Annotated in this window: 39 protein-coding genes and 3 pseudogenes; 18 read left to right on the top strand and 24 right to left on the bottom strand. The window is 63.4% G+C overall.

What is annotated here, in order from left to right:
* Together AC5Y4H_RS23870 and AC5Y4H_RS23865 are read right to left on the bottom strand one after the other, a co-directional pair.
* On the bottom strand, positions 1-543 hold a 543-nt coding region (locus AC5Y4H_RS23870), incomplete at its 3' end, for a transposase (protein ID WP_499985924.1).
* A 73-nt stretch (positions 544-616) separates the two neighbouring features.
* Positions 617-994, bottom strand: coding sequence for a DUF6308 family protein (locus AC5Y4H_RS23865; protein ID WP_499985922.1), 378 nt, complete (start codon positions 992-994; stop codon positions 617-619).
* Positions 995-1,335: 341 nt separating this feature from the next.
* Between AC5Y4H_RS23865 and AC5Y4H_RS23860 the strand changes: the two genes are divergently transcribed.
* Positions 1,336-2,514, top strand: a complete 1,179-nt coding sequence (locus tag AC5Y4H_RS23860) for a hypothetical protein (RefSeq protein ID WP_499985919.1) — start codon at positions 1,336-1,338, stop codon at positions 2,512-2,514.
* A gap of 157 nt (positions 2,515-2,671) precedes the next feature.
* Here the strand turns inward: AC5Y4H_RS23860 and AC5Y4H_RS23855 are convergent, their stop codons facing one another.
* Entirely contained in the window at positions 2,672-3,283 is a 612-nt protein-coding gene (locus AC5Y4H_RS23855; protein ID WP_499985917.1) for a hypothetical protein, read from the bottom strand.
* 104 nt (positions 3,284-3,387) lie between these two features.
* On the opposite strand from AC5Y4H_RS23855, the pseudogene AC5Y4H_RS23850 reads away from it, so the two are divergent.
* A pseudogene (locus AC5Y4H_RS23850) lies at positions 3,388-3,477 on the top strand (carboxymuconolactone decarboxylase family protein); the annotation flags it as partial.
* A gap of 111 nt (positions 3,478-3,588) precedes the next feature.
* On the opposite strand, the gene AC5Y4H_RS23845 reads toward AC5Y4H_RS23850, so the two are convergent.
* From AC5Y4H_RS23845 to AC5Y4H_RS23835, 3 genes are all read right to left on the bottom strand, one after another.
* Complete coding sequence (locus AC5Y4H_RS23845) at positions 3,589-4,569, bottom strand: Acg family FMN-binding oxidoreductase (protein WP_499985916.1); 981 nt, start codon at positions 4,567-4,569, stop codon at positions 3,589-3,591.
* Between the two features lie 702 nt (positions 4,570-5,271).
* A complete protein-coding gene (locus tag AC5Y4H_RS23840; RefSeq protein ID WP_499985915.1) occupies positions 5,272-5,730 on the bottom strand; it encodes a VOC family protein in 459 nt (152 codons plus the stop codon).
* A 151-nt stretch (positions 5,731-5,881) separates the two neighbouring features.
* Positions 5,882-7,306, bottom strand: coding sequence for a WS/DGAT/MGAT family O-acyltransferase (locus tag AC5Y4H_RS23835; RefSeq protein ID WP_499985913.1), 1,425 nt, complete (start codon positions 7,304-7,306; stop codon positions 5,882-5,884).
* 242 nt (positions 7,307-7,548) lie between these two features.
* On the opposite strand from AC5Y4H_RS23835, the gene AC5Y4H_RS23830 reads away from it, so the two are divergent.
* Positions 7,549-8,550 carry an Acg family FMN-binding oxidoreductase gene (locus AC5Y4H_RS23830; protein ID WP_499985910.1) on the top strand — a complete coding sequence of 334 codons (1,002 nt, stop codon included), beginning with the start codon at positions 7,549-7,551 and terminating at the stop codon, positions 8,548-8,550.
* A 359-nt stretch (positions 8,551-8,909) separates the two neighbouring features.
* Here AC5Y4H_RS23830 and tal read toward each other — a convergent pair whose 3' ends face one another.
* The 4 genes from tal to AC5Y4H_RS23810 form a co-directional block, all read right to left on the bottom strand.
* Positions 8,910-9,995, bottom strand: coding sequence for a transaldolase (gene tal, locus AC5Y4H_RS23825; protein ID WP_499985908.1), 1,086 nt, complete (start codon positions 9,993-9,995; stop codon positions 8,910-8,912).
* Positions 9,992-11,257: an NAD(P)/FAD-dependent oxidoreductase gene (locus AC5Y4H_RS23820; protein ID WP_499985905.1), complete on the bottom strand. Its 1,266-nt coding sequence runs from the start codon at positions 11,255-11,257 to the stop codon at positions 9,992-9,994. Before AC5Y4H_RS23820 ends, tal begins: the two co-directional genes overlap by 4 nt.
* An 81-nt stretch (positions 11,258-11,338) precedes the next feature.
* On the bottom strand, positions 11,339-11,884 hold the full coding sequence (gene folE, locus AC5Y4H_RS23815; RefSeq protein ID WP_499985901.1) for a GTP cyclohydrolase I FolE: 546 nt from the start codon (positions 11,882-11,884) through the stop codon (positions 11,339-11,341).
* A 74-nt stretch (positions 11,885-11,958) separates the two neighbouring features.
* Positions 11,959-12,435 carry a hypothetical protein gene (locus AC5Y4H_RS23810; protein ID WP_499985898.1) on the bottom strand — a complete coding sequence of 159 codons (477 nt, stop codon included), beginning with the start codon at positions 12,433-12,435 and terminating at the stop codon, positions 11,959-11,961.
* Positions 12,436-12,553: 118 nt separating this feature from the next.
* Here AC5Y4H_RS23810 and AC5Y4H_RS23805 point away from each other — a divergent pair, with 118 nt between their 5' ends.
* A complete protein-coding gene (locus AC5Y4H_RS23805; protein WP_499985895.1) occupies positions 12,554-13,282 on the top strand; it encodes a helix-turn-helix transcriptional regulator in 729 nt (242 codons plus the stop codon).
* Positions 13,283-13,476: 194 nt separating this feature from the next.
* Positions 13,477-15,201 carry a molybdopterin-dependent oxidoreductase gene (locus AC5Y4H_RS23800; RefSeq protein WP_499985930.1) on the top strand — a complete coding sequence of 575 codons (1,725 nt, stop codon included), beginning with the start codon at positions 13,477-13,479 and terminating at the stop codon, positions 15,199-15,201.
* 302 nt (positions 15,202-15,503) lie between these two features.
* On the opposite strand, the pseudogene AC5Y4H_RS23795 reads toward AC5Y4H_RS23800, so the two are convergent.
* Positions 15,504-15,833: pseudogene (locus AC5Y4H_RS23795) on the bottom strand (cupin domain-containing protein).
* A 253-nt stretch (positions 15,834-16,086) separates the two neighbouring features.
* Here AC5Y4H_RS23795 and AC5Y4H_RS23790 point away from each other — a divergent pair.
* Both AC5Y4H_RS23790 and AC5Y4H_RS23785 read left to right on the top strand, forming a co-directional pair.
* Positions 16,087-16,554 (top strand): OsmC family peroxiredoxin, encoded by a 468-nt coding sequence (locus AC5Y4H_RS23790; protein WP_499985892.1) that lies wholly within the window; start codon positions 16,087-16,089, stop codon positions 16,552-16,554.
* Positions 16,555-16,571: 17 nt separating this feature from the next.
* On the top strand, positions 16,572-17,045 hold the full coding sequence (locus tag AC5Y4H_RS23785; protein ID WP_499985887.1) for a hemerythrin domain-containing protein: 474 nt from the start codon (positions 16,572-16,574) through the stop codon (positions 17,043-17,045).
* Between the two features lie 252 nt (positions 17,046-17,297).
* Here AC5Y4H_RS23785 and AC5Y4H_RS23780 read toward each other — a convergent pair whose 3' ends face one another.
* From AC5Y4H_RS23780 to AC5Y4H_RS23735, 10 genes and pseudogenes are all read right to left on the bottom strand, one after another.
* Positions 17,298-18,518, bottom strand: coding sequence for an MSMEG_1130 family ribosome hibernation factor (locus tag AC5Y4H_RS23780; protein ID WP_499985883.1), 1,221 nt, complete (start codon positions 18,516-18,518; stop codon positions 17,298-17,300).
* Positions 18,518-19,285 (bottom strand): STAS domain-containing protein, encoded by a 768-nt coding sequence (locus AC5Y4H_RS23775; RefSeq protein WP_499985878.1) that lies wholly within the window; start codon positions 19,283-19,285, stop codon positions 18,518-18,520. Before AC5Y4H_RS23775 ends, AC5Y4H_RS23780 begins: the two co-directional genes overlap by 1 nt.
* Before the next feature lie 127 nt (positions 19,286-19,412).
* Positions 19,413-19,937, bottom strand: coding sequence for a GreA/GreB family elongation factor (locus AC5Y4H_RS23770; RefSeq protein ID WP_499985875.1), 525 nt, complete (start codon positions 19,935-19,937; stop codon positions 19,413-19,415).
* Between the two features lie 714 nt (positions 19,938-20,651).
* A complete protein-coding gene (locus AC5Y4H_RS23765) occupies positions 20,652-21,302 on the bottom strand; it encodes an Rv1733c family protein (RefSeq protein WP_499985873.1) in 651 nt (216 codons plus the stop codon).
* 121 nt (positions 21,303-21,423) lie between these two features.
* Entirely contained in the window at positions 21,424-22,947 is a 1,524-nt protein-coding gene (locus tag AC5Y4H_RS23760; protein ID WP_499985869.1) for a PucR family transcriptional regulator, read from the bottom strand.
* Between the two features lie 682 nt (positions 22,948-23,629).
* Positions 23,630-24,100, bottom strand: coding sequence for a GreA/GreB family elongation factor (locus AC5Y4H_RS23755; RefSeq protein WP_499985865.1), 471 nt, complete (start codon positions 24,098-24,100; stop codon positions 23,630-23,632).
* A 76-nt stretch (positions 24,101-24,176) separates the two neighbouring features.
* Positions 24,177-24,665 carry a GreA/GreB family elongation factor gene (locus AC5Y4H_RS23750; RefSeq protein ID WP_499985861.1) on the bottom strand — a complete coding sequence of 163 codons (489 nt, stop codon included), beginning with the start codon at positions 24,663-24,665 and terminating at the stop codon, positions 24,177-24,179.
* Positions 24,666-24,798: 133 nt separating this feature from the next.
* On the bottom strand, positions 24,799-26,064 hold the full coding sequence (locus AC5Y4H_RS23745; protein WP_499985858.1) for an NAD(P)/FAD-dependent oxidoreductase: 1,266 nt from the start codon (positions 26,062-26,064) through the stop codon (positions 24,799-24,801).
* A 628-nt stretch (positions 26,065-26,692) separates the two neighbouring features.
* A complete protein-coding gene (ctaD, locus tag AC5Y4H_RS23740; RefSeq protein ID WP_499985855.1) occupies positions 26,693-28,438 on the bottom strand; it encodes an aa3-type cytochrome oxidase subunit I in 1,746 nt (581 codons plus the stop codon).
* A 536-nt stretch (positions 28,439-28,974) separates the two neighbouring features.
* Positions 28,975-29,813 (bottom strand): annotated as a pseudogene (locus AC5Y4H_RS23735) (universal stress protein).
* Positions 29,814-30,155: 342 nt separating this feature from the next.
* Between AC5Y4H_RS23735 and AC5Y4H_RS23730 the strand changes: the two are divergent.
* Positions 30,156-30,596, top strand: a complete 441-nt coding sequence (locus AC5Y4H_RS23730) for a group III truncated hemoglobin (protein WP_499985853.1) — start codon at positions 30,156-30,158, stop codon at positions 30,594-30,596.
* 196 nt (positions 30,597-30,792) lie between these two features.
* On the opposite strand, the gene AC5Y4H_RS23725 is transcribed toward AC5Y4H_RS23730, so the two are convergent.
* Positions 30,793-31,485 (bottom strand): helix-turn-helix transcriptional regulator, encoded by a 693-nt coding sequence (locus tag AC5Y4H_RS23725; protein ID WP_499985929.1) that lies wholly within the window; start codon positions 31,483-31,485, stop codon positions 30,793-30,795.
* Between the two features lie 191 nt (positions 31,486-31,676).
* Here AC5Y4H_RS23725 and AC5Y4H_RS23720 point away from each other — a divergent pair, with 191 nt between their 5' ends.
* The 10 genes from AC5Y4H_RS23720 (at position 31,677) to AC5Y4H_RS23675 (ending at position 42,548) form a co-directional block, all read left to right on the top strand.
* Positions 31,677-32,036 carry a DUF488 domain-containing protein gene (locus tag AC5Y4H_RS23720; protein ID WP_499985851.1) on the top strand — a complete coding sequence of 120 codons (360 nt, stop codon included), beginning with the start codon at positions 31,677-31,679 and terminating at the stop codon, positions 32,034-32,036.
* Positions 32,037-32,460: 424 nt separating this feature from the next.
* Positions 32,461-34,839, top strand: a complete 2,379-nt coding sequence (locus AC5Y4H_RS23715; protein WP_499985849.1) for a glycoside hydrolase family 65 protein — start codon at positions 32,461-32,463, stop codon at positions 34,837-34,839.
* 787 nt (positions 34,840-35,626) lie between these two features.
* Positions 35,627-36,139 (top strand): DUF5994 family protein, encoded by a 513-nt coding sequence (locus AC5Y4H_RS23710; protein WP_499985847.1) that lies wholly within the window; start codon positions 35,627-35,629, stop codon positions 36,137-36,139.
* A complete protein-coding gene (locus AC5Y4H_RS23705) occupies positions 36,129-36,581 on the top strand; it encodes a DUF3040 domain-containing protein (RefSeq protein WP_499985845.1) in 453 nt (150 codons plus the stop codon). The genes AC5Y4H_RS23710 and AC5Y4H_RS23705 overlap by 11 nt, the downstream gene beginning before the upstream one ends.
* Before the next feature lie 73 nt (positions 36,582-36,654).
* Positions 36,655-37,569 carry a slipin family protein gene (locus AC5Y4H_RS23700; protein WP_499985843.1) on the top strand — a complete coding sequence of 305 codons (915 nt, stop codon included), beginning with the start codon at positions 36,655-36,657 and terminating at the stop codon, positions 37,567-37,569.
* Positions 37,570-37,693: 124 nt separating this feature from the next.
* Positions 37,694-38,062, top strand: a complete 369-nt coding sequence (locus tag AC5Y4H_RS23695; protein ID WP_499985841.1) for a hypothetical protein — start codon at positions 37,694-37,696, stop codon at positions 38,060-38,062.
* 8 nt (positions 38,063-38,070) lie between these two features.
* The gene (locus AC5Y4H_RS23690; RefSeq protein WP_499985839.1) at positions 38,071-38,634 is read left to right on the top strand and encodes a DUF488 domain-containing protein; all 564 of its coding nucleotides are present in this window, start codon (positions 38,071-38,073) and stop codon (positions 38,632-38,634) included.
* A gap of 98 nt (positions 38,635-38,732) precedes the next feature.
* Positions 38,733-39,092, top strand: coding sequence for a carboxymuconolactone decarboxylase family protein (locus AC5Y4H_RS23685; protein ID WP_499985836.1), 360 nt, complete (start codon positions 38,733-38,735; stop codon positions 39,090-39,092).
* Positions 39,092-41,899 (top strand): aconitate hydratase, encoded by a 2,808-nt coding sequence (locus tag AC5Y4H_RS23680; RefSeq protein WP_499985927.1) that lies wholly within the window; start codon positions 39,092-39,094, stop codon positions 41,897-41,899. Before AC5Y4H_RS23685 ends, AC5Y4H_RS23680 begins: the two co-directional genes overlap by 1 nt.
* 61 nt (positions 41,900-41,960) lie before the next feature.
* Positions 41,961-42,548 (top strand): peroxiredoxin, encoded by a 588-nt coding sequence (locus tag AC5Y4H_RS23675; RefSeq protein ID WP_499985834.1) that lies wholly within the window; start codon positions 41,961-41,963, stop codon positions 42,546-42,548.
* A gap of 105 nt (positions 42,549-42,653) precedes the next feature.
* Here AC5Y4H_RS23675 and AC5Y4H_RS23670 read toward each other — a convergent pair whose 3' ends face one another.
* Together AC5Y4H_RS23670 and AC5Y4H_RS23665 are read right to left on the bottom strand one after the other, a co-directional pair.
* A complete protein-coding gene (locus AC5Y4H_RS23670; RefSeq protein ID WP_499985925.1) occupies positions 42,654-43,082 on the bottom strand; it encodes a nitroreductase family deazaflavin-dependent oxidoreductase in 429 nt (142 codons plus the stop codon).
* A gap of 45 nt (positions 43,083-43,127) precedes the next feature.
* On the bottom strand, positions 43,128-43,820 hold a 693-nt coding region (locus tag AC5Y4H_RS23665), incomplete at its 5' end, for an IS256 family transposase (RefSeq protein WP_499985832.1).

Genomic DNA, 43,820 nt, shown 5'->3' with positions numbered 1-43,820 from the left:
GTTGACCACCCGCCCGCCCTCGCGGACCTTGAGTACCAGGGCGTCGGCGGCCATAAACGTGTACGGGCCGGCATCGAGCGGGCGGGTCCGGAAGGCTTCGACCGCAGCGTCGAGTTCCTTGGCCATCACCGACACCTGCGACTTCGACAACGACGTGATGCCCAGAGTCTCGACGAGCTTGTCCATCCGCCGTGTCGACACCCCGAGCAAATAGCAGGTGGCCACCACCGTCGTCAGTGCCCGCTCCGCTCGTTTGCGGCGTTCCAGCAGCCAGTCCGGGAAGTATGAGCCGTGCCGCAGCTTAGGGATCGCAAGATCCAATGAACCTGCACGAGTATCGAATTGGCGATGGCGATAGCCATTGCGTTGGTTAGTGCGTTCGGCGCTGCGTTGGCCATATTCCGCGCCGCACTGCGCGTCGGCCTCCGCGCCCATCAGCGTGTGGACAAACGTCGCGAGCAGTTCGCGCAGGACATCGGGGTGGGTGGCAGTGAGTCGTTCAGTCAACAGCTGCGGCCAGTCGATATCGTGGACAGTGGTCATCGCGTTGATTCCTTTGCTCGAGTGACTTTGGACGGTCCCTCGAAGAATCACGCGATGACCTTCATTCATTCGGCTACGACACGCCGAGCATTCTGATCAGGCCCGACTCGTACACCACTCTGCTGGACGCAACCTCGACGATGTCGCAATTGGGCGGAATCTGCTTGAGCAGCTCGGTGATAGTGGCAGCCGTCTCGGCGCCTAGCAACCTTATAGCCGCCTCCCCCGGTACATTAACGCTCAGCGTCGAGACCGCGACAAGGTCGGCTGCACCCAGGGCGTATGGGTCCTCGTTCAGCCCAGCGATTGCTTCAAAACGCGCGCCGGTATAACGCGGTCTTCCGTCGTCCAATGACGCGTAGTACTTCTCTAGCCACGTCACAGCGATGTCGGTCTGGCAGTCGACAACCACCTGGGGCCAGCGTTGGCGCCACTCCTCGTACGTTGACATGTATCCCCCCATCTTCGGATCACCGCACGCTAACAGTCGCGGCCGACGAACTGGATGGGTTTCCAGGCACAAAATCTCCGCGGTCGGCTGGCTAGTGACGGACCAAGCTGCGGCGGTCAAGAGCAACGGGAAGACATCGCGGCGCCATGCTAGCCGCGCGAAACCTCAAGGCACGCCTATTTTTAAGCCGAAAGATTCCCAGTAGGCGCTGGAGATTTCCTCAATTCCACTCATGGCCGTAGTCGCTTGTCCTAAGCTCCCAGACGCAAGAAGGGGGAGAGCTATGACTCGTATTCTCGTGGCCGCAGGGGGCGGAAGCTATGGTGCTAGCGTCGCCTAGCTTGGACGGCTTCCGGTTGCATGGAAATTGCGCATCAATACGGCTGCCGTGGAGCATCATCACATCATCAACGCCAAATTCCGTCCTAGCCGGCGTACTTGCGGGCTTCATGATTACTGCGACGGCGTTCCTGCTCGGATGGAACGACCCAGGGAATCTAACGCCGCGAGCCGATTCCGCATCACCGTTGTCTACGACGGAACGAGAAAATCTTCCGGCTTCTTTAACGGAGAAATGGCGAACAGCAAAGATACAGGCAAAATTAGCCGTACCTACCCATACCATTTCTCTGTTTTGTGCCGGTGTATTAGTACTCGGCCTCGACTCGTACTTATTCGGCACAATTTCGGCTATGGGCCCAGCTGTTAATCAAAACGGCGACGCAATCCGCGGTGCGGAATTTTCTTGTGCCATAGCGTGGTCACAGGGAATGCCAGCCAGCAGCATGCTTGCCGTGGGCGGATCAATTTTGGTAGCAGGTTTGGGCTGGATGCTGGCTCATTATGTGATCACCCGTGAACTCGGGAGCAAAATACTGGTATTGCTTCCTGGTTTGCTTACGTTTATTGTCATTGTGACCACGACATTACTCCTCGTCCGGACAACACTGAACTATCTAGACGTGATGAAACACAATTTCCAAAGGCCCCCGCCGATTTGGTCGGAAAGCCGTCTATGGTTGGGATATTGGGTGTTCTTCGGATCGATCTTTTTGGTGATACTTTTGCGTACTATAGGGATATGGCGCAATATCGATAACAATCCGCGTTGGCGGCCAGTTCTCCTGCCACGAATCGTTCCGCTCTTCTTCGCAACCGCATTTACAGCACTGCTTGCATTCGCCGGTCCCGTCTACGCAGGTGTCATTGCCGAGAATATCGGCGATGCGGCGGCGCAGGCAGAAAGAATCGGGTGTGCGCTGAGCCCGAGCAACGCGACAATCAAATGGGCCGTGGGCTTATGCATTGGCCCGAGCATCGCGATTTTTAGCCTGCTTGCACTATCAGTGCCCGGGCCGAACATCGCAGGCACCTTGGCGTGGTCGTACAAGTCGCTGAATAAGGCGCTCAGGAAGGCTTATAGCTGGCTCGTAACAGATTTGTCGAATGCCGTCAATTTGTACCGGGGGTTGCCTGTGGTGCCGAGTTTGCGGGACGGCCAACTCAATGCTCAACGATAGTCTGCGTGCAAAACGCCGTCGGATGGAAAAGTTCGCGATTTGCACGCATCGCCGGACGCTAGGCCATCCGGCGACGAGTATTGGCTGCCGGGAGGCCCCGCCCCCTATGGCTTTGACCTGCCGTTATGCCGCGCCGTGTGCGGCTTGCCTACATCAGCTACTCCGACCGGCTCATGCAGCGCAGCGCCGAGGCCGCGCGCTCTTTTGGCGACTGGTAGGTGGTCGCGCCGGCACCCGATGACAGGGGCTTAGGTGGCCTTGATCCGCCGATTGTCCCGAACTTCGCGGCCAATTTCCCCGCGTCGGTGGCGATCTCGTCGGCCGTGTCGCCTTTCACCCGATCCCACAGGTCGGGGTCTAGGCCGCGCTGCGCGCATATTTGTTGGCGTAACAGCCGGGTACGCAGCTGCGTGTTCTCTGCCTGCAGACCGTCCTCGGGCGGTGCGGTTCGTGCTGCTAGGTTGGGCACATCGGGTGCATCCGGCAGATCAGGTGCGTCTGGGGTATCCGGTTTGGCGTCGCCTTCACCAGTGCTGCCGTCGCCCGCATCGTTGGCCGTGGCTACCAGTGCGTCGAACTGCTCAGCCTTCGCCTTATAGTCGTCGAGCCCGTGTACTTGGTCGCGGCGTCGCGTCGTTCCTGCGCGACAATCGAGTTCAGCTCTTGCTGCGTAAATGCGCGCCCGCCACGTGTCGTCATCAGCTTTCACTTCCGTTGTGTACCAGGGAGACCCGATTACCCATTGCTCGCAGACGTCGAGTCCACGCATCCGGAGCTGCGAGGTGGCCAACTGCCAGGACCAACGACGCGTTTCAAAGCGTTCAGCCGCGTGGTTTTCGCTGAGGGCGCCCTACCGGAGAAACCAAACAGTTCATCGCGGTCGCGGTTGCCCACACCACTCAATGTCCCTACTGCATTCGCGGCCACACTCGGCTGGCCCGTCGCAAAGACAACAGCGACGAGGAGATCATGGGAGCCGTCTGTGTCGCCGTCGAGATGCGCGCCGGCGCCGGCGTGCGCGCATTCCACGCTGGCCCTGGAGGAACTCGCCAGGTAGGCCGGGCCGCGGCTCGGTCAACTCCGCACGCACAGTACCTCGTTCAGCGGTCGCCGCGGTGTGGGCGGCGGTACCTCTTCCATGGCCGGCGCCACGCCCACCCGCACCAGAACTTGGGGCAGGTAGTCGCGGTCGAGCAGTGCCGCGACCAGATCGCGGGTGACCCGAAGCTCGGTGAGATATGTCAGCGTGCAGGTCGCCCAACCGGCCATGGTGCATTCCAGCAAGACCGCAGACAACGCCTCACCGCACGCCAACGCGTCAGCTGCGCTGTCGCTCTCGGTGGACAACACCAAGACCTTCGCGTAGTCCGCCGGGACGTCGGTGCGCCGTTCGCCATGATGCCCTAGAGGGAACACCCGCCGAACGTCGACGCGGTCGCTCTCAGCGGCCGTCAGCAAAGAGCCGTACGAAATTCCCTCGGACGCTTCGAAAGGTGCTGTCCACCAGTCCAGCTCGGCGTGATACAGGGAATCGTAGAGCCGCAGCGATTCCGTGATCTGGTATGCCTCGACGAGCTGTGGGCGCATATCGTCGGACATCACGTCCAGATGCACAGTGTCGCCGTTCACGACGCCGTGCAGCAGCGGTTCAAATGATTGCCATTTGATCGGCGGTTTGAACGGTAACCGGTCAGTGCGACGCAGCAAGATCGCGTCGGCGCTCCGACGGTGGCCATCGGTCACGTGGTCCATCGGGGTAAAGGTGATGGTCGCCAGATGGTTTGGCTCGTTCGGCTTCGGGAACCGATCCTCATGCGCTTGCCAGCCGGCCGCCGCCATCGCCACCCGAAGATGGTCGAGTACCGCGCCGCAACCAAAGAGCGCTTCGCGGTGCAATCGGTCGACGAGCATGACGCGGCTGGGATCAAGAAACAGCTGCAGCTGCCCACCGTCGGCCACCCACTGCCAGGGCTGGCTGTTGTACAGCGACGGAGCCCGGCACGCCAACCGCACCGCATCTTTGATGACCTGGGTTGCCACCATCGTGTCAAGCATGTTTTGGCCTCCAATCTCGCCTGTTACCAAGTATTCCGCACATTGCATGGTGAATATAGGGCCGTTTGTCCTCTGCGTGACACCGTTGGGCCCGGGCCTGCCGACCGCCGATCGAGCCGCCTGTGCTGCGTGATCGACACCGGTGTCTGATCTCTGGGCGACGGCGCAAGGAGTACTCAGTATTTAATCTCATCTGTTGTGCCTGTACGCGGTGCTCGCGGAGTTTGTGCGGCGTACCAAAAAACCTAGTAAAAGCGACGAAATCGTGAATTGAAGAGCAATCACTCTGGGGAACGCAGCTTCTCGGCATCAAAATATGGTCTCAGCTGGGATGGCATTCGTCGGCGAGTTGGCAGATTAATCACGGGTGCGTGTCCATCTGATGGGCGTGTGTGCGGCCTCCCCCTGTTACCATGCGGCACAGGCTGTTTGGGCATACTGCGCTTGCGCCTCCCGTATTGGATAGGACAGGTCGGTTGCGCGAGCGAGGTCTTGAGCACTGGCAGCGCAAACCAGTTCCGCCGGTTGCCGGATACGTTGGCGACCAGATGGCGATGGATGTCGTCGTCGTCGGCACCGGCCGCCATCGCATTGCCTAAAAAGGCGGATTGAAAGTCAGCCCCCTGACAGCAACTCGTCGACATCGGAGCCGGCGGGCCGGCGCAGAACATGTGCCGATCAAAAGCATCCAGGCCTGAGCAGTCATTGAAACCGCCGCGCGATGACGCGCCGAGGCAAGCGACTCGGACTCGGGTAGGCGACAATTACTCGTCCGCGGTCGGGGTCACAGCCTTCGGCGAAGGTCACACCTCCCTCGCTGTAGGTCAGCGTTGCCGGGTCGTAGGCACGAAGTTGTTCGGTTGTGCGCTGCAAGTCGGCCTCGCTATCGGTCGCCCACATCAGATGCTGGATTCCCACGGCCCGGATATCGGGCCGTCGAGACGGGCCAACCGAGTGCAGATACAGCTGAAAACCGTCTGGTGCCAACAAAAGTGCCGTATCATCCTCATAAATGGCGATGCGGCACGAGAAGACGTCACGGTAGAAGTTCACCGAGCGCTCCAAGTCGGATACGTGGATTACTAGTGAGCCCACCTTCGGCATCGCATCGCCGGACCGTTGCGAATCGTCCATATCCATACCAAACTTCTTTGCCCACATTTCATCTCATCGCACCTGACGAACGCCGCCAACCACTCTGTGATGTTCCCGGTACAGATCAGCTGACGCCAGCCTGCCTATCTGATCGCCATTCCAATGTGTCACAACCGGAATGGCGATTCATCCCAATTTCTCCCCCAGCCAGCGCCGACTACGCACTCACCACCAGCGAGAGTCCCCGCCGGTCGCGTGCGGTCTTGCGCTTCTTGCTGATTGCCACCAAGCGTGCTACCGCGCGTTCAACTCCTCGAGCGATTTCGTCGACCTCGGGTACCGCGTCGAAGTCGGCCAAGATACCGAAGTAGAAATCGTCGGCGTAACTGAGCATCGCGACACCGGTCCTTAGTTGCATTGCGATCGGCGGCACCGGCAAAACCCTTGTCACCGTGCGGCCCATGATCTGAAGCGGCTCGCTCGGGCCCGGCACATTCGTCGCCAAGGTCACCACACCCCGCTGCGGCAACCGACTCAACAGCCGCACAGTCCACGCTGTCAAGGTGAACGGGATGGCGTTGGCCACCGAGACGAACGCGATGCCGGCTTGCCATTGTCCGGTGGTCTTCGTTTTGGCCAGCCGGGAATGGACCAGCTGCAGCCGCCCCACCGGGTGGTCCTCCTCCACCGGCAGGTACGGAAGCATCACCGAGATGCGGTTGTCGTTCTTGCCGAACGCTTCCGGGGACCGTATCGACACGGGCACCAGTGTGCGCAGCGCCTCGGGCAGCGGCTGTTCACCGCGGCGGATCAAAAGGGACCGGTAACTGTCGGTGAGCGCGGCCAGCGCGACATCATTGATCGTGACATCGAACACCCGGCATACCTGCCGGATGTCGTCGAGTGAAATGCGGGCCGCGCTGTATCGGCGCAGATCGGTGATCGGACCGTTAAGTGACGACGACGCTGCCGGGCGCGCCAAACCGGCTGCGAGTTCCGCACCGCCCCGAACCGCGCGCGCGGCGGCCACTGTCACGGCGGTCGACGTGCCCCACAACCCACTCAGCCAACTGGCCGGGTTGAGCACGGACCCGGTCAGCCGCAATCCGGTCGGGATGAGTCCAGCTCGCGGCTCTTTGGCGACGCGAATCCGCTCTGCGAAGCTACCGCCCACGCCACCGTCGGACAGACCAGCCAGCATGTGAGCGGCCGCGATCCCATCGGCGATGCAGTGATGGACCTTCATCAACATCGCCCACCGATTGTCGCTGAGGCCCTCGACGACCCAGATTTCCCACAGTGGACGGTCCCGGTTCAGCCGCCACGACATCGCCTCGGCGACGAGCCGGAACAATTCTCGATCGTCGCCGGGATGTGGCAGCGCACGGCGCCGGACGTGGCGGGCGATATCAAAGTGCGAGTCATCGACCCATGCGGGTGCACCCAGATCGAATGGACGTAACCGCAGCCGCTGCGCGAACCGCGGGCAAGCACTCATCCGTTGGGCCAGCGTCGACAGCAGCGCCTCATAGTCGGGAATCGGCCCCTCCAGGATCGCCAGGCCGCCGATCGCCAGACTGACATGGCGGTCAGAGTCCTCTGCCCCGAGAAAACCCGCATCAAGGGTAGTCAGATACTCCATAACGACGCCTTCCGTAGTTTTCACAAATACATTTGTATAAACTATACTGCGCGGGCTCTCGGTAGCAGAGGCCGAAAGTCCCCAATTCCCCGTGACCTGGCCCACAGAGGAAAGCGGGGCAGGCTCGGCGACGTTGCCCAAAGTCCTTGTCAGCTAAGGACGTCGTGCCCTGGCCCGGCTGACCGCGGTGCGGGACCCTAAGAGCAGCAACAGGTTTGTGATTCACGAAAGCAGCGAAGTCAATGAATGCCCACCTTCCCGACACCGAGACAATCCGCACGGTCCTCACGCTGGCTACCCGGGCACCCTCGGTGTACAACACCCAGCCATGGCGCTGGCGGGTGGGCGATGAGGCGTTGCATCTGTATGGCGATCCGTGCCTGCAGCTGCATAACACTGACCCAGACGGCCGCGACCTGATCTTGAGTTGTGGTGCGACACTTCACCACTGTGTTATCGCTCTGGCCGGGCTGGGCTGGCGGTGCAAAGTCCATCGGTTACCCGATCCGGGCGACAACGACCACCTGGCAACGATCGAAGTTTATCCGGGCAACGTCGATGAGGTCGATGTTGCGTTAGCCGCGGCGATACCGCGGCGGCGAACGGACCGGCGCTACTACAGCTCTTGGCCGGTGCCCGCCGGTGATATCGCATTGATGGGCGCACGAGCCGCCCGGCTCGGTGTCATGCTGCGCGAGGTCGATGCCTTGGACAACCTGAAGGTGATTGTCACCCAAGCAGTTCGGAGCCATGTCACCGATCAGGACTACCTCACCGAGCTCACGGTGTGGAGTGGGCGGTACGACTCGAAAGCGGGTGTTCCGGCGCGCAATACTCCGGCACATGACTGTGCCGCGACGATACCCGGCCGGGTTTTCGCCGGGCCCGGCCTAGCGCAGCCGACCGGCGCTTCAGCCGCCGATGACAAGGCCGCGATCCTGGTGCTGGGCACCCAGACCGACGATCGGCTGGCGCGGCTGCGCGCTGGTGAAGCAACCAGCGTGGTGCTGCTGACCGCCACCGCGCTTGGATTGGCCAGCTGCGCTGTCACCGAGCCGCTGGAGATTGCGGAAACACGCGAAGCGGTGCGCTCAGACGTGTTCGGCACCAGCGGCTTTCCGCAGATGTTGGTGCGGGTGGGCTGGGCACCGGTTAACGCCGATCCGTTGTCGGCCACACCGCGACGCAGACTTGAACGCGTCGTCGAATGGAGGGCAGCAAGTAAGCGAAATGTCCCTGCGTAGCAAACGTCTCGGAATCCTCGTCGGTGTGGACGGATCCCCCGTCGAAATTCGCTGTGGAATGCGCCGCGCGTGACGCCAGGCCGGGCGACCTACCCCTTACCCTCGTGCACGCGGTGCCGCCGCGGGGGATGATCTGGCATGAATGAACGCAGTCGTAGGAGAGACGTCGGGAAGATCCCAGGGTTCGCAGTGCGTCAGACCTGCGGAACCACGATCGAGTGAATCCACGTCGCACGACGGGGCACAAATTACTGTCCGCACTGCCGGCGCACCACCGGCACGGAAGCCACGGGGCCGATGCGCTGGTGACACAGCCGTGTCGAACTGATTGAGCCGCAACCGGTCTTCTCGTAACGCGCTCAGGCCGGGGCGAGCGCGGCGGCCTTGGTGTCGATGTTCTCCAGCAGGGCGGTCCAGTCGGCCTCAAAGGCACGTGCTCCGTGACGCTGCAGCGACTCGCCAAGAGCGTCGACGTCGACACCGGCGGCGGAGACTTCGGCGATGCAGGCCTGGGCTCCGGCGTAGTCGGGCTCCATCAATTCGACCGGCCCGCCGTGGTCGACGAAGGCCAGCAGGGTTTTCTCCGGCACGGTGTCGATGGTGTCCCGAGCCGCCAAACGCCCTAAATAGTAGGTGTCCGGGAAGGCGGGATCCTTGGTCGAGGTCGAAGCCCACAGCACCCGTTGAGGGCGCGCACCGTTGGCGGCCAGTGTCTTCCACCGATGGTCGCCGAGCAGTTTTTGGTGCGAGGCGTAGACCTTGCTGGCCATGGCCAGCCCCAGCCGGCCGTGCAGCCCGGTGGGCAGCATGTCATCGACAGCCTTGTCCCAGCGGGAGATGAACACCGAGGCCACCGACGACACGTCCAGCGGCAGGCCGGCAGCGGATCGTCTTTGCAGGGCACGCAGATACGCATCCGCGGTCCGCAGGTAATGCGCATCGGAGAACAGCAGCGTGACGTTCACCCCGATGCCCTCGGCGACCAACGTTTCCATCGCGGTGAGCCCCGGCGGGGTGCCCGGGATCTTGATTAGCAGGTTGGGGCGATTCGCCTGAGCATGCAGGCGCCGAGCCACCTCGATGCTGGCCTGCGCCTCATACGCCAGCCCCGGCGGAACTTCAAGCGACACATAGCCGTCCATGCCCACCGTCGCCTCCCAGGTCGGGCGGAACAGGTCAGCGGCGGCGGTGAGGTCTTCTAGCGCGGCCGCGTAGACCAGATCCTCCGGCCGCCTGATGCCTCTGGCGACCAGGCGGCGAAGGGTGTCGTCATAGTCGGCGCTAGCCGCCATCGCATGGCCCAAAATGGTGGGATTAGACGTCAAGCCGGAGACAGCGAACTCGTCGATGTAGTGCGCCAGTGTGCCGGTGGTGAGCATGCGCCGGTTGATCGAATCCAGCCACAAACTCTGGCCGGCCTCATGCAGCCGCTGGGCCGGGTTCATCGTGTACTCGTTCCGGACAGCTTCGCGGCCAGCTGGGCCAGGTCGACTTCCGGGTCGGCGAGCTGCCCGACGTCCACGGGTTGACGCGCGGCCACAATGTCGGCAATCGGGCCGGCCACATCCCAGATGTTCACGTTCATGCCGGCCTCCAGCCGACCGTCGGCAAGCCAGAACGCGATGAACTGACGGGTGGCCGGGTCGCCTCGGTAGACGACCTGATCCCAGGTCGTCGCCAGCCCGGAGTACTCCATCCCGACGTCGTACTGATCGGAGAAGAAGTAGGGAATCTTCGTATACGGGTGTTTGTCTGTGCCGCCGCTGATCTCGACGGCCAAGTTCGCCGCGGCCGCCGGTCCCTGGTTCAGCGCCGAGGACCAGTGCTCCAGGCGGATCCGACGCCCCAGCACCGGGTGCCAGGCGGCGGCCACATCACCTGCCGCATAAATGCCCGGCACGCTGGTGGCCAGGTATTCGTCGGTGACGACGCCGTTGTCGAGTTCGAGTCCGGCTGCTTCGCCGAGTTCGGTGCGTGGAGACACGCCAACTCCGACTGCCACGACCGGAGCGGCCAGTGCCGTGCCATCGGCGAGGACGACTTCCTCCACCGTGCCCGATCCGCGGAGGGTTTCAACTCCGACTCCCAGGTGCAGTTCCACACCCGCTTCGGCGTGGACGTCACGGTAGAAGGCACCCAGTTCCGCACCCAGCACCCGCTTTAAAGGCACCTCCGACCTTTCCACCATGGCGACCTCAGCGCCCAGTTGGCGCGCGGAAGCGGCGACTTCGCAGCCGATCCAACCCCCGCCGATGACCACGATCCGCCCGGCGGCTTGGATGGCCTCGCGCAGGTGATCGGAGTCGCCCATGTTGCGTAGATAGTGCACGCCAGTCAAATCCGCGCCCGGAAGACGCAACCGACGCGGTGCGGCCCCGGTGGTCAACAGCAGCCAGTCGTAACCGATCCGTTCGCCGCCGGCGAGCACCGCCTGCCGCTCGGCGGACTCGATCGTCACCACCCTGCACGAGAGGCGTAGCTCGATACCGACGCTGTCGTAGAAGGTTTCGTCATGGACGAAGACCTTGTCGGAGCCCTCCTCACCGCGCAGGTAGCCCTTGGACAGCGGCGGACGTTCGTAGGGGCGTTCGTGCTCCTCCCCGCACAGCACGACCCGCCCGGTGAACCCTTCGGTCCGCAACGCCTCAGCAGCCTTCGCGCCCGCCAGGCTGGCGCCCACAATGACGATGGTCTGTTCGTCGGTCATGTCGGTCCTTTCTGTCCTGACACCTGGTCCGCCACTGCGTGCCTTCTTCACATGCTGCTGATGCTGTGGGAGGAGGGTCGCTCAACCACCGATGCCGGTGAGGGAGAAGAACTCGTTTCGGGAGCGCGGATCGTCACGCAGTGAGCCAAGCAGTGTGGAGGTGACCGTCGTTGAACCGGTGGCGCGCGCACCGCGCAGTGTCATGCACGTGTGTTCGGCGCGGATCACCACACCGACCGCACGTGGCTGCAGATGAACAGTGAGCCAGTCGGCGACCTGCTTGGTCAGCCGCTCCTGAAGTTGGGGACGACAAGCGAAATGCTGCACCACTCGAGCGAGTTTGGATAACCCAACAATGCGCTCGCCGGGAAGATATCCGACACACGCCGTCCCGATGAACGGCAGCAGATGGTGTTCGCACACCGAACGCAACGGAATGTCACGAGCCAGCACCAGTTCGTCGTAACCCTCATCGTTGGGAAAACTGGTCACCTCGAACGGCTCTGGAGTGAACAACTCCCCATAGGCTTGAGCCATCCGGCGAGGCGTATCGCGCAGGTTCTCACTGGTTACCGCTACGCCGAGCGCCCGCAGGAACGCTCCTGCCGCCTGCTCGGCGGCGGCCAAATCCGGAACCCGGTGATCGGCCAGTCGCAGGACAGGCTCCGCAACGGCGCGGTTATTCCTCTCGCCGGGCGAATTCACTTTTCAGCGCTGGCCGCACGGCGTGATTGGAACCACGACCTGTCGTACGCGGCGGCAAGCCGGGCCAGGGTCAACGCCGCAACCAGAAGCCCGAAGTCGCGCAACGCAATATCGTAGAAACCAGAGTAGGTCAGCAGGTTGATGATGATGCCGGCCAGCCACGCCGCAACAACGTAAGCCGCATAGCGCGGTTTGATCGCCACCGCGATGCCCGCGACGATCTCGATCACCCCGACGATGTACATCACGCCCTGCGCGGTCAAACCCAAATCTTGGGCGATATCGACGATCCACGGAGCGAGGTAGTTCGGCCAGCGGGTGAGGACGTTGACGAACTTGTCGACACCCATCCAGATCGGAAGCACCACAAAGCCGATACGCAAGAGCCAAAACGCCCCGTACGCGGGATCGCTCTGAACATGTTGCAAGACCTCGCCCGCGGTTTGACTGCGATGCATCTGAGCTGTCGTCATCAGAATCCTCCTCCTTCTGCAGTTGCGTTTACGTTCCTCCGTCGGTCGTCTGGGGGTAATTCCATTGAACTGCCGTCAATTCCTATTTGTCAATAATTTTTGGTGTTAGATTATTGAGATGAGTATCAGTTCGGGCGGCCCCGTCGATCCGGTGGCCGGGCTGGGTAGTTTGGATGACCCGGTGCGGCGCAGGCTCTACGAGCACGTCGCTTCCTGTGATGAACCGGCGACGCGGGAGGAGGCCGCGGCCGCGGCCGGTATCAGCCGAACGTTGGCGGCCTATCATCTGGACAAACTGGCCGAGGCGGGCATTTTGGCGGCCAGCTATGCACGGTCGGCCGGTCGGTCGGGTCCGGGGGCAGGACGCCCCGCGAAGCGATACTCGCGAACCCAGCAGGACCTGTCGGTGAGCGTACCGCCGCGTGATTACAGGTTGCTGGCCGAGCTTCTCGCCGAAGCGGTGTCCGGCGACGATTCGGGAGTGGTGCGCTCGGCGGTGATGGCCGCGGCGCGCAAGGCCGGGCGGGCCGGCGCTTCGGAAGGCGGCGTGATCGCTGCGCTGTGCGGGCGGGGATATGAGCCGGCCGAGGCGACCGACGGCGGTATTGAACTGCGCAACTGCCCATTTCACCAGCTCGTGCCTCAACACACCGCGTTGGTCTGCGGGCTCAACCTGCAGCTGATTCAAGGCATGCTCGAAACGGCCGGCGAACCACCGCAACGCGCGGCGTTGGCGCCGCGCCAGGGCCGATGCTGCGTCGTTGTCCGACCCCGCGATATCGCGACCACGAACAGGCGCCGCCACCCAGCCACAACGCGCGGCCGGCGAAGGGACCACGACCGGTAATGCACTGGCACAGCAGCATTGGAGTCCCCGTACACACGCGGGGTAGCTTCGGCACATCGGTTGAGCGTCGAAGGGAGACGCGTGTGAACAGCAAAGCCGACGACGGCAAAGACGCCGTCCAGGAAGTCAACTGGCCCGCCACCATTCCCACCTCAGCGGAGCCCACCGAACTCAAGGAGGTCGAGCTCGTCGAGCTGGATCTCGAGTCCTATAGCGCCGAAATCCATCCGGCCCATGACCACGTCGATGTGACGACCTACGGCGGTGGATTCGATCTGACCAGGCGGGCTACTGCCCCCAAGCTGCGAGTCGGCGATAACAAATGGTTCAACCTGCTGTGGCTGATTCCCATCGGCTTGGCGTTATTGGTGGCGGCGGTGGCGATCGGCAAGGGCCTGCACAACATGCCGGCCGTGCAGGCGTTCATCGCGCGCTATCCCGGCACTGATACTCGTGGCGTGCCTCCCGGCATGCACGCCTGGGAGGGATGGACGCACTTTTTCAACTTGTTCTTGATGACCTTCATCATCCGGTCCGGCATCCAGATTCTGTGCGACCATCCTCGGCTATATCTCAGGCGCAACTGCACGCCGGGTAAGGATGAGTGGCTGCGGGTGGGGCCGCCGGTACCGGAGGGATACTGGACCGCCAACGACGACACTGTCGCCCTGCCACCGCAGTTCGGACTGCCCGGGTTCCGGCACTCCATCGGGCTGGCCCGCTGGTGGCACCTTGGCGTCGACGTGCTGTGGCTGCTCAATGGATTGGTTTTCTACGTGCTGCTGTTCACCACCGGGCAATGGCGTCACCTGGTTCCGATGAGCTGGGACGTGTTCCCCAACGCCGCATCCGTGGCGATCCAGTACCTGTCCGTGGACTGGCCCACCGACAACGGCTGGGTCGCCTATAACGGCCTCCAGCTGCTGGCCTACTTCACGGTGGTATTCATCGCCGCGCCGGCCGCGCTGATCACCGGGCTGGGCATGTCCCCGGCGCTATCGATGCGCCTCACCGTGATCAGCAAGCGGCTGAGCATCCAGGCCGCACGCACCCTGCACTTCTTGGTGCTGGCTTTTTTCATCTTCTTCATCATCGTCCACGTGATCCTGGTTTTTGCCACCGCGGCGTTGCGCAACCTCAACCACATGTTCGCCGCCCGCGACGACACCGGCTGGGTGGGCTTTGGTGTGTTTGCCGTCGCCATGGTGGTGACGGCGGTGGCCTGGGTGTGGGCCACTCCGTTCACGATTCGGCATCCCCGCGTGGTCCAGCAGGTTGGCGACGCCCTGATCGGCCCGCTGCAACGACTATTCGAACAGATGAATCCGGAACCGGGCGCCTTCACCGAAAAGGACATCTCGCCCTACTTCTGGCACAACGGCCGCTTACCGGACAGTCTCGAATACAAAGAGCTGGAAACGAACAACTTCCGCGATTGGCGGCTGCGCGTCTCCGGACTGGTCGAAAACCCCAGGGAGTTCTCACTCGAACAGTTAAAGGCGCTGCCCTACCACGACCAGATCACCCAACACTTCTGCATCCAGGGCTGGTCCGGCGTCGCCAAATGGGGTGGCGTGTCGATGCAAACCATCATGGACCTCGTCAAACCACTGCCGGAAGCCAAGTGGGTGGCGTTTTATTCGATGGGCCTCGGCGGCACCGGCGGCATCTACTACAACGTGCATCCGATCGATCAGATGAGCCACCACCTGAGCATGCTGGCCTACAACATGAACGACGAGCCGTTGACCTACGGTCACGGCGCGCCCTTGCGGCTGCGCAACGAACTGCAACACGGCTTCAAACAGGTGAAGTGGATCAAGGGCATCGAATTCCTGGGCCACTACTCCGAAATCGGCAGCGGCTATGGCGGATACAGCGAAGACCACAAGTACTTCGGACGCCACCAAACCATTTAGCCGCGCTCGAAGTGGGCCATCGGTGCGTTAGCGTTCATTGCTGGTGCGATGGCCGACACGGGCGAGGTGCGCCGGATTCACTGCGACGAGCTGAGTGGCGTGCATCAGCCACCAGTAGTAGCCCCGAGCCTCGGTCATGCTGCCAAGCTCGGGCACGGCGGCAAAATTACCGCTCGCGAGTCCAGATTGGGCACCGTCAACCAATCCACCGAGCCGTCGCGGCCCACGAGAGCCGCTCGGCTATCACCGATTACCGCGTAATTGCGCAGCGGCAGGTAGCCATCCGGCCGAAACACTGGCGGTCAGGACAGTTTGGCGACGGTCAGTAATACCGCGGAGTCCTCCAGCGCCTCCAGGCTGTGCCGCGCATCGGGAACCTTTAACAGGTCGCCGGTTCAGCCCTCCCAAGACGCGTCGCCGGAGTCCATCCGGATGCGGCCCCGTAAGACGTACACGCTGGCCTCCCCGGGATTGTTGTGTTCGCTGAGGACCGCCCCCGCGGTCAAACCGACTACCGTCTGCCGCAACACCCTTTCGTGCCCACCAACGACGGTGTCGGCGGCGCGACCGCCGTGGGAAGCCGCCAGTTCGAGCTGTTGTCGGGCCAAAGCCTCTAATGAAATCCGCTGCACGAGCATCATTGCAGCCCCAACCGGTCATGCGAGTCAACAGTGGGCCGATGCTGTCCGCGGATTCTTGGCGAAGACGCGGGACACCTGCTAACGGTTCACGTAATCGCACTGGGCCCGTTCGCAAGTCGACCACCTGATTCGATCGCATCACTTTGCCCGCCGCTCTGGTCAACGCATACGACGACGGACTAGAGTTTACACAATCACGCTTGTAAAAAGTAGCCGGATGATTCCGGCAAAGGAGTCGATGGGTATGAGCATTGCGGAACGGACCACGAAGACCACCTGGGAGGGCCCGCTCGCCTCTGGCGAAGGCACGCTGTCGCAGGCCAGCAGCGCCGCGCTAGATGGCCTGCCGTTGACCTGGGCATCGCGCACTGAGCAACCCGGCGGCAAGACCAGCCCCGAAGAGCTGGCGGCCGCGGCGCATTCATCGTGTTTCGCCATGGCGTTGGCGTTGAAGTTGGGCGAGAACCACACGCCGCCACAGCGACTAGATGTCACGGCCACCGTGACCCTGGATGCCGTCAACGCCATCCCGACAATCACCACTTCGCGGCTGACGGTCAAAGCGGCGGTCGCTGGGCTGGACGCCGAAACCTTCGCGGCCGTGCTGGACCAGGCTGCTGCCCTGTGTCCGGTGTCGCGATTGTTTGCCGGAGCCGAGATCACCGTGCACGGCGAGCTCGACAACACCGAAGCTGCCCGCCCAGCGGACTGACGAGAGGAAGCAACACGATGCCCGACCGGATGTTGTCTGCCGCACTGGAGCGGGAACACCGCGAAATCGACACGGGAATAGAGACTTTCATCGAAAAGCTGGAGGGCGGCAGCGTGCAGCCCGAACCACTGACCGCGGCGTTGCGAGCGCTGCGCCGCCACATCTACCTCGAAGAGGTGCTCCTGTTCCCGCCGATCCGCGCGGCCGGGATGGTGATGCCGATCTTTGTGATGATGCGTGAGCATGGCCAGCTGTGGCGCACCATCGACGCCCTGACCGATCTGCTTGCCGACGCAATCGACAATCGGCGGCTGGCACATACCTGCGGGCAACTGTTGGACCAACTCCACCAACACAACTCCAAAGAAGAACCGATCATCTATCCGCATGCCGACACAGCCCTGCCAGCGCACACGAGCGCGGAATTGACCCGGTTCATCGAGACCGGCTGCACTCCCGATGGATGGGTGTGCCAACAGGCGAGCGCGTGAGGCGCAGTCCGGCAAAGATTTTCGCGGGAATGCCGCGACATTTCCTGGTATTGACATGATGTTCTTCGGGCAAGGGCTCATTACCCGCCGCCACGCGTAGACCCTGCTTACAAGGCGCGTCAACCCTGCTTACCACCGCCATGGTGGTATGGATTCCTTCAGGTGGTCGGGTGCGAGGCGAATGCGTCGAGCTACTCGGATTTGCTTGCGTCGCCCCGAAAGTCCACTGCTCGCGGGATGCCGGCAAGGCCTTTACCAGCGCAGTACCGCCGCAACGCCAGCGGCGTCCCTCAGCGACCCATCGGCCGCGCCCTCGATCGGACTAATCTGGGCTCGAGTCTTAAGGGCCCGCTCGACCAGCCGTTCGGTCAAACGAGGCTCCGGCGTCCCTGGGTGTCCGTCCGGGCCGACCTCCTCACCGGCGTACAGCGCCCCGTCGGCGCCAACGGTCCCCTGGTACCGGACCTTCGGGTCGTACACCAACTGTGCGACTCTTCCGGCATTCAAGGCTGCGGTCACTTCGGACAACCCGAGGGCGCCACTACCCGACGCGGCGGCGTTGCGCACATGACCCAAGAGCTGTCTCCCCCGCTCGGTGTGCTGCGCATGAGCCCATTGGGTGACGGCTGTGGCCAGCGCATCGTCATCGAGCCCGGCGAGGACTCGAGCGTCGGCGTATATCTTGTCGCGAAGCGCTTCGGGGAAACTGGCGATGGTAGGTTCGGTCCAGCCCTCCCCGCCACTGACGAGGATCCGTTCCCATCTGCGATCACGGGCCAGCTCCGCAGCCACCTCGGTCACCTGACCTATGAATCGCTGCGTCCGGGCGCGCCCGCGGGCTTGGCGCTGCTCGCGCATCGGCGTGTGGAACTGCCCTTTCGGGCCACCCCCGATTTGCCCGGCACGCTCGTGCGGCGCCTCAACATACGGCTTCTCCATCGACTTCAACATCTGAAGCGACCCCACCCGCCACTCGAACAGCCGGGCCTTCTCCGCTGACACCAGGACGACGCCAGCCGCCCGACCCTCGTCGAGCAACTCCAGCAACGGGTGGATGAACGGGCCATCGTCTAACACCACACGGTTGGCCACCGGCATCGCGCTCTCAAGCCGCACGATCCAGTCACTTCCCAACGCGGCGAAGACGATACGGCTCCGGCCCGACGCCGCCGGGGTTGCCAGGCCCTCTATCTGCGGCCATAGTCGCTCCAGCGCGGCAGCCACATCGCGGCTCTGACCAAAACCGGGATCCTCGGCAACCCGACGCTGCAACTCCCGGAATCGGTTGCTCAGGTCGATTGCGGCGGCTCTTAGGTTCGGGTCTTGGCCGCGATCGGCGTTAACGTAGACCGACAACACTCCAAGCGCGTCGGCTCGCCGGGAAAGGTCCCACAGACCGTTCTCGTCAAGTTGCTCAATTGCGACCACGGCTGGCCACCCGATCGCTTCGCTGGCTTTTGTGAGACCGTCCATCACACGGCCTTTCCGCTGTCGACGGACTGATCGCGTGTTCGACCACGCCGAGTGAATCTCCGACGCGGGTTGTGCTCGGGCGGTATGAAGCCACCGTCGCCTTCCCACCGGTGGATCTGCTTGGCGGGCATGTCCGATAACTCATGGTGCATGAGCACCGGCTTCGATTTCTCGGTGAACTTGCCCATGCCAGGGACTCGACGCCCGCGATGGCTCACCTGGGACGCGCCTCGCGATCCTGGTGGTGCGGCGCGCTGCGGTAACGACCATGCATGGTTATGCCGTGTCAGCTGCTGCATGGCTTCCTCTAGCGATGCCGCGGCGGGAAACGCGTGGTTACCACGGTCGGTATACAGCAGCCGGTCGACAGCGCGGCTGGTCACCAACGTCCACCGCACACCCTCGCGCTGGCAGGTTTCTGCGATCTTGACCAATGCTCGGAAACCGTCGCTGCCAAAGAAATCCACACAGTAAAGGTCAATGATTAGCGGGCGGTCACGAGTAGCCAGGTCGTCGATATGGTCACTTAGCCGCTCGGCGTTGTAGGCGTCGACCGCGCCGCGCACCTCGACGATGGTGATCTCCGGCTGGAAATGGGTGTGCAGCGACATGCCGGCGTGATCGGCTGCCAAAGAGCAACTGCGTGCAAGCTGTCGCGTGTAGGTGTCGATGTCGCGATACTCGCTAATCGCTGACATCATGGCGTCCCTTTGGAGCCGCTCGCAGCCTTGCGGCGAGATCCACACGCGGGTTTGAGTATTGGTCATGTCTGTTCCTTTCATAACGCGACAAATGATGGTTACGGGTGGCCCGGCGGGAACATGGGCCGCTGATGCTCGACGTTGCCATCGCGCGTAGCGGCTGAACTCGCGCAAAAGCGCCAGCGGGCCATCGTTACGTCCCCATGGAACAGTCGTTATGTACCCGTGGAACAGACTGTGGCCCATGCCGTTTCGCCGCATGCATCCCACAGGGCACCGCCTTCAGCAGCGTCACGAGCCGCCCAGTCTCACCAGGAATTGCGTAGACGCGCTGATCGCCGGGACGGGCCCCGGCAATCATGCGGCCCAGCGGGGAGGCCATCGAGTAGACCTTGATGTCGGCGTCGTCCACGTCAGGCCTGCCGAGCAGAAATGTTTCGGTGTCGCCGGTGTCGTCGTAGCGGACGGTCAATACCATGCCCGGTTCGGCGACGGGGTCGAAGACGGCTTCTTCGCCGACGACCACAGCGTTGGTCAGTAGATCCTCAATCTCGCGGATGCGTGCTTGTCGCGCCGAGTGAAGCGCGAGGCGATTCGCGTCGTAGTCCATGAAGTCGTCGGGAACCTCGATGCTGCGGCGCGAACGCTGCGCGGCAAGTTCGTCGTGCAGCCGGGTGTAGTCCTGGTGCGTCATCCGGATGCGTTGAATGGTGGTCATTGTGCTTGGTGTCCTTCCGTATCAAGAGGAATGTCGGGTCGCCCTTGGTGGGCGAAATATTCGCTACGGTTCAGGCCCGCGGGTATCGGGAGTCATCGGCCGCTTCTACGCAGCGAATCGAACTCGCGCAGGATCCCCGGGTTGCTTGCCGGAGGTGATGTGTTCGGCCGACAGTCGACAATGCGACGATGCCCGTCCGACCACGATCACCGACCGAGGTCCGCCGTCAATCGGCTCGACGCCGATCACCACAGATCTCCGCGGCTGAACTTTGGCTCTCATATCCCATTGTCGCGTGAACGGAGGCGGCAACGTTTGCCAGAACCGGACAACACCGCGGTGGCCGATTGTCGCCATCCGACAACGCTGCTTCGTGATCGTGGCCTGGATGCCGAAACTCGGCGGCTGCGACGCAATCTCGGCAAGACCGGCGCGGGCGCCTTAAAGGCAAGGTGTGTGGTGCGGGGCTTGGCCGGTGGCCTGAAGGCGGCGTGCCGGCGGCCAAGGGTATTTAACATGACATTCGCGAGCACGCGACCGGGTGCGCGCTTCGCGCAAGCGCGCACGAACGTGATGGAGGCAGCAACGTGCCACTAGCCACAGGCCAGCGGCAATCATCGGTAGCGGCCGCAGTGCCCGGGCGTAATGCTGCGCCTTGGGCCGCCGCCCCGGATGCCGCGACACAGCGGTGGCGGCGAAAAGGGTAGTAGGTGTTTATGGCTGGCTGGTGTGTCCGTCACCCTCGCGGATGAGATTGTCGAAGTCATCTTGCCACTGCGCGTGGCGGGCCCGGTTAAGGGCTGCCCGCGTGCCGGCGACCAACACGCCTGCCGCGACGGCCACGCTGAACCAGATCGCTGATGCGACCGCCACCGCCTCGTCGGAAGCGGTTTTGGGAGGTGGCCCGACATGCGAACCGTCTTCACCTATCCAGATGTCAATCGAATCACCGATGTTGACTCCTGGAGGCGCCGCGACTGCGCCGGTGTGTTCGGTCCCGGCATCAAACCATCGGGCAAGTACGGTGATTGTCGGGCCCAACGATTCGTGGTAGGCGACCTTGTGGCTGGTGACTGTGCCAGCGACCACGTGACTAGTCTTGGCTTGCTCGGCGTATTGGCGGCTGCGGGAGTCGTAGACCGCGGTGCCCACGGCGGCGGTGATCGGCACGGCAACAAGCGTGATCAACACGGCTAACACCACAACGAGTGCCTCGACTCGATCGCTCATGCGTACCAGTGGGTTGAAGCCAAATAGCTGCGCAAATCGCCACCGCGGCAAGCGCACGGCGAAGGTATCGAACGCCGCGTCTTCCTCCGACCGATGGCCCGTGGGCCGGTGACAATCGGGATGCGGGGTAGTCATCAGCTAATTCCTTATAGGCGGGTCACTATGGCTTCATTGTCGCGTGAGTGGGCCCGCCAAGTTTTGCGGAAACTCAACAATGGCGTCGCGGTGTTCTGTTGCCTTTCGACAGCGCCGATGGTTAATCATTGTCCGTGGCCGCAAGTTCGATCATCATGGCCAGCCGCTTTCTGGCGTCGTCCAATGGCAGATTGGTGATTTCGGTCATCTTGCGTAGCCGGTATCGCACCGTGTTTTCGTGTACTCCCAAACGCCGACCGGCCTGGGCCGGGTCGCCCTGGGCCTCCAGCCAGGCCCGCAACGTCGCCACGTAGTCGGTTTCGTTGGCATGGTCGTGGCGGCGCAGCTCGGCCACCGGTCCACGGTCTGGGAACCGACCTGACCGCGACGCGGTGCGCAACCGCTGCAGCAGGATTTCATCCCATGACTCGTCGTAGGCAGGAGGCGTAGGCCGGGACGTCACGTCGTGCAGTGCGAGGCACTCGTCGGCTTCGTGGCGGGCGGCGGCGAGTTCCGCCACCTCGGCCACCCCGCTGATGCCGGCCAACACGGTGGCCCGTTCGGGGAGGGCCGCTCGCAAACCGGTCACCCACCGTCGCGCCGTCGTTGCCTGGTCGGCGGGAAGCACGGTGTAGACGGTGTTGCCTGCCAAGGCGCTGCGACCTGGACGTGACCAACCGAACCCCATGGTGGCGCGCTCGAAAGCCAGCAGCAGAGCAGCATCGCGGTCCGCACCGACGAACGCTTGCAGTGCGATCACCCGCAATCGGCTATGCGGCAAGCCCAGTCTGGTGGCCATCCTGGCGGCATCAGCGCTGCCCTCCAGTAGCCGGATCACCAGTTCGGATTCGACCTGGCGCTCCAGGTCCGCGCTGGCTCGTGACCGCAGCAGGTGTAGGGCCACCGTGTGCGCGCCATCGGTCAAGGCGCTGAGAGGGGCGCCTTCCAGGGGCGCCGAGCACGCGACCCACACCGACCCGAGGAGTTCTCGTCCCGAGCGCACCGCCACCACCATGCGCCCATTCATGCCATGTTCGGCCTCCTCGGGGACGAACAGTGGATTGTCGGAGACCGCCAGGTGGGCGAAGACTCCACGGGCCTCGAACATTGCGCGCAGCTGTTCCGGTGTCTGTCGTTCCAGGATTGTCGCCACCCGCGCAGAGTCGGCGTGCTGCTGCTGCCTCGAGTACGCCAGCACGCGCAACAGCTGATCGTGTATAACTACTGCACCGCCGATGGCGTCGGCCAGGCTGTCCGCCAGCGCGAACAAATCGGTGGGACCACGGCCGGACTCTGTCTCGCGGCCCTCCAGTACCAGCCCGTAGACGACCGCCGCCACCTGACTCCAGGCCACCTTCTCGTCGACAACCATGATCGCGAGAGCTTCGGACGCACCGTCGAAAGTCACCTCGTGGCCGTCGCCGCGCAGTAGCACCACGGCGGCCCGAGCCGAGGCTGCCCAATGCACAGCTTGGGCCACCGTGCCGGCCCCGATGGCCAACAAGACATCGCCGACTACTGCGCGGTTACCCGTGGTCTCGTGGATGACGACGCTGCGCAATTCCGTCGACCGCAGCACAGATGACGACTTCAGGCGGACTCCGTAATCGCCCAACACATTCACTAAGCGGTCCAAGGTGATCACAAGCCGCTCCCCATACCATCGACCACAGCGACATTGCAGTGGCTGTTAACGAACTCTAGACACGAGACATAATCGGCGAACAGCTCTCAAGTTGATTGGTCGAAAGCTGCATTACGGATTGACGGCAAGAAACACATGCCCACCGCTCGCACCCGGACAGTATCCCGATCGCGGCGGACACGCTTATCGATCGCGTCGCCGGGCCCGACAGTTTCCAAATGGCCCCTGCCGGCGCCCTGGGACAACGCCTGCGAATCAGCACCGCCCTCCCGCGAGGGCCGCTTGATACGCCCCAGCAGCCGAATCACTTGAGTTTTCCGGTGTGCAGTTAACCATTTGTCGGACTACGCATTTGGCCGGGCCCGGACGCCGTCCACCGCGAGTGCACCAGTGGCCGTGCTGTGAGAGGGTCATTGCGCGCTATCCGAGTTTGACGGCCACTCACATTCGCCCGTACGCAACGGCCATGATTAGGCCCAACACCGCGAACATGATAAACACCATCGCCGCCGGGTCGATTAGTTCGAACATCATGCGATCACCACTGCGTCGGCAGGGCCGCCAGCCATGCACGATTGAACGGCTGGTGAATGCCAACAAGCGACGTATGTGGTTGTGGCACAACATGTGCAGGCGCGTCGCGATGGATGCGGCTCATGCAACCGCCGCCGGTGTTCTCGGGTCATACCTTTAAGCCGGCCGTGTGAACGCCGTAAGGCACGGCTTGGAGCAGGGTGACGGTCAGAGTCGCGCCACCGGGCAGGGTGTAGGTGCGTCGTTCGCCGGGGCGTGCGCCTGCGATCGCGGCTCCTAGCGGTGATTGGTTGGAGTAGACCTCCATGTCGCCGTATTCGGCGCCCCGCACACCTAGTAGGAAGGTTTCGGTGTCGCCGGTGTCGTCGTAGCGGATGGCCAAAACCATGCCGGGTTCGGCGATCCCGTCGTCGGGTGGGTCCTCACCGACGACGGCGTTGATCAACCAGTCATGAATCCGTTGGATCCGTGCCTGCCAGGCGCGTTGGACGGCGGTGGCGTTGTCGTCCGACTCACCGTCAGCGGCTGCGCTGGTATGCAACACCCGAAGGGTGGCCAGTTCCCTTTGTAGTCGCTCGTAGGCTTGCGGCGAGATCCACACGGGTTGCGTGGTGGTCATATTTGTTCCTTTCATTAACGTGTAATGGATTTACGTCGCGAGGCCTGCCTAGCACGACGCGATGTCGTCGGCCCGGTTAGTTTCCGGACGCTTTCTGTTGGCGCGGGGCGCTTTTCGCCAAGCGCATTTCATAGGGCACGGCCTCGAGCAGCGTCACCAGCCGTCCTGTCTCGTTGGGGAGCGAGTAGATGCGCTGGTCGCCGGGGCGGGCGCCGGCGATCGCGCGGCCCAGCGGCGATGCCATTGAGTAGACGTTGATGTCGGCGTCGACCGCGCCACGCCTGTCGAGCAGAAAGGTTTCGGTCTCACCCGTGCGCTCGTAGCGGATCGTCACAACCATGCCGGGTTCGGCGATGGGGTCGCCGGCGAGGTTCTCACCGACGACCGCTTTGGTCAACAGGTTTTGAATCGCGCGGATACGTTTTTGTAGCGCAATGCGATTCGCGTCGTACTCCATGAAGTCGTCAGGAACTTCAAAGATGAGCCGTGACCGCAACGCGTTAAGCTTGTTCCGCAGTCGGTTGTACTGCTGTCCTGTCATCCGAATGGGTTCGGTGCTGGTCATTTCGAGTGGTGTCCTTTCGTTGTCGAGGGAGTGTCGCCAGGGGCGGGCCAAAGCAGGCAGCCGCCACTGACGACTCGGAGGCCCTCGGCGGGCCAAGTTCCGGCGCGGTTGGAGCCGCGGCTATCGCGAGGTGTCAGCGTCCGCTTCGGCGCAGCGGATCGAACTCGCGCAGGGCTTGCGGTTGCTTGCCGGTGGTGATCTGTTCGGCCAACAGCCGACCCGTCACCGGGCCGTGCGCCAATCCCCACATGCCGTGTCCACCGGCCACATAGACCCCAGGTGACACCTCACCGATCAGTGGGCGACCGTCGGGGGTGACCGGGTGCGCACCCACCCACATGTCGCTACGCTCGGCCCAGCGCACACCATCCAGCAGGGGACTGGCCGAGGCGACGATGGCCTCCACCCGTGCCGGTATGACTAATCGGTGCGGGTGGCCGAATTCCATGGTGGCCGATACACGCATGGCGCCCTTATAGGGCGTGCACGCCACCCGCAGGTCCGGCAGGTAGATCGGGGTCGGCAGCGGGCGGTCCACGGGCACGGTAAACGAGTAGCCATGACCGGCCTGCACCGGGACGCGCAGCCAGCGGCCCGCCAGCTGCGGTAATCGTGCGCCGGTGGCAATTACCACGGCGTCGGCGGTCAGCGGCGTGCCGCGGCGCGGGTGCACCGCCACGCCGATGCCAGAGCCGAGGACGTCGCGGATTTCCAGCCTGCGCATCGTGGCGCCGCGGTTGACCACTGAGTGGCCCAGGGCCTCCACAAATCGGCGTGGGTCGACGAAGCGCTGGGCGTTGATGTCGAGCCCGGTGGTGATCACCGGCGATGCCAGGGGTACTTGCTCGCGTAACGCCTCGCCCGACAATGCGGTGACATACATTGCCTGGCCTGCCTTTTCGAGCTCGTGGAGCTTTGCTAGCATGCGTTCCGCTTCTTTGGTGCTGCGAAACAGCGCGGTGATCGGTGCGTCGGTCACCGGCGCGTCGACCCCATTGGCGATGAGCACGTCGAAGGTTTCGATGCAGTCTTCGTTGAGGGGCATGTTGGCCCGTATCGCCCGCTTCCACGACGATCGTCGACAGTTGGCGGCGAACTGCGTCAGGAAGACCCTGAGTCCAGCGTCGGCGGGTAACGGGAACTGCAAGGGGACGGTCGGATCGCGCAGCGCACGCGGCCCGCGGCGCAGCACCTCCGGGCAGTTCAGCGGAAAGGTCAGCCCCGGGGCGATCCACCCGGAGTTGCCCCAGGAGGCGCCAGCGGCCACGCCGGTGCGGTCCACCACCGTGACCTCGACCCCGCGTTCCTGTAAGAACCACGCCGTCGACAACCCGACGATGCCCGCACCGACGACGATCACCGACCGTGGTCCGCCGTCAATCCGCTCGACGCCGACCATCACACACCTCCGCAGCTGAACTTTGGTTGTCAATTCCCATGGTGGTGTGAACGGAGGCGGCAGCGTTTGCCAAAACCGGCCAACACCGCGGCGGCCGATTGTCGCCACCCGACAATGCTGCTTGTGATCGTGACCTTGGATGCCGATACCGCGGCGCGATCTCGGCAACATCGGCGAAAGCGCCTAACGCAAACTGCGCGGTGCGCGCTTGATCGGCGGCCTGAACGTCACCGGGTGGGCGTTGGCGACCGACTCTTTCAACCCGACATCAATCTCGAAAGCACGCGACCGGGCGCGCCGGTGTCGACCACGAGCAGCAGCCGCCCAAATCACCGTGGAAGCATTGATCGGCCACGAACCACAGGCTGGGGGCGCACTCGTTGTGCAGCGATACACGGCAAGGCACGCGGCCCGCTGGCGCCCTGATGATTGGCCGTGTCGCTACCCAACCGCGCAGACTAGTGAGTCTCTGCGGGGATTGGGATTGGTCATTGTTTAAGGCCTGCTGGTGTGCCCGTCGCCCTCGCCGACCAGTTGGTCGAAGTCGCGTTGCCACCGGGTATGGCGGGACACTCCGACGCCTCTGTTCAGAAGGACCATCGGGTTCGCGGCGCCCGTATTGGCCTGTTCATCCACCGCGGGGTTGTGTCTGGCTGGTGGGGCGAGTTGCGCCCACCACGGCCTGGCTAGAGCGAGGTCGGCGGCCGACGTGGGATTCGCTGCGCATGCGTTCGACCATGTGAGGGTAGTGCAGCTGGAAGGCGGGCCTCTCGGAACGGATGCGGGGAAGTTCAGTGAAGTTGTGCCGCGGCGGGGGGCAGGTGGTGGCCCATTCCAGGGAGTTTCCATATCCCCAGGGATCGTCGACGACAACAACTTCGCCGTAGCGGTAGCTCTTGAATATGTTCCAGACGAACGGCAGCAGGGACGCGCCCAGGATGAACGCCCCGATCGTCGAGACAACATTGAGCGGCTGGAATCCGTCGGTGGGTAGGTAATCGGCGTAACGCCGCGGCATGCCTTGGTTGCCGAGCCAGTGCTGGACCAAGAAGGTGGTGTGAAAGCCGATGAACGTCAGCCAGAAGTGCAGCTTGCCCAGGCGCTCGTCGAGCAGCCGGCCGGTCATCTTGGGGAACCAGAAATAGATGCCGGCATAGGTGGCGAACACAATCGTGCCGAACAGCACGTAGTGGAAGTGGGCGACCAGGAAGTAGGTGTCGGTGACGTGGAAGTCGATCGGCGGGCTAGCCAGCATCACGCCTGACAGGCCGCCCAGCAGGAATGTGACCATGAAGCCGAATGAGAACAGCATGGGTGTTTCGAAGGTCAGTTGACCGTGCCACATGGTGCCGATCCAGTTGAAGAACTTGATGCCGGTTGGGATGGCGATCAGATACGACATGAAGCTGAAGAACGGCAGCAGGACGGCGCCGGTGGCGAACATGTGGTGGGCCCAGACCGCGGTGGACAACGCGGCGATGCTCATGGTGGCGTAGACCATGGTGGTGTAGCCGAAGACCGGTTTGCGGGAAGATACCGGGATGATTTCGGTGACGATGCCGAAGAATGGGATCGCGACGATGTAGACCTCGGGGTGACCAAAGAACCAGAACAGGTGCTGCCACAGGATGACTCCGCCGTTGGCCGGGTCGTAGATGTGGGCGCCCAGATGTCGGTCGGCCGCCAGCCCGAGTAGCGCGGCGGTCAGCAGCGGGAATGCGATCAGCATCATGATCGTGGTGATGAGGATGTTCCAGGTGAAGATCGGCATCCTGAACATGGTCATGCCGGGGGCGCGCATGCAGACCACGGTGGTGATCATGTTGACGGCCCCCAGGATGGTGCCCAACCCGGCGATGGCCAGACCCATGATCCACAGATCGCCGCCGGCGCCGGGCGAATGTACGGCGCTGCTCAGTGGTGTGTAGGCCGTCCAGCCGAAATCCGCTGCACCCCCGGGGGTGAGGAAACCGGACACCGTAATCAGTGCGCCGAACAGGTAGAGCCAATAGCTGAGCGCGTTGAGCCGCGGGAACGCAACGTCTGGTGCGCCGATCTGCAGCGGCAGAATGCAATTGGCGAAGCCGAACACTATCGGGGTTGCATACAGCAGCAGCATGATCGTGCCGTGCATGGTGAACAACTGGTTGTACTGCTCGTTGGACAAGAACTGCAAACCCGGTGCGGCAAGCTCGGTCCGCATCAACAAGGCCATCAACCCGCCGAGCATGAAGAACCCGATCGACGTAGCGGTGTACATCATGCCGAGCAGCTTGGGGTCGGTGGTCGTCACCAACCGGTAGATGAACGTGCCCTTCAGTCCACGACGCTGCGGGAACGGCCGGGTGGGAATCAGTTCGGCGACGGTGCTCACAGCGCGTCCTCACTGTGCGTCGCGAACACGAGCTCGTCCGTGGCAGCCAGATCCGGCCTTCCCGGCAGGCCATGCCCGCTCAGGCGGGGTCCCACGAACGAATTCCGCTTTCTGGGCGTCAAGCCCACCCGCGATGTCGGTGTCGGATCGGACATCTTGTGGTGGCGATCCTGCGAAGCCGTATTCGGCCGGGTAAATCGGGATGCACGCCGGTGCCCGGCATGCCGATCCGGGTATCGCAATCCCATAGGCCATGAGCCGCTCATCCTTACCGACCTCGTTTAGAGGATTTTAGTCCTTTAATAAGGCACCATAGTCCTCCAATCCGGGTTTCGGCCAGATGTGCGGATATGACCGGGCCTAAGCCAATCTGCGCTGCGGTCGGCGGCCTAGGCTCGGCAGATAAGTCGGAACCGGCGTCGCACAAAATCAGCACTGTCGCCCTCGGTCGCGCCGCGCTTTGCGGGCCTGACATTGCGGTCATGGACGTTTGGGGCCAATAGGCAGATGTGTTGGTTTCCGCTGCCAGCAAGTAATCAGGCCGCGCCGCAGTTAAAGTTCGTGCAACGTACCGTGAGTACCGAGCATCCCGCGTCGTTCGCCCTACGCAAGTCGCGATAGGCCTGCGGGTCAGCGACGAACAGCTGGACCGAATCCGCGTTGGTAGCCAGATATCGGCCAACACTTCCGCGGACGATGGCGGACTCGATTTGCACACCGGGATACAACGGTGTCCACCGAGCGATGCGACGATCCAGTTGCGCTCGCGCCAAACGATTTCGGTCGCCGACGTCGTCGGGCCGCTCGGTGCCGGATACCGAGATTGCCCGCAGAGGCGCTCCCCGCAGTCTCGCCTCCTCGAGGGCATGTCGCAGCACTACACCGTTGTGCACGTCGACAACAATCGTCCCGACCCGCGTGGTTGCTGGCCCGCCCACCGGCCGCCGGATCACCGCCACCGGACACGGCGCCAGCGCGGCCAGGCCCGCCGCCACGGAACCCACGCCATTACAGGCGTGCTTGAGCCCGATTGACCCAACACAGACCATCGCCGCCCACAGCGATTGCTCGATCAGTGCGGCAAGCGGCTTTCCCAGAGGATCTCGGTTTCGATCTTGACCGGTTTCCCGTTGGCCTCGATGGCGCGCCGCACCTCGTACAAGGCCGCGCGGGCAGAAGCGTCTTGAACGGTGTCGGCATGAGCGCCGGACATGCCAACCGGACCGATGACGGATACAAGGCGTAGCGGGATGTCCCGGCTGACCGCTTCGTCGACCGCCCATAGGGCCGCGTGTGTCGCCGTGCGTGATCCGTCGACACCGACGACGACGGGTCGGGCGAGGTGGTCGACGTCGGCGCGGCCAACGACTGTCATCGCGACGGGTTGCGCTGCAACGGTTTGCAGGTGAACGTCCCGCGAGCGTGGGATCCAGCTATCGATGCGCACGTCGCCCGGGAGAACCGCGTCGACCGTCACTCCCAACCCTCCTCCCCTTAAGAAGTTCCGCTAATATAGATGAATATTATCATTTAAATATGCTGATTGGACGGTGTGAGTGAGCGAGGAGACAGATCCTGTGGCCGGCTCGCGCGCGCAACGAGATCGCCTGCCGCGCAACCGGCGACGCGACCGAAGTGCTTCAGATGTGCGTGCGCACGATGGTGCGGTTGGGCCTATTGATTGCGTTGGCCCTTCAACCTCGCCGCGGAGGTGATCATGTTGGACGCCCTAGCAGTTGACCGGGCGCGGGTGGATCTGGCGACCCGCGCAGATGTGGAGGCGTTGCTGCGCCGCTTCTATGGTCAGGTACTCGTCGACGACATCCTTGCTGAGCCGTTCGCGGAGATCCGGGTGCACGGCCTCGAATCGCACCTTCCGGTCATGTGCGACTTTTGGCAGACGGTGCTGTTCCGCGCTGGGCTCTATGGGGGCAGCGCGATACGCGCTCACCAGCCCGTCCATGATCGGCATGTGCTCACCGCCCGTCACTTCCTGCGCTGGCTCAAACTTTGGAACAGCACCATCGACCAGATGTATCAGGGCCCAGTTGCCGAGCACGCGAAAATCCAGGCGACCAGAATCGCCCGGGCAATGCACCGCCGGCTAACGGGACACGCCTCAGAGGAACTCGACGTTCTTGTCCAACAGCGAATCTGACCGCCGACCGTGCAGGTACTGCGAGCGGTCAGGACGGGTCCATGCACCGGGAGAGGCCAGCCTCGGCGATCACGTCGTCCATCCCGCGTCGCGCGTCAGCACGGTCGCGCCCTCGGCGGACCGGCGCTGCCCTCGACAGAGCGCCGGCACGGAGCCGCGGAACAGGGCGCCTAGCTAGCCGCGGCCCCGACGTCAGTTATGCCGTCCTTCGCGAGACAGACGCCCTGGCGAGGCAGAGTTCGGGTTCGACGAAGGGCTCGAGTCTGGCGGACATCGGCTGGCCATCGGCAGGTTCGGCCTTGGTGAGCAGGCCGTGCAGCAAGCCCAGGTGTAATCCGCATGCCACTTCGGGGTGCGCTCGGGCCAGATCCCGTACCGGGCAGGCGTGCAGCCGGATGATCCGCTCCCGCCCGACGATCTGATCGCTATCAGCCGACAGCGATGACGATGGTTCTGACGCCGCAGCCAGTTCGGGGACGAAACCCATCCGTTCGAAGACCCCAGTTGCGATCTCGGCTCCTCGATCGAGCGGGTCACCCACCTGCGCGGTATCCGTAACATCCTGGCCGGCAACGGCTTCACCTGGTGAGCTCACCGTGATTCGGTCGGCCCATTGCTGTCCGGCGTGCTGGGCACGCCGAGCGCGTTCTTCCACGGTCTGTCCCAGTTCCATCGCGAGAACCTCCGCGAGTACCCGATAGCCCAGGCGCTCCTCGACGGCGCGGTATCCGGTGCGGGGGCGTCCCACACCGGCCCGGTTCATGCGGGTGCGCACGATCGTTCCCTCTTCGCACAACCCATCCAGATGGAAACGCACTGTGGTGACGTGCAATCCGATGCGCGAGGCAAGCTCGACCGCATCCACCGCACCGTCGTGCTCACGCACCATCTGGAGCACTCGTTCACGTTGCCGGTTGCGCGGCAGGCGATCTCCTCGCCTACGCGGCCCGGCCACCGTGTCTGTTTGCTTGCCCACTCGCGCCCTTCCATTCCATAGATTTAGTGGATATGCTTCCTTTATATTAGCAAACGCCTACATAATCGGCGACAATGACTGCGCTATAGGCGAGAGGTAAAGAAATGGGAAATACCCGCGCGGTGCAGGTGCGCCGCGTGTACGACCACCGGATGCGCGGCGACGGCACCCGGGTGCTGGTGGACCGGATCTGGCCACGAGGGATGACTAACAAAAAGGCGGATTTGAACGAGTGGTGCAAGCAGATCGCACCCTCCAACGAGCTGCGTAAGTGGTACAGCCACGATCCAGAACGCTTCCAGGAGTTCACTCGCCGCTACGAGGTGGAGCTAACCGAACCTGCGCGGGCCGAAGCCCTGGCGCACTTACGCCAACTAGCAAGTGAGGGACCACTGACACTGCTCACGGCGAGCAAGGCCGTTGACATCAGCGAGGCCGTCGTGCTCGCTGCGCTGCTGCATTGACCTTCGATGCCGCCGCAGCTCTCGCGGGCCAGGGCCTTGTCCTGACCCCCGGGCGCCAAACGACCCGGCCCCACGACAGCAGCCGCCGCGGCCGAGCCCTCGCCCGCAGGCCGAGAGTGCATCGGCAAGCCCGAAAAGCAGCCCGAAGCGCCCGTCAAGGGACAGGGCTTCCCCTCAGGTGCCAAACGATCCGGCGCGTCAAAAGGGCCGCTCCGCCGGCGCAACACCGGCCGGACGTCGACGTCAAGAGGGGCGCCCACCGGGCCGCGGCGACACCGAACTCCTTTCATCGCACCATCCACCCCGTGAATCACCCGATACCGCAAGCGGTGGCACAGGAGCCGAGCATGACCACAATCGCAGACATCCGCATCATCGCCTTAACCGGCCACGGCGCCACACATGTGAGCTCGGCTCGATCGCGATGATCAACCATCCGTCGTTCACGATTGAGCCCTGGTGCCTGCGCGCGACAGAGCTCGACATCGAGGCGCTTGCGCAGATCGAATCGGTTTTCGCGCTGTCGAATGGGCATATCGGCTGGCGTGGAAACCTCGACGAGGGCGAACCTCACGGGTTGCCTGGCAGCTATCTCAACGGAGTTCACGAGCTGCGAACGCTGCCATATGCCGAGCCGGGCTACGGCTACCCGGAATCCGGGCAGACGATCATCAATGTCACCAACGGCAAGGTGATCCGCCTGCTGGTCGACGACGAACCGTTCGACGTCACCTACGGCCGGGTGGACGCTCACGAGTGGTGCCTCGACTTTCGCGACGGCGTTCTGCATCGCCGCACCGACTGGACATCCCCGGCCGGTTGCGCGATACGAGTGTCCTCGACCCGGCTGGTGTCGCTGGTGCACCGGTCGATCGGTGCGATCCGCTATCAGGTCGAGACCCTCGACCGTCGGGTGCGTGTGGTGGTGCAGTCCGAATTGGTCGCCAACGAAGCCTTGCCGGCACCGGCTGCCGACCCCCGGGCTGGACCGGCGGACACGGCGCCGCTGATCGGCGAAAAGCACGCGGCCAAGGGTGCCCGCGTCGGGCTGGTCCATTCCACCGAGCGCAGTGAGCTGCGCATTGCCGCTGTGATGGACCATCTGGTTGATGGACCCGCCGGCACCGTAGTGGAGTCCGAAAGCTTCCCGGATCTGGGCCGGGTGACGTTCACCGCCGACCTCGAACCCGGGCAGCGGCTACGCCTGGACAAGTTCGTGGCCTACGGATGGTCAGGAAGCCGATCATTGCCCGCGGTGTGGGATCAGGCCGACGCGGCACTGGCCGGCGCACGACAGACCGGGTGGGTCGCTTTGCATGCTGCACAGCGCGGCTACCTCGACGAGTTCTGGGCTCACGGCGACGTCGAGGTCGATGGGGATCCCGAGATTCAGCAGGCGGTGCGGTTTTCCCTGTTCCACGTGCTACAGGCCGGTGCGCGCGCCGAGGGCCGAGCGATCTCCGCGAAAGGACTCACTGGCCCCGGCTACAACGGACACAGCTTCTGGGACACCGAAGCATACGTGCTGCCGGTACTGACCCAGGTCGCCCCTGATGCCGCCGCCCACGCGCTGCGCTGGCGCCACTCCACCCTCCCAATGGCCACCGCGCGCGCCGCGCAGCTCGGGCTGGCCGGTGCGGCCTTCCCGTGGCGCACCATCCACGGCGAAGAATGCTCCAGCTACTGGCCCGCGGGCACGGATGCATTTCATATCAACGCCGACATCGCCGACGCGGTAATCCGCTACCTCGACACCACCGGGGACCAAAGCTTCGAACGTGAGGTCGGCGTCGAACTCCTGTCCGAAACTGCCCGACTGTGGACCTCGCTGGGCCACCACGACACCGACGGCCACTTTCGCATCGACGGAGTTACCGGCCCTGACGAGTACAGCGCCGTCGTGGACAACAACGTCTACACCAACCTGATGGCGCAACAGAACCTACGCGCGGCCGCCGACGCCGCCGGACGGCACCCCGACATCGCCCGCAACCTCGGCATCGACGATGAGGAAACCGCCGCCTGGCGAGACGCCGCCGAGGCTATGTACGTCCCTTACGATGAGGCGCTGGGCGTGCACCCACAGGCCGACGGCTTCACCGCCCACCAAATCTGGGACTTCGCCACCACCACAGCCGACCAATATCCGCTGCTGCTGCACTACCCGTATTTCGACCTATATCGCAAACAGGTGGTCAAACAGGCCGACCTGGTTTTGGCCATGCACCTCCGCAGCGATGCGTTCACCGCGCAGCAGAAGGCCCGTAACTTCGCCTACTACGAACGGCTAACCGTCCGCGACTCGTCGCTGTCCGCGTGCACTCAGGCGGTCATCGCCGCCGAGGTCGGGCACACGGCCCTGGCCTACGACTACCTCGCCGAGGCCGCTCTCATGGACCTCGACGACTTCGAGCACAACACCGGCGACGGCCTGCATATGGCTGCGCTTGCCGGCAACTGGATCGCCCTGATCGCCGGGCTGGGCGGGATGCGACAACAAAACGGCTCCCTCACGTTCGCGCCCCGGTTGCCCGACGCGTTGACCCGGCTCGCCTTCACCATCGTGATGCGCGGACGCCGCCTTGGCGTCGAGATCACAGCGACTAGCGCGACCTACACACTGCACGCGGGTGAACCGCTGCTCACCGCCCACCACGGACAGTCGATCACCGTGACCCGCGGCGACCCGATCATCCGACCGATCACCAGGCCATCGATAACACCCCCGCGCCCGACACAGCCACCCGGCCGCGCCCCTGTCGCGCGCCGGCGACCGCGGCCACGGTCGTCAGCCCGGCTTTAGGACGCGAGGCTGTTTCGCGAACGTTTCCACCGTTGCTTTCGTGGCCTCTTGGATTGTGGCAGAAAGGGTTTGGCCGCCAACCAAAACAGCGTAGCGGGGCTAAAAGGAGTTGTTCTCCAAGGCGTCGGCTGCCGGACGTGGTGGGCCGCCCAGTCACCTGTCGCCCCGGGACGGACCGCGGTCACCGTCTACTGATCAAGCGGGTGGTGCGCAGCTTGGTGAGGATCACCTTGTATCAGTTGGCCTGCAGCGAGGAGTGCACGAGAACACCGTGCGCTACAGGCTGCGCAAGATGGCCGAGGTCACCAACCCGGGGTCGCAACGACGTCACAAAGAGGCTCGCCATGATGATCGAACTCGCGGCTACCAACACCAAGTAAACGATTTCGCGCTGTCGAAACGCGACAAAGCGCGGCGGTGCCATTGTCCCGCTGCGGCAAGCCCTCCGGCGGCATCCACACCACCATGGAGATTGCAGAGCCAAACGTTGAGGCGTGGACGTGGGTGATGTTGCCCGGCCAGAGTGTCAGTCTCCTCGTTCGCCTCACGACCCTTTCATCGGAGCTATTTAACTGATAAAATTACTTTATATTAGCGGGCCCTGGCCCGAGGTTGAGGTAGAGACATGAAAGTTAGCGATAAGTGCGTTCGACCTATCCCAACGAGCAGTTCTGGCCTGGTCACCCCCTCAGTCCTCAAGGCCCGGGGGCCGCTGATGTCCTCACCAACCCCGCGAGTTCAAGTTTCACCGGTTCGTACATCCGCGGTCTCGAGCCTGCGCCTGCGCTTGAAGCCTCCCGATCAGCGCTTCGGATCCGTGCAGGGCGGCTGGTGGCCGCGCTCGACTCAACTGACCACCGAACTTCCGCTGCTGCTCGCTGCCCTGTGGTCGCGACTCGGACGCTTCGACCGGGTTGTGTACGACCAGAACGCTTGGGCGCCAGCACCTTTGCATCTCAGATTCAGGAGCGGTGAGGTGGTCCTCGACGGCTCTGCTGATCGGTCGATCAACACAATATCGTTGATCAGAAAAGGCGCCCAAAGCCTTGTCCTCCTGGTTGTCCCCCCATGCACCAATCCCACCCGCGCATACACGGCTGTGATGACAGCGGCGAAACCCGACGATGTGTCGACAGCCGACGAACTGCTAGGGATCGGCAAGCAGGCGGCCGAGGATCGCCGTGTCGCACTGATGGCGCAGCAGCGCTGGGAATCAGACGGTGCATTGCGCCGGCGGCGATATCAGCCCGTCGGATCGGCCGAGACAGCGGAAGCTCAGCAGGTGCGGAATGCTCAGTGACCACAAACTCCATCTCCTAGGCCAAATCGAGCGAAGGCTTCGCTGGGTCAGCCCAGAATTGGCTCCGTTCTTCAGCGCCATGGAAACACCGCCAGCGAAGAGTCGCCGCAAGCGTGCTCGGGCAAGAATGTTGGTGGTGGCAGCGATGTTTGCCGGTGTGGCCCTACTAGGACCCCGCATGCTCACCGAGGCGGAAGTCAAGACCCGGAGGAGCCCGCCGATGCCGCGGACATCGCCGCCCGTTACCACCGTCGCTCTCCCGAAGAGCTGCTTTGCAAGTCCCGCCGCCGCGGTCAGTTCCTCGGTTGCCGTCGCTCTGTTCCTTGGTCCCCCAAGAACTATCGCAACGCCGTCATGCGGAGGCCGACGCAAGGGGAACGTAGACAGCCGGTTGCTCGATTGGGGACCCCGGCACGTCCACGCGGTAAGTCGAGTGGCGTGACGTTTCACCACAACTAGCAGCCCGAACTCCCAACGCGGCCAGCGACGAGATCCGGGCGGAACTGGAGAAGGTCATGATCGCCCTCTACGCGGTGGGTGCCATCGTTTGCCTCGGGATTCTTTTGCTCGCAGCCAACATTCGCGTCGTCAAACAATTCGAACGCGGCGTCGTCTTTCGATTCGGGCGTGTGCAAGCCGGTGTGCGCGGGCCGGGGCTCACGATGCTGATGCCGATCGCTGATCACCTTGAGAAGGTGAACATGCAGATCATCACGATGCCGGTGCCGGCTCAGGACGGCATCACCCGAGACAATGTCACAGTACGGGTGGATGCAGTCATCTATTTCAACGTCGCCGACCCGGTGCGCGTGGCGGTCGACGTGCAGGACTATGTTGCGGCAATTGGCCAGGTGGCGCAGACATCATTGCGTTCAATAATCGGCAAGAGCGACCTGGACGACCTGCTGTCCAACCGCGAGCATCTCAATCAGGGCCTGGAATTGATGATCGACAGCCCCGCGCTGGGCTGGGGTGTACAGATCGACCGCGTCGAAATCAAGGATGTGGTACTGCCGGATTCGATGAAGCGCTCGATGTCACGCCAAGCCGAGGCCGAGCGTGAACGACGCGCCCGGATCATCACCGCCGACGGCGAATTGCAAGCTTCGCAAAAGCTGGCGCAGGCCGCCGAGGTCATGGCCGATCATCCTGCCGCGCTGCAACTGCGGCTTCTGCAAACCGTCGTGGAGGTCGCCGCGGAGAAGAACTCCACCCTGGTACTTCCCTTCCCCGTCGAACTGTTGCGGTTTTTGGAGCGAGCAACACCGCAGGCTTTCGATCGCCGGGACACGCCAGCGGCCAGCGCTGCAGGCCCCGGCGTCGCGAACGGCGAAACACCCTGCTTGGCTTCGCCACAGATCCCGGACGACACCCGCGGACTCGAACTCAACACCCTGATCGAGGATCAGCCATTTCAGTTGAACCAGTAACATCCGAACGCCAGCATCCGGTGTGCAATGCGGAAGATCGCTCGAGAGGCGGTCGCACCACGCATCGACCAAACCCCTGCGGACGCGATCACCACGGCATCAACTGCCAGGCGGTGACCTAGCCATGAACACCCCAACAATGTCGGGCGCGGACCGGGAACAAGGTAGGCGGACCTTCGCCGCCGCAGCGCGCTTCACCGGATTGGTCGTTGTGGTTGCGCTGCTGGTGCTGGGGCTGGGACTGGTGTGGGTGAGTGCTTGCAAGTCGGGGGCCGGCGACCAGGCGCTCGCACACTGTGATCGTTTGCAGCGCAATGCGGTTGGGATCGGCTCTCCGCTGATCCTGCTGCTCGGCGGCATCGGGGCGTTCGTCCGAACGTACCGGATCTGGCGGGCCGGCGGCCGCTGGTGGATCTGGCAGGGCGCCGGCTGGTTCCTGCTGATGCTCATGCTGGTCGAGTTGACGATGACTGCGCCGGTGGCGCTCGGCTAGGCCCAGGTATGGACGAGCGCGGGTTGATCACCGTCGGGCACGGCACATTAGGGCGTGCGGAGCTGGCCGCTTTGCTGCACGGCGCCGCTGTGGCTGCGCTGGTCGATGTGCGGAGCGCTCCGGGCAGCCGCCGCAATCCGGACGTAACCCGTGAGGTGCTCCAATGCTGGCTCCCCGCAGCCGGTATCGAGTACCGCTGGGAGAAGCAGCTCGGCGGCTGGCGCAAGGTGGCGGCCGACTCGCCGGACATAATTTGGCGGAATACCTCCTTCCGGGCGTATGCGGGCTACATGCGCGACCCGAGTTTCGTCGCCGCGATCGACGCTGTACTGACGGACACCGTGCACGCGCGGACCGCCATTATGTGCAGTGAGACCCTGTGGTGGCGTTGTCACCGCCGCCTGATCGCGGACTTCGCTGTCCTCGCCCGCCGTGTGCACGTGCAGCACCTGATGCACGACGGGCGACTCGTCCCTCACGTCCCGACGCTCGGAGCACGGTTGCGAGCCGATGGATTGTTGGTTTACGACAAAATCTCGACGAGTCCTCCGATAGTCGGACGACGACCGTGAATACGTCCCGGCCTATCGTCGAGTTACGAGGTCAACGCGCTACTGACGCTGCGTCTTTCGCTCCTGCCGGTAACGCCCGAAAAGGATCGGAGAAAGGCATGCCGGATTCGATGTATCAGCCCACCACCCCCGAGGTCTCTGCCCGCCGTAAGGCGCTCGCACCCGAGATTCACGAGGCGTTCGAACGGTTCAGCAGCGCAGTCTTCTCTGAGGGAGCCCTGCCGGATAAGACCAAACAACTTATCGCGGTTGCGGTCGCACACGTCACGCAATGCCCGTTCTGCATCAGCGGCCACACGAAACTGGCTGGCCGCAAGGGCGCGAGCCCCGAGGAGATCATGGAAGCCATCTGGGTGGCAGCCGAGATGCGGGCCGGCGGCGCGTTCGCCCACGCCACCTTGGCGATTAACGCGATGGACCGGGACGCCCATCGGCATAGGACTGAGAGCGAGAAATGATGAACGCCAACAGTTTTGAATCAAGAGCAACCCTGGCAGTCGACGATCTAAGCTACGGTATCCACCGCCTCGACGCGTTCGATACCGCCGGTCGCCTTCCCTACAGCCTGAAGGTGCTGTTGGAGAATCTGCTGCGGAACGAGGACGGCCGTCTGGTCACCGCCGAGCAGATCTCGGCGCTTGCTGGATGGGCGCCCACCGAAGTCAGCGACACCGAGATCCAGTTCACGCCCGCCAGGGTGCTGATGCAGGATTTCACCGGCGTTCCGTGTGTGGTCGACCTGGTTGCGATGCGGGAGGCGATGACGGCTCTGGGCGGTGATCCCGGCAAGATCAACCCGCTGGTGCCAACGGAACTGGTGATCGATCATTCGGTGATCGCAGACGTCTTCGGCCACCCGGACGCGTCCCGAATCAACGCCGACCTCGAGTTCAGCCGGAACAAAGAGCGCTACCAATTGCTTCGATGGGCCCAGCAGGCATTCGACGACTTCCAGGTGGTCCCGCCTGATACCGGAATCTGTCATCAGGTGAACCTGGAATACCTTGCCCGCGTGGTGTTTACCCGGAAGACATCCGACGGTCTGCTTGCATATCCGGACACGCTCGTGGGCACCGACTCGCACACTCCGATGGTCAACGGGCTCGGAGTGCTGGGTTGGGGGGTCGGCGGTATCGAGGCGGAGGCGGCCATGCTCGGACAGCCGATGAGCATGCTGATCCCCCAGGTACTCGGGTTCAAGCTGACCGGCGCGCTGGCCGAGGGGGCCACCGCCACCGACCTGGTCCTTACGATCGCCGAGTTGCTGCGCAAGACCGGCGTCGTCGGCAAGTTTGTGGAGTTTTACGGCCCAGGCGTGGCGAACGTACCGCTGGCCAATCGGGCCACGATCGGCAATATGAGCCCCGAATACGGTTCGACCTGTGCGATTTTCCCCATCGACGAAGAAACCCTGACCTATCTGCGATTGACCGGACGCCGCGAACAGCAGATCCGTCTCGTGGAGGCCTACGCCAAAGAACAGGGCATGTGGCATGTCCCCGAGCACGAACCGCTCTACAGTCAGCGACTGGAACTGGACCTGGCCACGGTCGAACCGTCGATCGCGGGGCCCAAGCGTCCCCAGGACCGGATCCCGTTGGCTACAGCATCGCAGACGGTCGGATCGCTGTTGGCCGGCGCGACACAGTCGGCCGCCCTGGGTGCGCTGGACAAGGCATCTGCCGCCTCATTCCCCGCCAGTGATCCGATTGCGATCGACCGTGATAGCGGATCCAGCGGCCTGGCCACTGCGTGCGAGTACAGCGAGCAGCATGCCCGGCCGTCGAATCCGGCGCAGGTGAGTCTCGACGACGGTGTCGAGGTGACGGTGGACCATGGCCATGTGGTCATCGCGGCCATCACGTCGTGCACCAACACCTCGAATCCGTCGGTGATGATCGGTGCCGGACTTCTCGCCAAAAAAGCCGTCGAGCTGGGCCTGACCAGCAAACCGTGGGTAAAGACCTCGTTGGCGCCCGGGTCGCGAGTGGTCACCGACTACTACGACCGAGCCGGGCTGACCCCATATCTGGAGAAACTGGGCTTCGCGTTGGTCGGCTACGGTTGCACCACCTGCATCGGCAACTCCGGTCCGCTGATCCCGCAGGTTTCCGACGCGGTCACCGGAAAGGACCTGACAGTCTGCTCGGTGCTGTCGGGAAACCGCAACTTCGAGGGCCGCATCCATCCCGAATGCAAGATGAACTTCCTGACTTCCCCGCCTCTGGTCGTCGCCTATGCGCTGGCCGGCACCATGCTCGTCGACATATTGCATGATCCACTGGGCATCAGCACAAATGGGCAACCCGTGTATTTGCGCGACATCTGGCCAAGCACTCAAGAAATCGAGAAGGTCATCGCCGAGTGCGTGCACTCGGAGATGTACACCCGTGGCTATGCCGACGTGTATGCCGGTGACGACAACTGGCGCAGCCTCGACAGCTCCAGCGCGCAGACGTTCGCCTGGGACCATTCCTCCACCTATGTTCGCCGCCCACCGTACTTCGACGGCATGCGCGCCGACCCGGATCCGGTGAGTGACATCAGCGGAGCGCGAGTACTTGCGGTGTTGGGTGATTCGGTGACCACCGACCACATCTCGCCGGCTGGGGCGATCAAGACGGATTCACCGGCCGGCGCCTACCTGCAAGAGCATCAGGTGGTGCGAAAAGACTTCAACTCCTACGGTTCCCGGCGCGGCAACCACGAGGTGATGATTCGCGGCACCTTCGCCAACATCCGGCTGCGCAACCTGCTGGCGCCGGGCACCGAGGGAGGGTTCACCCGGCACCTTCCGGTCGGCGAGGCGATGTCCATCTTCGCCGCCGCCACCCGTTACGCCGCCGAACGGGTGCCGCTGATCATCCTCGCCGGCGCCGAATACGGATCGGGATCTTCACGCGACTGGGCGGCGAAGGGCACACTGCTGCTTGGCGTCAAGGCGGTACTGGCGACCTCCTTTGAACGAATCCACCGTTCCAACCTGATCGGCATGTGCGTGCTGCCACTGCAATTCGCGCCGGGGCAGTCAGCCCAGAGTCTCGGGCTCACCGGTGAGGAGGTGTACTCCATCAGCGGTCTCACCGCCAACGGAGAATCGGGGCCCCTACCACACCAGGTCAACGTGCGAGCCAAGATAGGCTCACGTGCAACGGAATTCGACGCCATCGTGCGGATCGACACCCCGGCCGAGGCTGCGTACTACCGCCACGGAGGAATCCTGCAATACGTCCTGCGGCAACTGCTCGCCCAAAACTCGAAATAGTAACGAAAGAGCGGTGTGCCGGCTGAGAGCCCTGCTGATGGAATCGACGCAAGGAGTTGTTATGTCATTACTAACGATCGGTGACCAGTTCCCGTCCTACCAGCTCACTGCATTGGTCGGCGGGGATCTGTCCAAGGTCGACGCCCACCAACCCGGTGACTATTTCAGCACCATTTCTAGCGACGACTATCCGGGCAGGTGGCGCGTGGTGTTCTTCTGGCCAAAGGACTTCACTTTCGTGTGCCCCACGGAGATCGCCGCGTTCGCCAAGTTGCACGACGAGTTCGAAGATCGTGACGCTCAGATCCTGGGCGTGTCGGTGGACAGCGAGTTCGTGCACTTCCAATGGCGCGCACGCAATGAAGACCTCAAAACGGTGCCATTTCCGATGCTTTCGGATATCAAGCGAGAACTGGCCCAAGGCACCGGGGCGCTTAACGCTCAGGGGGTCGCCGACCGCGTCACCTTCATCGTCGATCCCAATAACGAGATCCAATTTGTCTCGGTGACCGCTGGATCGGTGGGACGAAATGTCGATGAGGTGCTGCGGGTGCTCGACGCGCTGCAGTCCGACGAACTGTGTGCGTGCAACTGGCGCAAAGGTGACCCGACCCTAGACGCCGGCGAGCTGCTCAAAGAGTCGGCGTAATGGGCATGGCGAGGTGATCGCCTCACCGCGACGGTGTTGGCATCCGCTCCGCGGATCACGAGATCGTCATCGCCGGCTGGCAGTCGACGTGCACGCGGCGCCACCCTAGGCCGGCTCGCAGACCACCACCGGAATCACCCGGTCGGTCCACGATTGGAATCTGGCCCACCGCGGATTCAGCGCAACCAGTTGGGGCCACAGTTGAGCCCGTTCCGCGTCATCGACGATCCGCGCGCACATGGTGTGGATCTCCGACCGGATCTGCACACGCACCTGGGGGTTCGCACGCAGGTTGAGCAACCACAGTGGGTGTGTGGGGAGGCCGCCCTGTGCGGCCACCAGGACTACCCGGGCACCGTCGCGCATGTATACCAGTGCACTCGTTCGCGGTAACCCGCTCTTGCGGCCTGTGGTGGTCAACAGGCACACCGGCAAGCCCAGCTCTCGCCCCCCGACGCGTCCACCGGTGACTCGATAGATCGTTACGTTGGACTTGGAATACCATTTCACGAGGCGCGGAGCGGTCAAGTCCAGAGACGTGGTGTACGACGTCGTCGTGTGATTCTTCGTGGTGATGGTTCAGGCGGTCAGTGCCGCGGGGGTGCCCTCCTGTTCTGTGGGGTTGTCGGTAGTGAGCCGGGATTTGCTGAGCACATCGAGGCCCAGATAGCGCCGTGATTCGGCCCATTCGTCGTGCTGTTCGGCCAGCACGGCGCCGACGAGGCGGATTAGGGCGTCGCGGTCGGGGAAGATCCCGACGACGTCGGTGCGCCGACGGATCTCCTTGTTGAGCCGCTCCTGGGGATTGTTGGACCAGATCTGGCGCCAGATCTGCTTGGGGAACGCGGTGAACGCCAGCAGGTCCGCACGGGCGTTCTCCAGGTGGTCGGCGACCTTGGGTAGCTTGTCCGATAATGCATCAACGATGCGATCGTATTGGGCGGCAACGGAATCTGCGTCAGGCTGGTCGTAAACCGAGTGCAGCAGGGTGCGTACCCACGGCCAGGACGACTTCGGGGTGAGGGCCATCAGGTTGGTCGCGTAATGGGTGCGGCACCGCTGCCAGGACGCGCCGGGCAAGGTCGCCCCGATGGCTGCCAGCAGCCCTGCGTGCGCATCGGAGGTGACCAGCCGGACACCGGACAGACCGCGTGCGGTCAGCGACCGCAGGAACGTCAACCATCCGGCGCCGTCCTCGGCGGTGGTGGCGTCGATGCCCAGGATTTCGCGGTGGCCCTCGGCGTTGACGCCGACCGCGATCAGGGCGTGCAC

This window comes from Mycobacterium sp. NGS58 (genome assembly GCF_059812385.1).
This window is presented reverse-complemented; position numbering and strand designations above follow the sequence as displayed.

Bases quoted from the DNA above. Each gene is read 5' to 3' on its own strand.
- AC5Y4H_RS23865 (WP_499985922.1), bottom strand. From the start codon at position 994: ATGTCAACGTACGAGGAGTGGCGCCAACGCTGGCCCCAGGTGGTTGTC.
- AC5Y4H_RS23855 (WP_499985917.1), bottom strand. From the start codon at position 3,283: ATGCGTGGACTCGACGTCTGCGAGCAATGGGTAATCGGGTCTCCCTGG.
- AC5Y4H_RS23845 (WP_499985916.1), bottom strand. From the start codon at position 4,569: ATGCTTGACACGATGGTGGCAACCCAGGTCATCAAAGATGCGGTGCGG.
- AC5Y4H_RS23840 (WP_499985915.1), bottom strand. From the start codon at position 5,730: ATGTGGGCAAAGAAGTTTGGTATGGATATGGACGATTCGCAACGGTCC.
- AC5Y4H_RS23835 (WP_499985913.1), bottom strand. From the start codon at position 7,306: ATGGAGTATCTGACTACCCTTGATGCGGGTTTTCTCGGGGCAGAGGAC.
- AC5Y4H_RS23830 (WP_499985910.1), top strand. From the start codon at position 7,549: ATGAATGCCCACCTTCCCGACACCGAGACAATCCGCACGGTCCTCACG.
- tal (WP_499985908.1), bottom strand. From the start codon at position 9,995: ATGAACCCGGCCCAGCGGCTGCATGAGGCCGGCCAGAGTTTGTGGCTG.
- AC5Y4H_RS23820 (WP_499985905.1), bottom strand. From the start codon at position 11,257: ATGACCGACGAACAGACCATCGTCATTGTGGGCGCCAGCCTGGCGGGC.
- AC5Y4H_RS23810 (WP_499985898.1), bottom strand. From the start codon at position 12,435: ATGACGACAGCTCAGATGCATCGCAGTCAAACCGCGGGCGAGGTCTTG.
- AC5Y4H_RS23805 (WP_499985895.1), top strand. From the start codon at position 12,554: ATGAGTATCAGTTCGGGCGGCCCCGTCGATCCGGTGGCCGGGCTGGGT.
- AC5Y4H_RS23790 (WP_499985892.1), top strand. From the start codon at position 16,087: ATGAGCATTGCGGAACGGACCACGAAGACCACCTGGGAGGGCCCGCTC.
- AC5Y4H_RS23785 (WP_499985887.1), top strand. From the start codon at position 16,572: ATGCCCGACCGGATGTTGTCTGCCGCACTGGAGCGGGAACACCGCGAA.
- AC5Y4H_RS23780 (WP_499985883.1), bottom strand. From the start codon at position 18,518: ATGGACGGTCTCACAAAAGCCAGCGAAGCGATCGGGTGGCCAGCCGTG.
- AC5Y4H_RS23775 (WP_499985878.1), bottom strand. From the start codon at position 19,285: ATGACCAATACTCAAACCCGCGTGTGGATCTCGCCGCAAGGCTGCGAG.
- AC5Y4H_RS23770 (WP_499985875.1), bottom strand. From the start codon at position 19,937: ATGACCACCATTCAACGCATCCGGATGACGCACCAGGACTACACCCGG.
- AC5Y4H_RS23765 (WP_499985873.1), bottom strand. From the start codon at position 21,302: ATGACTACCCCGCATCCCGATTGTCACCGGCCCACGGGCCATCGGTCG.
- AC5Y4H_RS23755 (WP_499985865.1), bottom strand. From the start codon at position 24,100: ATGACCACCACGCAACCCGTGTGGATCTCGCCGCAAGCCTACGAGCGA.
- AC5Y4H_RS23750 (WP_499985861.1), bottom strand. From the start codon at position 24,665: ATGACCAGCACCGAACCCATTCGGATGACAGGACAGCAGTACAACCGA.
- AC5Y4H_RS23745 (WP_499985858.1), bottom strand. From the start codon at position 26,064: ATGGTCGGCGTCGAGCGGATTGACGGCGGACCACGGTCGGTGATCGTC.
- AC5Y4H_RS23730 (WP_499985853.1), top strand. From the start codon at position 30,156: ATGTTGGACGCCCTAGCAGTTGACCGGGCGCGGGTGGATCTGGCGACC.
- AC5Y4H_RS23725 (WP_499985929.1), bottom strand. From the start codon at position 31,485: ATGGTGCGTGAGCACGACGGTGCGGTGGATGCGGTCGAGCTTGCCTCG.
- AC5Y4H_RS23720 (WP_499985851.1), top strand. From the start codon at position 31,677: ATGGGAAATACCCGCGCGGTGCAGGTGCGCCGCGTGTACGACCACCGG.
- AC5Y4H_RS23715 (WP_499985849.1), top strand. From the start codon at position 32,461: ATGATCAACCATCCGTCGTTCACGATTGAGCCCTGGTGCCTGCGCGCG.
- AC5Y4H_RS23705 (WP_499985845.1), top strand. From the start codon at position 36,129: ATGCTCAGTGACCACAAACTCCATCTCCTAGGCCAAATCGAGCGAAGG.
- AC5Y4H_RS23700 (WP_499985843.1), top strand. From the start codon at position 36,655: ATGATCGCCCTCTACGCGGTGGGTGCCATCGTTTGCCTCGGGATTCTT.
- AC5Y4H_RS23695 (WP_499985841.1), top strand. From the start codon at position 37,694: ATGAACACCCCAACAATGTCGGGCGCGGACCGGGAACAAGGTAGGCGG.
- AC5Y4H_RS23690 (WP_499985839.1), top strand. From the start codon at position 38,071: ATGGACGAGCGCGGGTTGATCACCGTCGGGCACGGCACATTAGGGCGT.
- AC5Y4H_RS23685 (WP_499985836.1), top strand. From the start codon at position 38,733: ATGCCGGATTCGATGTATCAGCCCACCACCCCCGAGGTCTCTGCCCGC.
- AC5Y4H_RS23680 (WP_499985927.1), top strand. From the start codon at position 39,092: ATGAACGCCAACAGTTTTGAATCAAGAGCAACCCTGGCAGTCGACGAT.
- AC5Y4H_RS23675 (WP_499985834.1), top strand. From the start codon at position 41,961: ATGTCATTACTAACGATCGGTGACCAGTTCCCGTCCTACCAGCTCACT.